General features: G+C 49.3%; 58 protein-coding genes and 1 pseudogene (1 of these 59 only partly in view). 8 read left to right on the forward strand and 51 right to left on the reverse strand.

Annotation, left to right across the window (positions count from 1 at the left end; translation table 11 throughout):
* From PaeBR_RS15050 to PaeBR_RS15065, 4 genes are all read right to left on the reverse strand, one after another.
* Positions 1 to 1023 carry the 5' portion of an ATP-binding protein gene (locus PaeBR_RS15050; RefSeq protein WP_410511377.1) on the reverse strand. It extends 297 nt beyond the left edge of the window, so 1023 of the gene's 1320 nt are visible here — the first part of the coding sequence; it begins with the start codon at positions 1021 to 1023; its stop codon lies off the left edge, out of view.
* Positions 1024 to 1031: 8 nt separating this feature from the next.
* Positions 1032 to 2585 (reverse strand): TerB N-terminal domain-containing protein, encoded by a 1554-nt coding sequence (locus PaeBR_RS15055; RefSeq protein WP_410511378.1) that lies wholly within the window; start codon positions 2583 to 2585, stop codon positions 1032 to 1034.
* A gap of 57 nt (positions 2586 to 2642) precedes the next feature.
* Entirely contained in the window at positions 2643 to 3845 is a 1203-nt protein-coding gene (locus tag PaeBR_RS15060) for an MFS transporter (RefSeq protein WP_410515197.1), read from the reverse strand.
* A 90-nt stretch (positions 3846 to 3935) separates the two neighbouring features.
* Positions 3936 to 4652: a DUF1836 domain-containing protein gene (locus tag PaeBR_RS15065; protein WP_410511379.1), complete on the reverse strand. Its 717-nt coding sequence runs from the start codon at positions 4650 to 4652 to the stop codon at positions 3936 to 3938.
* 114 nt (positions 4653 to 4766) lie between these two features.
* Here PaeBR_RS15065 and PaeBR_RS15070 point away from each other — a divergent pair, with 114 nt between their 5' ends.
* Positions 4767 to 6059, forward strand: a complete 1293-nt coding sequence (locus PaeBR_RS15070) for a hemolysin family protein (RefSeq protein ID WP_410511380.1) — start codon at positions 4767 to 4769, stop codon at positions 6057 to 6059.
* Between the two features lie 94 nt (positions 6060 to 6153).
* On the opposite strand, the gene PaeBR_RS15075 is transcribed toward PaeBR_RS15070, so the two are convergent.
* From PaeBR_RS15075 to PaeBR_RS15085, 3 genes are all read right to left on the reverse strand, one after another.
* Positions 6154 to 6687: a GNAT family N-acetyltransferase gene (locus PaeBR_RS15075; protein ID WP_410511381.1), complete on the reverse strand. Its 534-nt coding sequence runs from the start codon at positions 6685 to 6687 to the stop codon at positions 6154 to 6156.
* A gap of 9 nt (positions 6688 to 6696) precedes the next feature.
* Entirely contained in the window at positions 6697 to 7050 is a 354-nt protein-coding gene (locus PaeBR_RS15080; RefSeq protein WP_410511382.1) for a VOC family protein, read from the reverse strand.
* A gap of 75 nt (positions 7051 to 7125) precedes the next feature.
* Complete coding sequence (locus PaeBR_RS15085; protein WP_410511383.1) at positions 7126 to 7401, reverse strand: hypothetical protein; 276 nt, start codon at positions 7399 to 7401, stop codon at positions 7126 to 7128.
* A 164-nt stretch (positions 7402 to 7565) separates the two neighbouring features.
* On the opposite strand from PaeBR_RS15085, the gene PaeBR_RS15090 reads away from it, so the two are divergent.
* The 3 genes from PaeBR_RS15090 (at position 7566) to PaeBR_RS15100 (ending at position 10438) form a co-directional block, all read left to right on the forward strand.
* Positions 7566 to 8798, forward strand: a complete 1233-nt coding sequence (locus PaeBR_RS15090) for an aminopeptidase (RefSeq protein WP_410511384.1) — start codon at positions 7566 to 7568, stop codon at positions 8796 to 8798.
* Positions 8799 to 8814: 16 nt separating this feature from the next.
* On the forward strand, positions 8815 to 10044 hold the full coding sequence (locus tag PaeBR_RS15095) for an aminopeptidase (RefSeq protein ID WP_410511385.1): 1230 nt from the start codon (positions 8815 to 8817) through the stop codon (positions 10042 to 10044).
* Between the two features lie 217 nt (positions 10045 to 10261).
* Positions 10262 to 10438 carry a hypothetical protein gene (locus PaeBR_RS15100; protein ID WP_410515300.1) on the forward strand — a complete coding sequence of 59 codons (177 nt, stop codon included), beginning with the start codon at positions 10262 to 10264 and terminating at the stop codon, positions 10436 to 10438.
* 105 nt (positions 10439 to 10543) lie between these two features.
* On the opposite strand, the gene PaeBR_RS15105 is transcribed toward PaeBR_RS15100, so the two are convergent.
* The 7 genes from PaeBR_RS15105 to PaeBR_RS15135 all read right to left on the reverse strand — a co-directional run bounded on the left by PaeBR_RS15105 (position 10544) and on the right by PaeBR_RS15135 (position 16478).
* Complete coding sequence (locus tag PaeBR_RS15105) at positions 10544 to 11233, reverse strand: hypothetical protein (RefSeq protein WP_410511386.1); 690 nt, start codon at positions 11231 to 11233, stop codon at positions 10544 to 10546.
* Positions 11234 to 11250: 17 nt separating this feature from the next.
* Positions 11251 to 11826 (reverse strand): TetR/AcrR family transcriptional regulator, encoded by a 576-nt coding sequence (locus PaeBR_RS15110; protein ID WP_410511387.1) that lies wholly within the window; start codon positions 11824 to 11826, stop codon positions 11251 to 11253.
* Positions 11827 to 11830: 4 nt separating this feature from the next.
* Positions 11831 to 12541: an MBL fold metallo-hydrolase gene (locus PaeBR_RS15115; RefSeq protein WP_410511388.1), complete on the reverse strand. Its 711-nt coding sequence runs from the start codon at positions 12539 to 12541 to the stop codon at positions 11831 to 11833.
* Positions 12542 to 12832: 291 nt separating this feature from the next.
* Positions 12833 to 13609, reverse strand: a complete 777-nt coding sequence (pstB, locus tag PaeBR_RS15120; protein ID WP_410511390.1) for a phosphate ABC transporter ATP-binding protein PstB — start codon at positions 13607 to 13609, stop codon at positions 12833 to 12835.
* Between the two features lie 15 nt (positions 13610 to 13624).
* Positions 13625 to 14521, reverse strand: coding sequence for a phosphate ABC transporter permease PstA (gene pstA, locus PaeBR_RS15125; RefSeq protein WP_410511391.1), 897 nt, complete (start codon positions 14519 to 14521; stop codon positions 13625 to 13627).
* The gene (pstC, locus tag PaeBR_RS15130; protein ID WP_410511392.1) at positions 14518 to 15423 is read right to left on the reverse strand and encodes a phosphate ABC transporter permease subunit PstC; all 906 of its coding nucleotides are present in this window, start codon (positions 15421 to 15423) and stop codon (positions 14518 to 14520) included. Before pstC ends, pstA begins: the two co-directional genes overlap by 4 nt.
* Before the next feature lie 95 nt (positions 15424 to 15518).
* Positions 15519 to 16478: a phosphate ABC transporter substrate-binding protein gene (locus tag PaeBR_RS15135; protein ID WP_410511393.1), complete on the reverse strand. Its 960-nt coding sequence runs from the start codon at positions 16476 to 16478 to the stop codon at positions 15519 to 15521.
* A 202-nt stretch (positions 16479 to 16680) separates the two neighbouring features.
* Here PaeBR_RS15135 and PaeBR_RS15140 point away from each other — a divergent pair, with 202 nt between their 5' ends.
* Positions 16681 to 17568, forward strand: a complete 888-nt coding sequence (locus tag PaeBR_RS15140) for a LysR family transcriptional regulator (RefSeq protein ID WP_410515198.1) — start codon at positions 16681 to 16683, stop codon at positions 17566 to 17568.
* Positions 17569 to 17627: 59 nt separating this feature from the next.
* Here the strand turns inward: PaeBR_RS15140 and PaeBR_RS15145 are convergent, their stop codons facing one another.
* The 10 genes and pseudogenes from PaeBR_RS15145 to PaeBR_RS15190 all read right to left on the reverse strand — a co-directional run bounded on the left by PaeBR_RS15145 (position 17628) and on the right by PaeBR_RS15190 (position 27006).
* On the reverse strand, positions 17628 to 18470 hold the full coding sequence (locus tag PaeBR_RS15145; protein ID WP_410511394.1) for a class I SAM-dependent methyltransferase: 843 nt from the start codon (positions 18468 to 18470) through the stop codon (positions 17628 to 17630).
* A gap of 29 nt (positions 18471 to 18499) precedes the next feature.
* The gene (locus tag PaeBR_RS15150) at positions 18500 to 19417 is read right to left on the reverse strand and encodes a DMT family transporter (RefSeq protein ID WP_410511395.1); all 918 of its coding nucleotides are present in this window, start codon (positions 19415 to 19417) and stop codon (positions 18500 to 18502) included.
* Between the two features lie 115 nt (positions 19418 to 19532).
* Positions 19533 to 20312: pseudogene (locus PaeBR_RS15155) on the reverse strand (alcohol dehydrogenase catalytic domain-containing protein); the annotation flags it as partial.
* 332 nt (positions 20313 to 20644) lie between these two features.
* Positions 20645 to 21172: a cysteine hydrolase family protein gene (locus tag PaeBR_RS15160; protein ID WP_410511396.1), complete on the reverse strand. Its 528-nt coding sequence runs from the start codon at positions 21170 to 21172 to the stop codon at positions 20645 to 20647.
* Between the two features lie 142 nt (positions 21173 to 21314).
* Complete coding sequence (locus PaeBR_RS15165; RefSeq protein ID WP_410511397.1) at positions 21315 to 22772, reverse strand: PTS transporter subunit EIIC; 1458 nt, start codon at positions 22770 to 22772, stop codon at positions 21315 to 21317.
* Positions 22773 to 22818: 46 nt separating this feature from the next.
* A complete protein-coding gene (locus PaeBR_RS15170) occupies positions 22819 to 23328 on the reverse strand; it encodes a PTS glucose transporter subunit IIA (RefSeq protein WP_410511398.1) in 510 nt (169 codons plus the stop codon).
* 21 nt (positions 23329 to 23349) lie between these two features.
* Positions 23350 to 24216, reverse strand: a complete 867-nt coding sequence (locus tag PaeBR_RS15175) for a PRD domain-containing protein (protein ID WP_410511399.1) — start codon at positions 24214 to 24216, stop codon at positions 23350 to 23352.
* A 230-nt stretch (positions 24217 to 24446) separates the two neighbouring features.
* On the reverse strand, positions 24447 to 24821 hold the full coding sequence (locus tag PaeBR_RS15180) for a DivIVA domain-containing protein (protein ID WP_410511400.1): 375 nt from the start codon (positions 24819 to 24821) through the stop codon (positions 24447 to 24449).
* 231 nt (positions 24822 to 25052) lie between these two features.
* On the reverse strand, positions 25053 to 25415 hold the full coding sequence (locus PaeBR_RS15185) for a helix-turn-helix transcriptional regulator (RefSeq protein ID WP_410511401.1): 363 nt from the start codon (positions 25413 to 25415) through the stop codon (positions 25053 to 25055).
* Positions 25416 to 25647: 232 nt separating this feature from the next.
* Complete coding sequence (locus PaeBR_RS15190) at positions 25648 to 27006, reverse strand: transposase (RefSeq protein WP_410511402.1); 1359 nt, start codon at positions 27004 to 27006, stop codon at positions 25648 to 25650.
* Positions 27007 to 27288: 282 nt separating this feature from the next.
* Between PaeBR_RS15190 and PaeBR_RS15195 the strand changes: the two genes are divergently transcribed.
* Positions 27289 to 28359 carry an SDR family oxidoreductase gene (locus PaeBR_RS15195; protein ID WP_410511403.1) on the forward strand — a complete coding sequence of 357 codons (1071 nt, stop codon included), beginning with the start codon at positions 27289 to 27291 and terminating at the stop codon, positions 28357 to 28359.
* A 39-nt stretch (positions 28360 to 28398) separates the two neighbouring features.
* On the opposite strand, the gene PaeBR_RS15200 is transcribed toward PaeBR_RS15195, so the two are convergent.
* The 22 genes from PaeBR_RS15200 to PaeBR_RS15305 all read right to left on the reverse strand — a co-directional run bounded on the left by PaeBR_RS15200 (position 28399) and on the right by PaeBR_RS15305 (position 51744).
* Positions 28399 to 28785 (reverse strand): winged helix-turn-helix transcriptional regulator, encoded by a 387-nt coding sequence (locus tag PaeBR_RS15200; RefSeq protein ID WP_410511404.1) that lies wholly within the window; start codon positions 28783 to 28785, stop codon positions 28399 to 28401.
* A 169-nt stretch (positions 28786 to 28954) separates the two neighbouring features.
* The gene (locus tag PaeBR_RS15205; protein WP_410511405.1) at positions 28955 to 29614 is read right to left on the reverse strand and encodes a general stress protein; all 660 of its coding nucleotides are present in this window, start codon (positions 29612 to 29614) and stop codon (positions 28955 to 28957) included.
* Between the two features lie 114 nt (positions 29615 to 29728).
* Complete coding sequence (hrpB, locus tag PaeBR_RS15210; RefSeq protein ID WP_410511406.1) at positions 29729 to 32302, reverse strand: ATP-dependent helicase HrpB; 2574 nt, start codon at positions 32300 to 32302, stop codon at positions 29729 to 29731.
* Positions 32303 to 32357: 55 nt separating this feature from the next.
* Positions 32358 to 32570, reverse strand: coding sequence for a hypothetical protein (locus tag PaeBR_RS15215; protein WP_410511407.1), 213 nt, complete (start codon positions 32568 to 32570; stop codon positions 32358 to 32360).
* Positions 32571 to 32709: 139 nt separating this feature from the next.
* Positions 32710 to 33087: a GIY-YIG nuclease family protein gene (locus tag PaeBR_RS15220; RefSeq protein ID WP_410511408.1), complete on the reverse strand. Its 378-nt coding sequence runs from the start codon at positions 33085 to 33087 to the stop codon at positions 32710 to 32712.
* A 16-nt stretch (positions 33088 to 33103) separates the two neighbouring features.
* Positions 33104 to 33898 (reverse strand): DUF2087 domain-containing protein, encoded by a 795-nt coding sequence (locus PaeBR_RS15225; protein WP_410511409.1) that lies wholly within the window; start codon positions 33896 to 33898, stop codon positions 33104 to 33106.
* Positions 33899 to 34063: 165 nt separating this feature from the next.
* A complete protein-coding gene (locus tag PaeBR_RS15230) occupies positions 34064 to 34873 on the reverse strand; it encodes an SDR family oxidoreductase (protein WP_410511410.1) in 810 nt (269 codons plus the stop codon).
* A gap of 491 nt (positions 34874 to 35364) precedes the next feature.
* Positions 35365 to 36231, reverse strand: a complete 867-nt coding sequence (locus tag PaeBR_RS15235; protein ID WP_410511411.1) for a transglutaminase family protein — start codon at positions 36229 to 36231, stop codon at positions 35365 to 35367.
* Positions 36228 to 37181, reverse strand: a complete 954-nt coding sequence (locus tag PaeBR_RS15240) for an alpha-E domain-containing protein (protein WP_410511412.1) — start codon at positions 37179 to 37181, stop codon at positions 36228 to 36230. The genes PaeBR_RS15235 and PaeBR_RS15240 overlap by 4 nt, the downstream gene beginning before the upstream one ends.
* A gap of 73 nt (positions 37182 to 37254) precedes the next feature.
* Positions 37255 to 38718 (reverse strand): circularly permuted type 2 ATP-grasp protein, encoded by a 1464-nt coding sequence (locus PaeBR_RS15245; RefSeq protein ID WP_410511413.1) that lies wholly within the window; start codon positions 38716 to 38718, stop codon positions 37255 to 37257.
* 346 nt (positions 38719 to 39064) lie between these two features.
* A complete protein-coding gene (ftsY, locus tag PaeBR_RS15250; protein WP_410511414.1) occupies positions 39065 to 40072 on the reverse strand; it encodes a signal recognition particle-docking protein FtsY in 1008 nt (335 codons plus the stop codon).
* Positions 40073 to 40111: 39 nt separating this feature from the next.
* Positions 40112 to 43681 (reverse strand): chromosome segregation protein SMC, encoded by a 3570-nt coding sequence (gene smc, locus PaeBR_RS15255; protein WP_410511415.1) that lies wholly within the window; start codon positions 43679 to 43681, stop codon positions 40112 to 40114.
* A gap of 188 nt (positions 43682 to 43869) precedes the next feature.
* On the reverse strand, positions 43870 to 44574 hold the full coding sequence (rnc, locus tag PaeBR_RS15260) for a ribonuclease III (protein ID WP_410511416.1): 705 nt from the start codon (positions 44572 to 44574) through the stop codon (positions 43870 to 43872).
* Positions 44575 to 44586: 12 nt separating this feature from the next.
* Complete coding sequence (gene fabF, locus PaeBR_RS15265; RefSeq protein WP_410511417.1) at positions 44587 to 45825, reverse strand: beta-ketoacyl-ACP synthase II; 1239 nt, start codon at positions 45823 to 45825, stop codon at positions 44587 to 44589.
* Between the two features lie 221 nt (positions 45826 to 46046).
* Complete coding sequence (gene acpP, locus PaeBR_RS15270) at positions 46047 to 46280, reverse strand: acyl carrier protein (RefSeq protein ID WP_036655282.1); 234 nt, start codon at positions 46278 to 46280, stop codon at positions 46047 to 46049.
* A 122-nt stretch (positions 46281 to 46402) separates the two neighbouring features.
* Positions 46403 to 47152 (reverse strand): 3-oxoacyl-[acyl-carrier-protein] reductase, encoded by a 750-nt coding sequence (fabG, locus tag PaeBR_RS15275; RefSeq protein WP_410511418.1) that lies wholly within the window; start codon positions 47150 to 47152, stop codon positions 46403 to 46405.
* 60 nt (positions 47153 to 47212) lie between these two features.
* Positions 47213 to 48136 (reverse strand): ACP S-malonyltransferase, encoded by a 924-nt coding sequence (gene fabD, locus PaeBR_RS15280; RefSeq protein WP_410511419.1) that lies wholly within the window; start codon positions 48134 to 48136, stop codon positions 47213 to 47215.
* 51 nt (positions 48137 to 48187) lie between these two features.
* Positions 48188 to 49177: a beta-ketoacyl-ACP synthase III gene (locus tag PaeBR_RS15285; RefSeq protein WP_410511420.1), complete on the reverse strand. Its 990-nt coding sequence runs from the start codon at positions 49175 to 49177 to the stop codon at positions 48188 to 48190.
* 4 nt (positions 49178 to 49181) lie between these two features.
* Positions 49182 to 50174: a phosphate acyltransferase PlsX gene (gene plsX / locus PaeBR_RS15290; protein ID WP_410511421.1), complete on the reverse strand. Its 993-nt coding sequence runs from the start codon at positions 50172 to 50174 to the stop codon at positions 49182 to 49184.
* Positions 50158 to 50754, reverse strand: a complete 597-nt coding sequence (gene fapR / locus PaeBR_RS15295) for a transcription factor FapR (protein WP_410511422.1) — start codon at positions 50752 to 50754, stop codon at positions 50158 to 50160. The genes plsX and fapR overlap by 17 nt, the downstream gene beginning before the upstream one ends.
* A gap of 237 nt (positions 50755 to 50991) precedes the next feature.
* Complete coding sequence (rpmF, locus tag PaeBR_RS15300; protein ID WP_019911234.1) at positions 50992 to 51165, reverse strand: 50S ribosomal protein L32; 174 nt, start codon at positions 51163 to 51165, stop codon at positions 50992 to 50994.
* A gap of 69 nt (positions 51166 to 51234) precedes the next feature.
* Positions 51235 to 51744: a YceD family protein gene (locus PaeBR_RS15305; protein ID WP_410511423.1), complete on the reverse strand. Its 510-nt coding sequence runs from the start codon at positions 51742 to 51744 to the stop codon at positions 51235 to 51237.
* A gap of 161 nt (positions 51745 to 51905) precedes the next feature.
* On the opposite strand from PaeBR_RS15305, the gene PaeBR_RS15310 reads away from it, so the two are divergent.
* Positions 51906 to 53132, forward strand: coding sequence for a nucleotidyltransferase (locus PaeBR_RS15310; protein ID WP_410511424.1), 1227 nt, complete (start codon positions 51906 to 51908; stop codon positions 53130 to 53132).
* On the opposite strand, the gene PaeBR_RS15315 is transcribed toward PaeBR_RS15310, so the two are convergent.
* A complete protein-coding gene (locus tag PaeBR_RS15315) occupies positions 53122 to 54159 on the reverse strand; it encodes a SepM family pheromone-processing serine protease (RefSeq protein ID WP_410515199.1) in 1038 nt (345 codons plus the stop codon). The genes PaeBR_RS15310 and PaeBR_RS15315 overlap by 11 nt on opposite strands.
* A gap of 147 nt (positions 54160 to 54306) precedes the next feature.
* Here PaeBR_RS15315 and PaeBR_RS15320 point away from each other — a divergent pair, with 147 nt between their 5' ends.
* A complete protein-coding gene (locus tag PaeBR_RS15320; protein ID WP_410511425.1) occupies positions 54307 to 55533 on the forward strand; it encodes a nucleoside recognition domain-containing protein in 1227 nt (408 codons plus the stop codon).
* Here PaeBR_RS15320 and coaD read toward each other — a convergent pair.
* The 4 genes from coaD to PaeBR_RS15340 all read right to left on the reverse strand — a co-directional run bounded on the left by coaD (position 55502) and on the right by PaeBR_RS15340 (position 57643).
* On the reverse strand, positions 55502 to 56023 hold the full coding sequence (coaD, locus tag PaeBR_RS15325; protein WP_410511426.1) for a pantetheine-phosphate adenylyltransferase: 522 nt from the start codon (positions 56021 to 56023) through the stop codon (positions 55502 to 55504). The two genes, PaeBR_RS15320 and coaD, sit on opposite strands and share 32 nt — an antisense overlap.
* Positions 56007 to 56615 (reverse strand): 16S rRNA (guanine(966)-N(2))-methyltransferase RsmD, encoded by a 609-nt coding sequence (rsmD, locus tag PaeBR_RS15330; RefSeq protein ID WP_410515200.1) that lies wholly within the window; start codon positions 56613 to 56615, stop codon positions 56007 to 56009. Before rsmD ends, coaD begins: the two co-directional genes overlap by 17 nt.
* A gap of 423 nt (positions 56616 to 57038) precedes the next feature.
* Entirely contained in the window at positions 57039 to 57404 is a 366-nt protein-coding gene (locus PaeBR_RS15335) for a helix-turn-helix domain-containing protein (protein WP_410511427.1), read from the reverse strand.
* A gap of 47 nt (positions 57405 to 57451) precedes the next feature.
* Positions 57452 to 57643, reverse strand: coding sequence for a hypothetical protein (locus PaeBR_RS15340; RefSeq protein WP_410511428.1), 192 nt, complete (start codon positions 57641 to 57643; stop codon positions 57452 to 57454).
* Positions 57644 to 57671 lie beyond the last annotated feature (28 nt).

A 57671-nucleotide genomic window follows, 5' to 3' on the forward strand; every position in this document is an offset into this window, starting at 1 on the left:
GTGTGAGAGCATGTCGAGTGCGATAATGGGTCCCGTGAAATTATTTAGTCCCGATCCGCCGTAACGCCCGGCCACCAGCCTGGAACGGAGTGCTTCATAGCTGAATAACCCCCGCCGCCCATCCTCTACAAATTGCGGGGTTCCCCCTACAAAAATTCCGAGTCTCTCTGCCTTGCCCTGCATCGTATCGTTGAACATGGTAAGCAGCTTCTCATAGTTGCTCTGGCGGGAAATGCTGTTTGTGATTTTATATAGATTAACGCCCTCATCGATAAAAAGCAGCAAGCCCTTGTACCCGATCGCGGCAGTAAATTCGGCCCAAAGCTTCATATAATCATACCAGTTGTCATCGTCGATAATGACCCCCACGCCCAGCGCCTTCCGGGCTTCCGTGCGGGTGGCAAATTCGCCGCGCAGCCAGCGCAGTGAATCCTGCTTCAGATCATCATCCGCCAGCTTGTGTCCATTCCAGTACGAGGCCAGTACTTTGGCAAAATCAAAGCCGTGCACCAGACCGCGCATCTCCGAGGCCACTGCGTAAATCCACTTTTCCACCTCTTCCCCAAGCTCTGCGTGATCGGGGCCATACCCATTCTCCTGCATAACGGTCTGCTGAAGCGAAAATATCCATTTCTGCAGGATGATCTCCAGCGCTCCTCCGTCCGGACGCGTGCGGGTCGATAAATGGCTCATGAGTTCGCGGTAGGTGGCCAGGCCCTGTCCTTTCGTCCCCACCAGCCGCCGTTCCGGAGACAGATCGGCATCCGCAACTACAAAATCCCGATCCATGGCATAGTTACGGATGATTTGCAAAAGAAAGCTTTTACCGCTGCCGAATTTGCCGGTAATCAGCTTGAAGGCTGCACCGCCTTCGGCAATGTTGTCCATATCCCTTAATATAGCTTCAACCTCCGGCCGGCGGCCGACAGCGATATATTCAAGCCCGATACGCGGTACTACACCTGCCGTTAGCGAGTTGACGAGCGCCGTCGTCATTCGTTTCGGTATTTTTATTTCATTCATCCAATGGTTCACCTCATTAAATATGGAAGCATAGGGACATATTCCTCAGTAATCTCTTCCTCGTCGATGAGCAGGTCACCAAGTATATCCATTGCGATATCATTAATCTCGTCGATCAGCAGCTCGGGCATCGAACCGCTGGCTGCAGCCAGCTTTTGCATAGAACTAAAGCCATTTCCGCTGCTGAAGGCAAGCACCGCTTCCCGGTGCAGCGGACTGAGTGCAGCCGCAAATTGTTCCCACTCCGTACGAGCAGGCGCCCCCTCATTATCCTGCATTTTCTCATCATCTAGCACCTTCATCACTTCATCCTGCACCTTTTCTTCAAGGGCATTCACTAACCTGTCAGAAGCTTCGGGAAGTTCATCTGAAATACCGATATCCTCAACCATGAGCAGATTGCGGACAACCTCTGAATCACTCTGCAGACGCTCCAGCTTCTGCTGATCGATGACAACAGCCGGACCCTTGTCCGCCTGCTCCTTTTTGTGAAACTCCCGTTGTAGAAAGCGTGTTATCAGGTTATCCATATCCGCATCTACAGTAACACCCTTAAGCCGCCCCCGGAAGCCCATCAGCTCCCGCAGCTTGTTCTCGGTCAGTCGGAATAATCGCGTGATAAGACTGCGCAGCGGCGGAGATTTACTAACCCGCACAACGGGTACAAGAACAGAATAGCCATACTGTGAAATATCATATACGGCGCTACGGAACAAATACCGCTCCCGCAGCACCGGCGGACTTGGCGGGAACATTTGAATCAGGTTCGACCCGTGTTTTCGGGTAACGTAAGCGTCGATCAATGCAACCACCTGCGGAATATACAGCTCGGCTGCTTCTTTTCCCGTACCCGTGAAAAACTTGGACTTGCTGATGTCATAATCCGACATGATCGTCAATACCGCAAAGGTAAGCTGCTCCGGGGAGGAAGACAAGCACCGCATGAGTTCAAGCTCAGCAAGATCATCGGCCAGGCTGCGTGAACGGACAACGATTACTGAGAGTGGAACATCCAGTTGGTGTACAAAAGAGAAATCCGCGATCCAGCCGCCGAGATATTGATCCAGCCGCTTAAATTGTTCCCGGTAGGCTTCCCATAATTGGCACAGCTGCCTGTATCCTTCCGTTGGCTCTTCCCATCCCACTCCATTGATGAGCTCGTACACATGGAGAAAAATATACGAAAGGTCTGTTTTAGGAAATCTGCCCTGCCTCACTTCATCACGCCAATAGAAATACCATCGATTCTGCGAACCTGTCATATGCCCATAAGTCGGCCAATAGCTTTTGAAAGGAACAAAGAGCGCCATAGCCTCTTTATGATGCTCCAGTTCCTTGGCCCGTTTCACGAATTGCCCTTCGGTGGTCGTTACTGGCTCCTGTCTTTCTGTCTCCTCCCATAACTGCATCTGTACAGAGGTCTCAGGGGTTGATTGTTGCTTATAATCGGCAGGCGGCTTCGGCACTTCCTCAGACGGCTTTCGCGGTGGGATGGCCATATTCTGCTCCTTGCTCTCCCAGACCAATTCCGTGAAATGCGGCTGCTTTCTTTCATTGCTCATTTCCGTCGCTCCATTCCTGAAGAACCTCATCAAGTAGATCAAAGAAAGAATTGGGGATCAGAGAAGATCGAGCCCTTTGGTCTCTTTACCCAGGAACAGCACCGCTGCCGCCCCGATAATAATGGTTACAAAAAATAACATAAAGATTGATCCGATGTCCATCGAACGGGCTACAAGCACCCCCACCAATAACGGAGCGATAATTCCTCCTACCCGTCCAAAGGAAGTGGCAAGCCCCGATCCCGTAGAACGTATGGATGTAGGGTACAATTCTGGTGTGTAAGCGTACATACCACCCCAAGCCCCGAGGTTAAAGAACGATAAACAGATCCCGGCTGCCATGAGCATTCCTTCCGTCGTAGCATTTCCGAACCAGGCCGCACTCACCGCTGTTAACAGCAGATAAAGCACCAGCACAAATTTGCGCCCGAACTTCTCAATAAAGTAAGCGGCTGTAAAATAACCCGGCAGCTGAGCCAGCGTCATAATCAGTACATACTCAAAGCTTCTAACCAGACTGAAGCCCTTAAGCACCATGACCGTAGGCAGCCATAGAAACATTCCATAATAGGAAAAGACAACCGTAAACCACAAAATCCAGAGCATTATAGTAGAACGCCGATACTCTGGCGACCATACAGCAGCTATGCGATTCCGCAAAGAAACCGGAGCTTTTCGTATTTCTGTAAACCGCGGCGAATCGTCAATCGCACGCCGTAGATACAACGCATACAGGACCGGTACCGCTCCAATGGCAAAAGCAACACGCCATCCGTAATCGGGAATGACGAAATAGGCGATTAAAGCGGAAGCGATCCAGCCCAACGCCCAGAAGCTCTCCAGCAGAACAACAGCTCGTCCTCTTTCACTGGCAGGCATGCTTTCAGAGACCAGGGTTGAGGCTACAGGCAGTTCCCCTCCAAGCCCGAAGCCAGTCACAAAACGCAGGACACACAATACAGCGAAGCCCGTTGCAAAGGCCGATAAGCCGCTCGCCACAGAGAATATGATCAGCGTCCATAGCAGCACAGATTTACGGCCAAACCGATCCGCAAGAATTCCTGCCGCCGCCGCGCCCACAGCCATGCCCACCGAGTTAATACTGGTCAGGATTCCAATCTGCTCCGGTCCAAGCTTCCATTCCTTAGCCAAAGCGGCAACTACAAAAGAGATCATCCCGACGTCCATCGCGTCGAACATCCAGCTTAAACCCGCACTGAACAGCAGCTTTCTTTCCTTGGGATTCCGCAGTAGCGTCATTCGATTCACGTTCAAGACCTCACTTTCCAACTTTCCGGCTGATAAACCAGATTATGCTTGTTTCTATTCCATATTTTAAAATTGAAGCGCTCAAAAATCAAGGAACAACGCGGCATTGAAGTATTGTCTCGCAAGAGATTGGAAATAACAGGTCTGTACCGATATGGCCGCTATGAGGATCGTGTTGCGCACGGCCTCCCGTTGTGTTCTTGTGAGATGAGTCAACCGCTTCATGATTCCCTCGGTAGACTCCTTAGAAAGGCAAGGATCTAACTTAGGATCTTTCTTGATTTCCTCAAATAGACCGGCGTATGCGTTATACAGCTGAGCAGGCTCGATCAGATCGTCATCATCACGCTCGGGCTTCAGAAATAAGAGCCGGAACAGCTGGCGGATGCTCTCGAAATCAAGTGCCGCTTTGAGATCATCAATCATAAACAGGAGTACCGCCTGATTAACCGAATACTTTTTACCTTCGCGCGGAGAACCCAAATATTCTTTGAAGTCACGCTTCACCCAATTTTGTATGGCAGTGACAGAAAATGTGGAATACTCTATCAGACGGCCCAAGGAGGCAATTTCTCCAATCGACAATCCTTTGACGCTGCGACCTTTGATAATTTTTTGCAAAATAGGTGGAATATCTGTGGACAAAAAGGCCGGCAAGGACGTACCCTTCTGTATCTCCTCTTGATGGAATTTCGTCCAGGAATCCTGTAAAATGTGCAGCGGCTTCCGGTCCGAATTTCCAGCCAATGAGAGCAGAAGGCAGGACATCTCTATTCGGGTCAATCTAAATGATTCCATGGCTGGGATCCCTCCCCATTTGATATTTTAGCGGAAAGTTCGTAGAATAGGTTCATAAGAACTCATAATATGAGTATAACCTACTTTAAGTATGAAAGGGATGGTAAAGATTAAATGGGTATAGGACTTAGTTTGACGTTGGTCGCTGTGTTGATTGCTTTAACTGCTTTTTTTGTAGCTACGGAATTTGCGCTTGTGAAAATTAGAGGAAGCCAGATCAGCCAATTGGTTATTGAGGGACGCAAGAACGCAATAGCTGTCCAAAGGGTTGCTGCCAATCTTGACGGTTATTTGTCCGCTTGCCAACTGGGTATCACAATAACGGCGCTGGGTATCGGTGCATTGGCTGAGCCTGCCTTTGAACAGCTGTTGCTCCCGGTATTTGACTTCGCCGGCATCAATGTGGAGCTGAGTCACGTTATCGCTTTTGCACTAGCTTTCATTATCGCAACATTCCTGCACGTTGTTGTCGGAGAGCTTGCTCCGAAGACTGCAGCTATTAACAAACCGGAAGAAATCAGTCTTTTTACGGCTCCGCTGATCATTTTGTTCTATAAAATCCTGTATCCTTTCATCTGGCTCCTGAACGGCTCGGCTAATCTCCTCGTCCGCATGTTAGGGATGAAACCTGCCAGTGAGCATGGAGAAGCGCATTCCGAGGAAGAGATTCGCCTGATCTTGTCCGAAAGCTATGAGAGCGGCAAAATCAATAAGGCGGAGTACGGTTATGTAAACCGGATTTTTACTTTTGATGAAATGCTTGCCCGGGAAATTATGGTTCCCCGGACAGATATGGTCTGTCTCTTCACTAATAATTCATTACAGGAAAACTTCAGTATCATCCGTAAGGAGCAGTATACCCGCTTCCCTGTTGCGGAAGGCAATAAAGATAATATCATCGGGATGATTAATACCAAACAGCTCTATCTGGAATACGACAACAATCCGGATTTCGACTTCAGTCTTTTGGTACAACCTGTGCTGACTGTATCGGAAGTAACACCTGTCAAGACACTCTTGAAACGCATGCAGCTGGAACGTGTGCATATTGCTCTCCTGCTTGACGAATACGGCGGAACCTCCGGCCTCATAACGATTGAAGATATTCTGGAGGAGATTGTGGGCGAAATCCGCGACGAATTCGATGGGGACGAACGCAAGAATGTGGAGAAGCTGAGTGAATCGAATTACTTATTTGATGGCAAGGTTTCTCTGGTAGAGGTTAAACAGATAACGGGTCTGGATTTCGAGGATGAAGAGGTGACTACCATTGGCGGATGGTTATACAGTCAGCTTACAGACCCTGCTGTCGGTAAAAGTGTTTCCCGTGATCATGTAAAGATCATCGTTCGCGAGATGAACAGACACCGGATCCGCAAAGTTGAGATTGTTATGGATAAAACTTAGACTCCCACCCTGCCGGAAGAACATTCTAAATAAAATATAATTGCAAGCAAGGGGGTTTCACTGAATATTCAGGTTATGTATACATGCTGTATCGCTACTCAATAATTTTACTCATATAATACTCATCGACCCATTGTCCGCCGATTTTAAGTGATTTCACTCTGGTTCCTTCGATTGTAAATCCGCTTTTGGCATATAAGGCTAGAGCAGATTGGTTATGGGTCATCACCGTTAGTTCAAGTCGAACAATACTGCTCCCCGAAGCCCATGTCTCCATCTCCCGGCATAATCCGGTGCCAATGCCAACTCCCTGATATTGCTTCAGAATACCGATAACAATGTATGCGCTATGCCGATTTCGGCGAACACTTCCTCCTCTTACGGAAATATATCCTACCAGCATGCCATCTGCTTCTGCACCGATTAGTGTGGAGGTCTCTGTCTCGGTAAAGTTTATGATCATCTCCCTGACCTGCTGAAGACCAGACTGTCTCTCGTCCGGCTCCAGCAGCATGAAGGTTGATTCCTCATCCAATTGGTGCTGCAGTTTCAGCAGTTCCTCAGCGTCAGCCGGAACCAGCTTCCTTAGTGTTACCATCATATTAATCTCTCCCTGAAACGTAATCATCGGAATAGCTCAGCAACGGCATACCATGAGCACATTTCCATCAGGGTCCTTGAAATTGAACCAGTGATCATGCTCAATATCGGTTAGAATCTCAGCTCCGCTCTCCTTCACAAAGTCATAAGCCGCATCAATATCCCGGGTGTTCAAATGAAATGCGGGAGCATTAAGCACACACTCCGTGGTGAAAATTTTACTGTCCAGTACAATACCCGGCCCTTGCATGGGGACAACATAGAGATGTCCGAACAAAACCTCCCCGTCAAGCGGCAGTCCAAGTAAATGGCAATACCATTGCTTGGATCTTTCAATGTCACTGACTGGTATAAAGACGGCACCAATCTGATTCAGGATTGGACTTGTCACAGTAAATAACCTCCTCCTAGAAGATACTATATGGGCAGTACACTAACCAATTCGATAAAAAATGTCATTATCCTCTTACTCCTCTTGTCCTTCTTGCGCATCTATGGCCGCGTCCAATAGCTGGTTGTAAACATCATCGTTGTTTTCCAGCAAAGCATCGGTTTGAAGGAATTGCTCTTCATTGCCGGGCTCATCAGCAAAGCTGAGACTGTAATCCCACTCACTTCCTCTTTTACTGAAAAAAGTGATCTCATATTTAGCTTTATGATTGTCGAGACTGAATATAGTCTTTCCTACAAAGCTGCCATCCTCGTTACGCCGCATGTCCGCCGCGGTTATTTCTACCATCATTCAATATCCTTCCCTTCAGATAAAATCACTCGCATTCCCAGTATATCACTGTATTCAACGTAATTTCCTCTCCTGACGCTCGAATTGACTTTTTTCATCCGGCGGTTAATAATTTAATACAATGCTTGTAAAGAAGATTTTTTTAGAAAATGGAGGAAAATTTCATGACCAACTTTCAGAATCAGTTAAGTAAATATGCTGATCTGGCTGTCCAAATCGGCATTAATATTCAACCGGGTCAGACCTTGGTTGTTGGCGCCCCGATTGTGGCTGCCGACTTCGTGCGTCTGATTACTGCCAAAGCATATGCCGCGGGCGCAAGTCTTGTAAAGGTAAACTGGAACGATGAGAATATTACCCGTCAGCAATTCGAGCATGCAGCTCCGGAAACCTTTACTAAAGCACCGACCTGGTACGCTGGTGAGATGACGGAATTGGCGGAGAACGGTGCCGCATTCCTGACCGTGCTGGCTGAGAATCCGGATGCGCTGAAGGGTATTGAAGCTGAACGGATCGCAAATTTCCAAAAAACACGGGGAGCCGCTCTCACCAAATTCCGTGAGCTTCAAATGTCCGATAAGGTAAGCTGGTGTCTGGTAGCTATCCCTTCCCAAAGCTGGGCGGATAAAGTATTCCCCGATGCTCCGGCAGAGGAACGTGTAGATAAGCTGTGGAAGGCTATCTTCCACACCGTTCGGCTGGACCGTGAAGATCCTGTGGCCGCCTGGCAGGATCATTTGATCAATCTGGAACAAAAGGCCAACGTACTGAACGCCAAAAAGTATAAAAAGCTGCATTACATAGCTCAGGGCACGGACCTGAGCATCGAACTACCGGAAGGCCATCTATGGGCACAAGGAGACAGTATTAACGCAAAGGGCCATTCTTTTGTCGCTAATATGCCAACAGAGGAAGTATTTACGGCACCGCTCAAGACAGGTGTCAACGGAACAGTGCGTAGTACTAAACCGCTCAGCTACGGTGGAAACATTATTGATGGTTTCTCCATCACTTTCGAGAATGGCCGGATCATAAGTGTAAGTGCTGAGCAAGGACAAGAGACACTGGAGCATCTAATCAGTCTGGACGAAGGCGCGAAATATCTTGGCGAGGTAGCACTCGTTCCGCATCATTCACCGATCTCGGAGTCCAATATTTTATATTACAATACACTGTTTGACGAGAATGCTTCCAATCACCTGGCGATCGGCACGGCTTATGCCTTCTGTCTGGAAGGCGGCAAGGACATGACCCAAGAACAGTTGATCGAGCACGGACTCAATACAAGCGTTACGCATGTTGATTTCATGATCGGTTCTCCGGAGATGAATATTTACGGGGTTACCGTAGAGGGAACCGAAGAACCGGTATTTCTTAATGGAAACTGGGCGTTTTAACTAGGAGGAATTCCGAATGCTGAATTTCAATCAAAAGTTGGAGAAGTATGCGTTACTCGCCGTAAAGATCGGTGTAAATGTGCAGCCCGGTCAGAAACTCGTCGTAAATGCCGATATTGCTTCCGCTGAACTGGTACGCCTCATTGTACGGAAAGCTTATGAAGCCGGAGCAAGCCTGGTGAAAGTGAATTACAGTGATGAGATTGTAACACGAACCCGGTATGACCTGGCCCCTGCGGATTCCTTCCTGGAGCCGCCGAAGTGGCAAGCGGATGAACTGGAGGATTTGGCACGGAACGGTGCCGCCTTCCTTACCATTGTCTCTGCCAATCCGGATCTGCTGAACGGTGTGGACCCTGGACGGATAGCAAACAATCAGAAAACAGCAGGTCAGGCTATGGCCGGCTACCGGGAGCTGTTGATGGGCAATCATGCCAGCTGGAGTGGCCTCGCTTTTCCTTCACCGTCCTGGGCAGCTAAAGTCTTCCCCGATGCTCCTGCCGATCAACAGGTCGAGTTGCTGTGGGATGCGATTTTCAAGGCTGTCCGTGCGGACCAGGAGGATCCTATTGAAGCTTGGCATCTTCACTTGAACAGATTGAAGCAGCGCTGCCAACTCCTGAATGATAAAAGCTACCGCAAGCTGCATTATACGGCACCGGGCACAGACCTTACCATAGAACTGTCTGAAGGTCACATTTGGTGTCAGGCTGGAGCAGTGAACGGGCAGAACATTCCTTTTCTCGCCAACATTCCAACCGAAGAGGTATTTACCGCCCCGCTGAAGACCGGAGCAAACGGTACAGTAAGCAGTACAAAGCCTCTCAGCTATGGCGGAAATATTATTAACCGGTTCACACTGACCCTTGAGAATGGCAAGGTTGTCGCCTATACCGCAGAAGAAGGTCTGGAAACACTGACGACACTACTTTCTATGGACGAAGGTGCCTCTTATTTCGGCGAGGTCGCACTTGTCCCATACCACTCTCCGATTTCGGAGAGCGGAATTCTCTACTTTACGACCTTATACGATGAGAATGCCTCTTGCCACCTTGCGCTTGGTGCGGCTTATGCTTTTACCCTTCAAGGAGGGATCGCGATGAGCAAGGAGCAGTTAGCAGAAAAAGGTATGAATCAAAGTCTTGTCCACGTCGACTTCATGATGGGTTCACCAGAGATGAATATCGACGGGATTACAAAGGATGGGAATGCAGAGCCTCTATTCCGCAACGGTGACTGGGCATAGTTTTTTGTTGACAAAAGATAAATCACGCTAAATAACCCGTGCTTTTCCTCGCTTAGAGGTGTAAGCACGGGTTATTTTGCATTAAAAAAGAGTTGATTAGGATAGATTAGTCCAAATTTGAACTTTTGTTCAAATAAAATTCACAAAAATGTTGAATTTTATTCACAAAGATGTCACAATAGAATTAGAAAACAAAACTTTCAAGGAGGGGATTGACATGATGAAAGAACCGCATACCAATGACGTCAACACAGTGGAAGTGGAGCACCAGGAGAACCAGCAAACCTCTGATTCCAGCATCGCAGCGGCTAATGCGATTAAATATACTGCCTATATCATCTTGTTCTTCGGATTCCTTTACTTCCTGGTTCAATATGTTCTGCCTTTGCTTTGATTCCCTGATTATAAATTCATATTATAGTAAGCGCTTACGGCTAATCTTTGCTCTATGCCTCAGAGCAGTGAGTAGCCTTTTTTTGTATATTTCCGGGGATTCTTATCACCAGCCCCAAGCTTTAACAATCCATGACTTGGCAGCCGCTGACCATCCTTTATCCATTTCCGACTTCAGCCATTCTGTGGCATCCTCGCGGGTACCTGGGAATGGTGAAATACCGCTTTCCTCCATCCAATGCGACACCGTTTCGAATGAGGTGCTGTTCCAGCCGTTTTTCTCTCCCTCTGCATTCTGGCGTTCTTTAACACCCGATATTACAATATCCAGCGAGCCCTGCAGCTCCGTTACCGCATGATCAAAGGCTGTTTTCTTCTCTTTTGCTTTCATTTCAGCTTCCGCACGCAGTTTCCGGGTCTCTATCCCTTCTTGTTCCCGGATGATAGCTAATAAAGTTAAAGCTTCTCTGCTGCTAAGGCCGTTATTATAACGCTCTTCAAGAGGTAAATCACTTCCTAATGCCGCAACATAAACTGGAAACCACTCACGCGATACAAGAATAGCTTTTTTCTTAATGAATTTTCCATAGGCTGCTATCCCTTCTCCGGGAAAACGCGCACGCCATAGCCAAGGGTCAAACTCCGATCCCGTATGCCAGTTCTCTGGTTTTGTGAGCCCGCTAAGGGAGGGGTGGTCCGGCAAGAGTGGTGCGAGCGGTAATATCCCTATCTCAGAGATTATCTTTGTAGCCTCTTCAAAGGTGGTAATGTAGTCTTGCTGCACTGGATTAGTCATTAATGGTCAGCTCCTTTTTATTCTGTTATTTTCATACTCTTAATGCCTGCGATGAATGTGCTGAGCAGCCGCGACAGGCTGGTATTGGAGTCCAGCGGCATGCCGAAGCCCCCCTTTTGCTCCAGAGACGCAAAGCCATGCAAGATGCTCCGTAATCCCCTTACCGCATGAATCGTACCCTCTTCTCCCAGTTCGTAAGTCTCCAGCCCCTTGATAATTAGCGCCAAAATGGTATCACTAGCAGCTTCCAGCTCGGTATTTTGTGCCTCGGGAGCCCGTAAGGTAGTCTCATACAGCCCCGGATGTTGTCTGGCAAAATCCACATAGGCATTCCCCATGGCATGAACAGCCTCTGCGCCTGCCGTCCCTTCTGCGGCTGTAGACATTACTATATATAGCTGCTCCAAACCGTATATGGCAAGCAAAGTACGCAAGCCCTGAAGCCCGTTAATGTGATTATACAGCGATGGCGACCGAACGCCCAGCTTGGCTGCCAGTGCAGATAATGTAACTTCCTCTACGCCATTTTCATCAGCCAATTGTTCTGCTGCCTTAACGATGGTTTGTGTATCTAATCCTGCTCTGGGTGACATGGATTCACTTTCCTCCTCTATTCACGGCTGTATCAATCGCAGCCTGCATTTTCTGCCGGGGTTCCTTGATTACATTCCCGTGACCTACAGCGAGCAATGATGGAGCTGCTTCAAGCAGTCTAATTGCGCTGGCTAATGCTTGTTCTTTGTTCCATGTTGCTAATGCCGGAAAGGGAAACCACGGAACAACAGTGCCGGAAACGGCAGTTCCCCGAAATGTTTGATAAGCATCCCCGGCTATAACCGCCATGCTGCGTCGATCTAAATATGACATAGACCCGGGAGTATGCCCAGGAGTGCTGATCGCTGTCAAGGAACCGATAGTGTCCCCATCCTGCAGCAGAACATCGGCTCTCGTAACCACCTTCTTTGGAACTCCACCCCGGATGGGAGATAAGGGCTCACCCGCCCGAAGAGTCGTATCCCCGCTAAGCAAAGCAGCATCCCGTTCTGAAATGTACACTTTTGCTCCAGGGTAGAGCTTTTTCAACTCATCAAGTGCTCCAACATGATCATCATGTGCATGAGTGAGTACGATTCTTGAGATCTCTTTTTCCAAGCCAGCAGCTGTTCGTATAATCCCTTTCAAACTAAATGGCAGCGCCGCATCAATAAGAGTCAGCTCGTTGTCTTCTTCGACGATATAACAATTCACCGAAAAAAATCTTGGCATCCATGTCAGCTGCAGCAAATGTCCTTCGCGCGTTACCCGCATCCTGATCACCCCTAAAACTAATGTTATTAGTTATAATATAAACTAATGCAGTTAGTTTCGCAAGAGGCATTTATAGAATGTACAAAAAACCTCTCCTTTGAAAAGGTTGGCGGTCGCCTTGGTCTCCGGATTTTTACCGCTAAGGTTAATAAAAAAAATCTGGAGACCACAGCGATGGAGCAACGTTCCGTTCGCGGAGCGTCCATACAGAACCTCCACTGAAATCCTACTCTACAAAGCAAAAAGGGTATCCCACAGCCATTTGCATGGCTTATGGAACACCCCCAAACTTCAGCCGAATCGGCCCATGATATATTCCTGAGTCATTTGATTCTCCGGATTGGTAAAAACTTTGTCGGTCCGGTCGTATTCCACAAGCGAGCCAAGGTAGAAATACGCTGTGTAATCCGAGATCCGTGCTGCCTGCTGCATATTGTGCGTTACGATAACGATCCGCAGATCTTCTTTCAGCTCCTTGATGAGCTCTTCAATTTTGCCTGTGGAGACCGGATCAAGCGCGGAGGCCGGTTCATCCAAGAGCAAAATTTGGGGATTAACGGACAAAGCCCGTGCAATACATAGACGCTGCTGTTGTCCACCCGAAAGGGCCAGTGCCGAATCCTTCAGACGATCCTTAACCTCGTCCCACAGCGCCGCACGACGCAAGCTGCTTTCCACGATTTCATCCAAAGCCTTTTTGCCTTTAATACCGTGGTACTTAGGACCGAAAGCAACATTATCATAAATAGATTTATAGAATGGATTCGGTTTCTGCCATACCATGCCGATTTTTTGACGCAGCTTGATAACATCCGTGCCCGGGGCGTTGATATCAATTCCGTCGATCCAGATACTCCCCTTCGTTGTCGATCCGGAAATTTCGTCATTCATCCGGTTCAGTGAACGGAGGAAAGTGGATTTACCACAGCCTGAAGGTCCAATCAGCGCAGTCACCGTATTCTCGGCAAAAGGCAGGCTGATCCCTTTTACCGCTTCATATGTTCCATAATAAATGCTCAACTGCTCGGTTTGAAATGACTTTGCTGGTGCTGCCAAGGTTGCTCCCATTTTGTACTCCTCCTACTAGTTCATTCTTTTTGCTGCTGTAAGCTTACGATAAATAAATCTGCCGAAGTACCGGGCAGCCAGATTGAAGATCAACACCGTAATAACAAGTACAGCTGAAGCGCCGGCGGCTATTTGAGCCGCATCCGGAGCAAGACCTTCACTGTTCACCTTCCAGATATGCACAGCCAGAGTTTCAGCCGGACGGAACGGATTCAGCGGCGAAGACGGACTGAGCGGATTCCAGTTGCTGAAATCCAGCCGCGGACTGCTCATACCCGCAGTGAACATAAGGGCTGCAGCTTCCCCGAAGACACGTCCAGCAGATAGTATAGTACCCGTGATGATCGTTGGAAGTGCAACAGGGAACAAGACGGAGGTTACAATTTTCCATTTGGATAATCCAAGCGCAAAGCCCGCTTCCTTCTGCTGTTTCGGAACAGTCCGGAAGGCTTGCTCCGTAATCCGTACCATCAACGGTAAATTAAACACGGTTAGTGCCAGTGCACCTGAAACCAAGGAGAAACCTAAATTGAAATAGTTCACTATAAGCAAAAGGCCGAATAAACCGACAACGATGGATGGAAAAGAAGATAACACTTCGACGATCAACCGGATAAAGCCGGTTAGTCTTCCGGGACGCGCATATTCCGCCATATATATACCGGCACCCAGGCCAAGAGGAACAGTAATAATAAGCGTCAGGACGAGGAGGAAAAGTGAATTGAACAGCTGTGGGCCTACCCCTCCGCCTGCACGGATTTTTTGCGGGGGTGAGCTTAAAAAATCCCAGCTAACATGGCTTAGCCCCCGCACCAGGATATATCCTAATAATCCGACCAGAATCGCTACGATGAGCAATGCAAAGAAAACGATAACGCCTGTGGCAATCTTGTCAGCGGTTCTAGGCTTCATGATAGTTTATTCCTCCTTTCAAGAAGTCTGACGAGGAAGACGAATATAAAGGTCATCAGCATCAGAACAAGCGCCATACTCCACAGGGCATTATTATGTGGTGAACCCATAGTTGTGTTTCCCATTCCGAGTGTAATTACACTTGTTAAGGTAGACGCCGATTCAAAAAGAGACCGCGGAACAAAGGGCGCATTGCCGATAACCATCTGTACCGCAAGCGCTTCGCCGAAGGCACGCGCCATACCGAGTACAATTCCTGTCATGATGGCAGGCAGTGTTGTTGGAATAATCACACGTGATATCGTCTGCCATCTGGTGGCGCCGAGCGCAAAGGAAGACTCCTTCAAATTTTGCGGCAATGAAGCCAGCGCGTCTGCAGCCACGCTCGTAATGGTAGGTAGAATCATAACGGATAATACAAGCGCGCCTGCAGCTACCCCGATGCCCTGACCAGGAAAGGTGTTCCGAAGAAATGGGACAATAACACTAAGTCCGATGAAACCGTACACTACAGAAGGAATGCCTGACAGCAGCTCGATTACCGGCTGCAGCAGTTTTTTGCCCCAGCCCGGAACAATTTCGGTCATAAACAGCGCGGCACAAATGCTGAGCGGACTGGCAATGAGCGCAGCAAGCAGTGTAACCAGAAAGGAACCCGCTATAAAAGGAAAAGCGCCATATAACGCAGTATCGCCTTCAGGGGACCACTTGGTACCGAAGAAAAATTCAGAAACGGTGACTTCACCTCCGATAAAGGTGGAAATCCCTTTGGACGTTACAAAATAAACCATCGATATAATGATAACTATCAATAGCAACACGCAAAATGACATATATGAACGTCCTATAAGGTCTTCGATATGATGTTTTTCGAGACGAGATTTTTTTAATGTACCCCTCAAGAAGGCTCCCTCTTTCTACAGTGAAAATAGAGGCAGAAGAATCCCGCCTCTACTCACATGAAGTTCTGATAAATGATATTGCTTGAAAGTTTGATTTACTTAGTTGTAACTGTTCCAGCTACATCCCGTGAAACCTGCATTTTCGAAGCTGGAATATAACCCAGTTCCACTACATCGCCGGACTGCACTTCGTCAGTCAAGAAGTAGTCAAGGAAAGCTTTAACAACTTCGTTAGGCTCGCCATTTGTGTACATATGCTCGTAAGCCCACACTGGATATTTACCGGATGTAACGTTGTCTACCGTTGGTTCAACACCGTCATAGCTAAGTGATTTTACAGTTTCATCAAGATAGGAAAGGCCCAGATAACCGATTGCTCCCGGAGTTTCGCCGATCATTTTCTTAACTGTACCGGAAGAATCTTCTTGGATGGAGCCTTGAAGATCCTCTGTTTTTGTTCCCAATGCGAAATTTTCAAAAGTAGCGCGTGTGCCGGAGCTGCCCGGACGGTTGATGATTTGAATCTTCTGATCCGCGCCGCCAACTTCTTTCCAGTTTGTTACTTTGCCTGTGAAAATATCAACGAGCTGCTGCTTTGTCAAGCCGTCTACACCAGCATCAGGATGAGTAACTGCTGCAATCGCTACAACCGCTACCTGATGATCTACAAGTGCTGCTGCCTTCTCTGCATCCGCATCTTTCAATTTCTCTTCGGCGAACACATCAGAGTTACCAATATCCACTTGCTTCTCGGCTACTTGGGTCAAACCCGTTCCGCTGCCGCCGCCTTGCACTTGAATATCAACACCTGCATTGCTCTCCATGAATTTCTCCGCTACCTGCTCAACCAGCGGCTGCAATGCCGTGGAGCCAGAAGCCAGAATGGAACCGCTCAGGTCAGCACCGCTGTTTGTCTCTGTAGGTGCATTTGTAGCAGCTGCATTGTTGCCGCCGTTATTAGTCGTTGCATTATTTCCCCCGTTATTTCCACATGCCGCAAGTGCTACCATACTGGTTAAAGCTAAAGTCACGATCCATGATTTTCTGAATTGCATTGTAGTTTGTCTCCTCGTAAATGTATTGTGACGCTTCTGACTCTTCTTATTCTAGGGCTCGTTCGTTAGGTAAAGGTCATAGTTATGTAAAGCGAAAGATAAATAATGGAATACAATTTGTATACTAATATAGATTTAATCTATAATTAAGATACATTTTGTATAAACTAAAGACCCCACCGGAGGAACCGCCTTGAACATTATGAAGCTGCATATCCTTGTTCTAATTGAAAAATACAAAAAGGTTACGGATGTTGCGACCGAATTGGGTCTAAAGCAGCCCACTGTCTCGTTTCATATGAAAAGTCTGGAGAGTGAGCTCGGGACGCCATTATTTCTATACCGAAGCGGCCGGGTGTTGTTAACCGAAGCCGGAAAAACCCTCTTTCAATACGCTGTCAAAATTGTCTCTTTAACCGCAGAAGCGGAGCGGAGTGTAAAGCATTTCTCCTCGCCAACTAATGGGCTTTTGGAACTCGAAGCCGGACATGTCCCTGGAGCTTATCTTTTACCCAAAGCGATCTCACTATTCATGAAACAATATCCCGGGATAAAACTTTCTCTGTCCATACAGCCCGATGCTCTGCTGAAGGAACGCTTGCGTGCTCAGGACATACAAATAGCGCTATTGCATAGTGTTGACACCAACGATGAATCTTTTAACTGTCAGCTCATCGCCCCAGATGAAGCCGTACTGATTTTTGCGCCGGGCCATCCTTTTGACGGCTACCCAAGCTTGAATGCAGAACAAGTCGCCCATGAACCTTGGATTCAGCACAGTGCAGACTCCAGCCTCCGAAATATTGCTGATAGATGGGCACAGCTAAATAGTGTCCGTATATGGAACCGTGCGGAGTTAAATTCACCGGAAACACTTAAAGGAATGATTAGCCAGGGAGGAACTGTGGGGATCTTTTCGAAGAAAGGGATTCAGGCAGATTTAGAGCTTGGGCGATTGCGTTATGCCCCCTTGCCGGGAGTTCTCCCGGAGAGAACCGGTTTTACGCTAGTTTGGCGGAAAGATCATCGTCTAACCCCGATTCAGCAAGCTTTTGCAGAAATCATCGCCGATTCTGCCCTGGAACAATAACTCCACATAAAATAAGCGCCCGGAACATACTCCGGACGCTTATTTTCATACTTGCACGATTACATTGTGCGCTTTCCCGCTATTAGCGTAAATGTCTTCGGAATGCCTTTGTCATATATATCAGAGGAAAGATTCGGCTCCTCCACCAGTTTGCTGATCATAAGTCCGCTGGCGGCTACCGCGGTTACGATTTCTCCAAGCGTCCAGCGACGCCAATACACAACACTCTGCTGCATGGTTTCTCCTATAGCTCCGGATGCAGGCAAGTATTTGGAATACGATACTCTCTTCTCTTCCAGTTCAGTATTGAAATAATCCCCTGTCACCTTATGCTTGCGCACTTTAGCCGTGGAGCCCTTGGAAGAAATAAGCTTCGTGGTTACCGGGTGAAAGTCACGCAGCACAAACATTCCGCCAGGTGCGAGTAAGCGGTATGCGGTATCCATGAATGGCCCCAGATCCGTAAAATAATGAACAATCCCCTGTTCCGCAAATACGACATCATACGACCCGTTCAAGATCTCTTCCGGAAGCTTAAGCACATCGGATACGATATAGGTCAGAGGAACGCCTGCCTCCTCTGCAAGCTCGGCAGCATAACGGGCGTTGGCCTCCGAGAAGTCCGCAACCGTAACCTCTGCCCCGAGCAGACCCAGCGCAACTGCCTTCATGCCATTGGAGCCCATCAGATTCATAATTTTCTTGCCAGTCACTTCCCCGAAATAGGAAGACAGCGGATATAGCTTGTTTGCCGGATCTTTACGCAGCTTGGCCGCTGCTTCAGCGGGTGTTCCGAAACGGCTCGTCCAGGCACTGTACGTATCTTCATTCCACAATTCCTCACTGGTTGGAGCGGCCTCTCTCGTGGATTCAGGTCCTGCTTCTTGATCATGTTCTTCCATGCTTTAACCCCTTTATCTGTAAATATCATTTAAGACGCATTACTCAATACAGAGACTATTTTTTCTTTACTTTTTTTGCGCCCCGAATATAAATAAGCAGCTAGACCACTCATGACCAGCATACTGCCGGCCCATTGAAGTCCTGTTAATTGTTCACCCAGCAGCAAATATGCCAAAATACTCGCCCCAACCGGCTCTCCCAATATATTCATGGAAACCGTTGTAGCAGAGACATATTGGAGCAGCCAATTGAACAAAATATGCCCGAACACGGTCGGCACCACGGCCAGAAGCAGGAATATTCCCCACTCGCGGGGCGGGTAAGCAAAGAAAGGAATCCCCATTACCAGATTATATATGGCGAATACAATTGAAGCTGATATAAACACGATTAGACTGTACAGGTAAGAGGGCATGCGGACTACAACCTTTTGACCTATCAGCATATGGACAGCAACGGCCGCCGTCCCTCCGATAGATAATAGATCACCTTTCAGGTTATCGGCAGAGATGCCGACGTCCCCCCATCCGATAAACATCACGCCAGCGATTGCAATGCTCATCGCGAGCAGCGCTGATAAAGCAGTCTTTTCACGGAACAAAAAATAAGCACCCAGCATGATAAATACCGGCTCCAACGCCATAATCATTGTCGAACTGGCAACGGAGGTGTATTTCAGGGAGCCCATCCACAGCAAAAAATGCAGTGCCAGCATAACTCCGGATGACACAAGCATAATCCAGTCTTTTTTACGCAAAACAAAAACCGCTCCGCTGTATGAACGTGCAAAGGGCAGCATCAGCAATGAGGTAAAAAGGAGCCGATACATACCCTGCACGGAAACCGGAGCAGTCGACCATTTAATAAAGATGGAAGAAAAGGAGATCGCCACGATCCCAATAATCATTAGCAACGAAACGGGAATCGGCGGTGTTTTTCGGTTCATAGGGCTGGGTTCCTTTCGCGGGTCTCAAGAGTCACTTATGATAATGTAACTCAGAAGCCGGAAAAATGCAGCCCCTTTTCATGAATTTTCACGATTACGGTTTAAGCACAACCTTGATACAGTCCTCTTCTTTGTCTGCAAACACCTTGTAGCCATGCTCTGCTCTGCTTATCGGCAACCGGTGCGTAATAATATCGGTCGCATCAAAATTGAATACCTCAACATTATTGGTTACTTTGGCATGCTGCAAACGGTATGGAATATGATCAACGGCAATGACCCGGGAAGCCCCCTTCATCCAGGCGAACTTCTGGGTTAGCAGTCCGACGGGACCGCAGCCGAGAACAATAACAGTATCGCCGCCCTTCATACCGCTGTTCTCCACCCCCCACCACGCAGTGGGCACAATATCGGACAGGAAGAGCAGCTTCTCATCCTCCATCTCCGCATCCTCAGGCACGACAAACGGCCCGAAATTACCATAAGGAACCCGCAGCAGCTCTGCCTGTCCGCCCGCAAATCCGCCGTAAGAATCAGAAAACCCCAGATATCCGCCTGTGTCCTTGACCTCATTGGCTTGGTCACACTGACTCTCCATCTCATGCTGGCAGAAGAAGCATTGTCCGCAGGCGACGTTAGAAGGGATAATGACTCTGTCCCCTTTTTTGACCTTGGTAACGTCCGGCCCTACATCCTCTACGATCCCCATCGGCTCATGTCCGATAATGTAATCATCGTGCATACCGGGGACTTCTCCATTAATGATGTGCAAATCCGAGCCGCAAATCGCGGTGGAGGTGATCCGCACAAGAATGTCATCTTTCTTTTCGAGCTTGGCGTCGGCTACATCTTTGACTTCTACTTTCTTTTTCCCTTGAAAAGTGACTGCTCTCATGTTGAAATGCACTCCTTTGGAAATGGATTGGTGGGATAAGGTTATATAAACTGAACTAATTTTCTTAGCAGATGGTGTTTGATGACAGGCCGTAACTACGGGAAATGTTTGGACTTCCGGCCGCTGTTGTCCCCAGATTTATTATGATTTACCGCTTTTGCGGACTAAATCCAGTGACAAAGGCGGTCGCTATCGCTCCTCCAGCTCCAAACTTTCCCTTCGTTACGATTCATCTTCAAACCATCTGCCATATTCTTTAGTTCAACTTATATAGTTGCCTTACTCCTAATCTTCCCGATCATTCTGTGACACTGTTTCGGCTGGCAGCTCATTTAGAATAGCACCTCGCTCTCACTTTTGAGCGTAACAAATCTCCCTCCCAGCACACTATTATGATGTTTCACAATATCGCCGCCGCTGAAATTAAGATTGTCGAAGGTGCTGTGGGCATCCTGTACCAGAATACTGGAGTAGCCCAAGCTGTAGGAACGTCTGCAGGTCGTATCCATACAAAACTCCGTCTGCATACCGGCGATAACCAGACTTGTAATACCCTGTTTCTGAAGCTCATCGTGCAGATTTGTAAGGTGGAAAGCGTCCCAAGTCGGCTTCTCAATAATTACTTCCCATTCCATCGGGGCGATCCGATTACTGATTTGCCAAGTGAATAAGCCTTTGGTGTACTCCTCGTCGGAAGTATGTTGAATGAATACAACCGGCGTTCCGGAACTGCGCGCTTTGCCGAGCAATGAAATGATTCGCTCCATCACGCCTGATTCATCATGCAGCTTCATCCCCGGATAGGAAAACATGGCCTCTTGAACATCAATGATTAATAGTGCAGTTTTTCCATTAGTCATTTGTAATTCTCCTAACTTGTTATTTGCTAAGAGTATACCAGAGCCACCCTGCCTATTCATTCTGTAAAAGGTTACAAAAAAGCCCGTGATTTTTCGGTCCTAATGGACTTTCCAAAACCACGGGCTTAGCTATACCTACTATTTATTTCATCAGTTTTTGAATATCATCCTTGATTTGCTCCGATTGCGGACCAAATACAATTTGCACCACGCCTTGACCCAGTCTCATCACACCGGAAGCACCCAACTGCTTGAGGGCTGCATCTTTAACCGCTTTATCGTCATTAACGATCAGACGCAAACGCGTGATACAGGCATCGATATTACGGATGTTGCCTGCGCCCCCGATGTTATCCAGAATTTTGGCGGCTCTGGAGGAAGCGGATATGCTATTTTCTCCAATAGTAACCGTTTCTAGATCATCCTCGATATCATCCTCACGACCAGGCGTTTTCAGCTTGAACGTAACGATAATGAAGCGGAACAATACATAATACAAAACAAAGAAGGCAAGCCCCACAGGGATAAGAATCCATGCGTTGGTAGACAGCTTCAAGTTAACCAAATAGTCTATCAACCCGGCAGAGAAACCGAAGCCCAGTTTTACATCAAGCACGTACATAACCAGTCCGGCAAGACCTGTCAACAGAGCATGGACCAGATAAAGAAGCGGTGCAATGAACATGAAGGAGAACTCCAGCGGCTCAGTGATACCTGTCAAGAAGGAGGCAATGGCAGAACCGATAAAAATGGAAGCTACCATTTTGCGCTTTTCCGGTTTGGCAGTGTGAATGAATGCGAGTGCTGCCCCTGGTAAAGCGAACATCATAATCGGGAAGAATCCCGTCATGAACATCCCTGCTGTTTTGTCCCCGGCGAAGAAACGGGTTAAATCACCATGTACAACTTCTCCTGCTGCATTCGTGAAATCCCCAATTTGGAACCAGGCAATGGCATTAATAACGTGGTGAAGGCCGATCGGAATCAAAAGACGGTTGGCCGTACCGAAGATAAATGCTCCAAAGGCTCCGAGTCCCACAACCCAAGTCCCGAAATCACTGATCACATCCTGTACCGGGCTCCAGATCATACCTACGAAGACTGCCAACACCATGGTCGATGCAGCTGTAATAATCGGAACAAAACGTTTGCCGGCGAAAAATCCGAGCCAATCCGGCATTTTGATATCGTGATATCTTTTATACAGGAACGCAGCCCATGCCCCTGCAAAGATACCACCGAGTACGCCCATGTTCAGAACAACATCATCGTTGATAAAAGAGAACTGTAATGGAACAATCAAAAGGATTTGTTTAAGTACCTGATAGGCGATCAAGGCGGACAATGCTGCTACTGCATCACCGGCAAAGCCGATGGCAACCCCGATTGCAAAGATAAGGGCCAGGTTACCGAAGATTGCGCCTGCACCGGCATTCAGAAAAGGAGCCACATATTGATTCAGGAATCCGCCTACTGCGCTACCCAAGGGTAAATCCTTCTCATAGTTAATGAGTCCAAAACCTTGCAAAATAGCTGCTGCCGGTAATGTAGCGACCGGGAGCATAAGTGACTTACCCAGTTTTTGTAGAAAAGCCAACATAATGATCTCATCCCTTCATTTCATAATAGTGAAGCTCTAAGAGGAATTACTGCATTGAAGCCACGGTGAGAATATGTTCCATACCGGCCGTTACCTGTCCGTAATGATAATCGACTGTTGGTGTGAATTCCTCGTTAGTGGTAACAATAACCGGTGTGATGGTACGATAACCCGCTGCACGAATGGCATCCAGATCGAATTCTATCAGCGTTTGTCCTGCTTTGATGGTGTCTCCATTGGAGATATGGCTGATAAACCCATTGCCCTTCAAGCTGACGGTATCGATTCCGATATGTAACAGCAGCTGCAGGCCGGAGGGATGCTCCAGAATAACGGCATGTTTAGTTTTGACCACATGGGCTACCTTTCCATCAAAAGGAGCAATGAGCTTCCCCTCTATAGGTTCTATGGCAACTCCTTTACCCATATGTCCCCCTGAAAAAGTATCATCCGGGACATCCGTTAGCGGAATAGATTGACCGCTTACCGGAGCCGTAATCTTCATGATAGGTTCAGCACGTTTCTCTTCCTTTTTTGATTTCCATTTGGAAAACATAGGTTTCACTCCTCTCCGCTGCTATTTGTTTTTCTCTAGAGTCTGGAATAAGCGCCGCAAATGCATGGCGAGGAAGCATATCTCTTCTTCCGGTACGTCGGCTCCCAGTGTATTATGCATGACTTTACCCAGCTTTTGGGCCAGCTTGTATTCCACTTTGCACTCTTTTTTAATATGCTTCACAAATGGATTATCTACTAATGATCCTTGCAAAATCCGCTCCAGTGAGAATCTCAGGTGAATCATCAGTCTCACGTGGTTCATACTGCCATGCTCAAAAGTGATATTACGTTCCTTCCGAATCATATCAAGAAGCTCGTTTACAATATTGGAGGCTTTCACAAGCTGCCCTACCGGAACATTGCTGACCGCCGAGTATACGTGATAAGTCAGAAATCCAACCTCATCTTCAGGAATTTGCACCTGGAATTCTGAATTGATTTTCTCAGAAGCCTTGTAAGCGATTTCAAACTCCTTCGGGAAAGTCATTTTGGTTTCCTGCAAAAATGGATTGACAATGTCCATGCCGTTGCGCAGACGGTAAATGGTAAATTGGATATGGCTCGGGAGCGCCAAATAAATTTTGTCGTTTAACTTGCCGGGAAACTCACGGGCGATATCTGAAATAATATCATCGGTGATTCTCATTACCTTTGGATCAATATCTTCCAGCAGAATCTGGTACTGGCTCCATTCTTCACGGTCCTCAAGGCGAAACAGCTTCTCAATCCGGTGATCGTTCCCTTCAATCACATCCGAACCTTTGAATGCAAAGCCGATACCCTTGCCAATGATGACATACTCTTTCCGGTTCTTGCTTCCCTGAACCATGACTACGTTGTTCCCGATGACACGTTGTACTTGAAATTGCTCGCTTTCCCGCGCCAAGTTCTCCCTCCTTCCCCTTCATTGTCAGTTTTGTTGCATCAAAAAGAGCCAAGGCAGACTCAATGAATTGAGATCGATCCTTGGCTCATGCCCTTTACGGTAACACGCCACTAACATATAAATGATCATTTATGACTTTATCATAAATCATAGTCTATATTTCCGTCAATGACTTTTTCTAATGTCAAGTTACATTCTTCAATCTGTTATGTAAGCTCGTCACACTCCGTTTATTGATGTTCTTCAGTTAGAAAAAGCTTTTCCTTAAGCTGCTTCACATTCATCTCCAGCTTTAGAATGGACTCTTCCAGCATCTTGGGATCAATACCTTTGACAGTAGGGGTTACACTTCTGACCTCAACTTTCAATTCACGCAGCTCCAGCTGCTGCTCCTGCCATTTATCCATAAGATCCGCAATTGTGGCGTAGAATCGTTCATAATCTTTGATCACACTATCCAGAAATAGATCTACTTCCTCCGGATCGTAACCCCGAAGCTTCATACTGAACTCTTTCTCATGAATAGTTAGTGCATCCAGCCCGATACCTAGCTGGCCAAAGAGCTTTTTCTGTTTATCTAATCGGCGTTTCATATGTTCGTCCATCGTATCTATACCTCCATCTGTGGTTGCTATTCTCCGGCTGTAATCATTATAACAGGACGTAAAAGACCTGAAAATATCATTATAACAATATTAAGGTGCTGAAAGAAAACAGCCTGCTTGGTGCAAAACGCGATGTTACCAATTACGAGGATGTTTAATTACAAAAGCCCAAAAACTTTAAGCAGCATGTCCCCCCATAACCGGGTGACATGCTGCTTTTTCAATTTCGAACTATCCATAATTGTCAGAGACAGCCTTATTCAACATTCCGAGACAACGGTCGAGGTCTGTCTTGACCTGTTTCTTATAAAGCCTGGCCTTCTCGGCACCGTCCGGTGTGAAATGATAGAGGACGATTTCCTGAAAATCGACCTTTGGATCCGTACCCTTCAGTTGCTTCGTCCGGTATAGGATGCCCTGTTGAACCAATTCATGAAGGGCCCGGTAGATCTCGCTCTGTGGAGGTGAGTAGCCGTGACTTTTGAAATCCCGCCGTAAGTCCTCAAGCATCTGATATCCGTAACCGCGGTGCTTCTCCACCAACGTAATGAGATACACTTTGATAAAAGCCCGCTGGGCAATCATAAACGCCATATGGCACCTCCTTGGATATATCTGCCTTTATTATAATCTTAACTCTAGTAAAAATCACTATTTATCATGTTTCACACTATGAATTTTTGGGGTTGAATCACTCTTTTTCCATACTAAAATTGAGCTAGGGAGAGTAAAAATTGGGTTACGGAGAATGTAGTAGGGTGTGATTTATGGGTTTTTATTGTGAATTTTTCATATGATGAAATTTTTACTTAGTTATGTTAGTTACTCAACTTTCGCAGCTTGAAATCGGCAGGTAAGCCTTGATGTAGCTGGGCAAAGCCGAGATCCAGTGCTGGAGTTGACTTTTAATCATAGCAGATAGCTTCTTGCCGACTTGAGTGGCTATTTCGTTCATCAATTCCACTAATTGTTGCAAGGCAACTGCCCAATCCAAGGAGCCGACTTCATCGCAAAGCAAATAAAATAATCCGCCGAGCGTCCGCTGATCTGTACTTTGCCGATGCTGCCAGGCCAGCAGAATATAGCGAGAAAATACAATGGTCGTATGGCTAATCAGCAAATCGTAGGAGCGGCCTTGAAACTCTTTTTGTAGACGCAGCAAGGACTTGGTGCATTTAAAAAAGACTTCAATGTCCCAGCGAAGACCATACGTTTGAATGATTTCCGGTGCCGTCAGCGTAAGATCCGTCGATAGAATGGCGAGCCACTCGTTTTTCTTGGATCGATGGCGAACAAAGACAACCTGAACGGGAATACCGGGAACAAGTTCCGTGTGAATTTGACGCAAAATATTCCGTTGTTTCCCTTCGACGCGCAAGGCGGCTTGGTAAAGCCCTTTGAGATCCACCCGCTGACCATGAACGAGATACCGCTTATTGTCGTTTTTCACCATGCCAATGACGTGAAGCCCCCGGTCTACGATCCGCCCAATCAGGGGCGCATGCGTAAACCAGCTATCCATGAGTACGTAAGCCGCAGAAACCCCGGAAGCGATGGCACGCTCCAGCAGTTCAGAAACCAGATGCGGGGCGCTCAGCAAGGACTCTTTCCGACGCTTGTAGCCGCAAGAACGCTTGTCGATTCCTGGATTCATCCCGGTTAGACCTGCCTTCACGGAACTCAGCAAGGCGAAGTCCAAGGGAAGAAACGTGTGACCGTCCGACCAGCCCAAGGTCAGCATCCGAAAGCCTTTATAGTAGGCGCCAGTAGCGTGATCTTTGAAGCGAGCCAGCAGTTCTACAGCCTTACTCCGGTTTCGCTCAAACATGGAATCGTCCACGATGAAGACGGAGGTTCGCGTGACGGAAGTCAGGGTTTCCACCCGCTGCACGGTGTCACTGCTGAGGGAAGACAAAAAGCGCCGCCAGGCGAATCCGCTATGATTAAGAAACCGATACACCGCATCTTTACCAGGAAAAGCTTCACCCTTGGCACTTTCCAGCAGGCGAAACCAGTTTTTCTGATGGAAGAGCAATACAAAAACAAGCATGAACAAATGGGAACTGGTATATCCGAAAGCCTTTTTAAAACCGGATTTTCTTAACTGCTTTAGTACACCAAGTTCCTGAAAGGCAGGTCTCATTTCAGGTGGTAGTTGATCTAGAGATAGCTTTTGCTTTATCATGGGAAGGACACCTCTTCTGTGGTTTAGTGGATCTCGACAATCTCACTTTACCAAACGAAGTGGTGTTTTTCTATGTTGGCAAGCCCCTTACTTAATCCTGCTCCAACTCAAGCCTGACTTGAGGTCAAGTCAATTTTGGCTCTGCGAAAGTTGTGTCAGTTAATCTTACTCCATGATCACTTTTAAGTACTTACATCACTTTAAAGTGCGTACTTCCCAGTTGAATTTCCTAATAGTAGGATAACTAGGAACAAAGCCAAATGCATAAGGAGTTGAACCCATATGATCAAGGAATCTCCAGTAACACCAAAAGTCGCTCTCGTATTAGGCGCAAACGGCGTTATCGGCCGCAATCTCATCGAATATTTGACCTGCCTACCGGAATGGAAGGTAATCGGTGTATCCCGTCGTGGAGGGGAAGCAACCGGCAGTGTACAGTATATTGCTGCTGATCTGCTCAATAAGGACGATATAAAGGAAAAATTGGGAGGATTGACTGAGGTAACTCATATTTTCTATGCTGCTTACCAGGACCGCCCGACATGGGCAGAACTTGTTCCGCCAAACCTTGCCATGTTGGTAAATATAGTCGATGCCATTGAACCTATTGCTCCCGGCTTGAAGCATATCAGTCTAATGCAGGGCTACAAGGTTTACGGTGCACACCTCGGTCCATTTAAGACACCCGCACGGGAAACGGATGCTCACCATATGCCCCCTGAGTTTAATATCGATCAACAAAATTTCCTGGAAGAACGTCAAAAAGGTAAAGCATGGACTTGGTCGGCCCTCCGTCCTTCCGTTGTTTGCGGGTTTGCGCTCGGGAATCCTATGAATCTCGCTATGGTTATTGCGGTTTACGCTTCGATCTCGAAAGAGCTTGGACTTCCCCTGCGCTTTCCAGGAAAGCCGGGTGCTTATAACAGCCTTTTAGAAATGACTGACGCCGGGTTGCTCGCTAAAGCAACCATCTGGGCAGCGACTGATGAGCGCTGCGCCAACCAGGCTCTGAACATCACCAACGGCGATTTGTTCCGATGGAACGAATTATGGCCCAAAATCGCCAGTTACTTTGATTTGGAGACTGCACCTCCGCTTCCGATGTCGCTTGACGTTGTCATGGCTGACAAGGAGCCGCTTTGGAACTCTATGGTTAAGAAGCATAGACTTGAACAACATTCATACAGCGAAGTATCCTCCTGGGGGTTCGGAGATTTCGTATTTTCATGGGATTATGATTTCTTTGCAGACGGGTCCAAGGCCCGCCGCTTAGGTTTTCATGAATATGTGGATACCGAAGCGATGTTTATGGATATATTTGATGACTTCCGTAGTCGCAAAATCATCCCGTAACACAAAAAAATAAGAAGCCGGACCGTTAGGGTCTGCTTCTTATTTGTTATCACCGTACGAACGGGGCAGATCTATCAGAGAAGCCGCCTTACTCCCGTAAGTTCGCTCAATATGAGCATCGCCCCACCTGCACATCACATAGAGAATTTCTTTTAGACTATTGCCATACTCTGTCAGTTCATACTCCACTTTTGGAGGCACCTGATTGTAGGTGGTGCGTAAAATGACGCCGTCTCTTTCCAGTTCCCGAAGCTGCTCCGTTAACATTTTTTGCGTAATTCTGGGCATTAATTTTCTGAATTCGTTGTTGCGTCTCTTGCCTGATATTAGATGAAACAGAATGACGGGCTTCCACTTACCGCCGATGACCTCCAGCGTTGCCTCTACGGGGGTATTGTAAATCTTGTCTGGCTCCTCTGTTCTCATGACTGCCTCCCTTGTTATATTCTTTCTGTTAATAGTAAACTACCTGGGAAACAGATGATATATGTAAACACAAATGGATCGTCCTGCAATTGGAAAAAGAAAGACTGCATCTCCGGCAGTCGCCGGGAATGCAGTCTTGTTTTCCTTAATGATCACAAATGCTTAGTTGTTATAAATTGTTGCGATTATAAAGGTCAGGATCAACATCGGCATTCATTGAACCTCTGTTGCCCATGGTGTTTCCGACTCTGTTATCATCCGGAATGAGATCCGGGTTCGTCGGTCCTCTGTCGGTAACCGCGCTTCCAGTCACTGTGTCATTCATATACGTTCCTTCATAACGATGCGAATTCAGTGACTTGTTGTCGCGGAAGATGTCAAATATATCTCTGTCACGGCCATTATCATCCACCAGCACGAGAATTTTACCCTTATCCACATAGCTTTCATATTCTTGAGCCTCATCCTCAGGAATGCCAAGGCCCACCAAACCGCCGACCAGACCGCCTGCACCTGCGCCTACCGCCGCGCCGGTTAGAGTAGCCGCAATCGGTCCGGCTGCGAGAATCGGTCCGATACCCGGTATAGCCAGCGCCCCTATTCCGGCAAGAAGTCCGGCGATACCGCCGACAACTCCTCCTGTTGCCGCTCCGGTTGCCACCCCTTCAGGTGCCATAGTCCCGGTCTCGTCTGATATATTTCTCAATTCATCCCGGTCACGCGTAATAACCGAAATATCCTCATTGCGAAAACCTTTTCTTTGCAGTCCTTCAATTGCTCTGGTTGCCTCATGCTCCGTATCGAAGATCCCTACGATTTTTTTAGTCACTTGAAGCCCTCCTTAGTAATTGTTGTACGCTACATTATTACCCCATAAGCGTTGAACAAAACATTAAAGTTCGGGCAAAAGCGCATAAACGGGATTACTTCTTGCTGGATTTTCCTATTTGGCAGGTCGTGTCCGGTTCGTCGGAGCCGCCTGGAGCGGATCATCCGGCCAATAGTGCTTTGGATATCGTCCCTTCAGATCTTTTTTGACCTCAAAATAAGTGCTCCGCCAAAAGCTGGCCAAATCAGAGGTTACCTGCATGGGCCGTCTTGCGGGTGACAACAGATGAAGCACTACCGCAACACGGCCGCCACCCAGCCGGGGAGTGTCTACCTGACCGAACATTTCCTGGAGCCTCACCGCAAGCACCGGCGCTGCCGGATTCCCGTAATCCACGGGAACCCGGGAACCGCTCGGCACCGTAATATGCGTGGGGGCTTCTTTGTCCAGCGATTGCCGCTGGCTCCAGTCCAGCATCCCCTCCAGCGCCCGGGTCAGCGGCACTCTCGCAAGATCACGCAAGCTGCGCATTCCGTCAAGGTACGGCCTCAGCCAGTCCTTAAGGGAATCCGTCAAGCCTTCATCTGACATATCTGGCCAATCCTTCCGCAGGGAATGCATAAACATCATCCGCTGACGGAGCTGTAGGTTCCCCTTCTCCCATGGCAGTACATCCAATCCTTCCGCTGCAATGACCTTCAGCAGAACCTCCATCGTCTCTTCTGCAGACGGCCGATGGTGGCCGGTCTCTCTCAGCACCAAACTTCCGAGCAGCACACGGTTTCGGGCCTTCACACTGCTGCTCTCCCGATCCCAATATACCTCAGCTTCTTCCCTGATATCGGGTGAATGATGCTTCAGCAGCAGGTCCTCTCCGAGCTCCGCTGCCAGCATGATTTTACCTTGGGTGGCCCGGTCATCCACGGATGCGGCAACAATATAGGAAGAACGTTCCAATGGCTGTCCCGTGCTCATCGCGGCGCCCCGGCCGCCGGAGAGCAGAAAAGCTCCTTCTCCACGTTTCTGCCCAATGCGGTCGGGATACGCGAAGGAGAGCAGCAGTCCGCACAGGGAAGTGTCCATGTGCGCGTCCATGGAAAGAGCCGGTGCTGACCCTTCGGCAGCACCGGAAGGAGAGCGCCCGTGCTGCGCAGCACGGGCTGCAGCTTCTGGCGCTGCTTGCAGCTGCGCCAGATAATTGCGACTCTCGCGCTGAATCACGCGCAGAGCCGCAGGGTCCGCTCCGCCCGCGTCCGCGCCGGCGGAGCGCTCAAAGCGCAGCAGCGACTCCACGCGCAGCGTGAGGTCGCAGTCAAGCGTCGCGGGACCCCGGAACGGGTCCCGCTCGCCCAGCAGCGCCGCCAGCCGGCAGGCGAGCGGCGCTGCGCCAAGCTCTGCCGCGCGCAGCAGCATGTGCGCGGCGCGCGGGTGTGCCCCGAGCGCGGCCATGCTGCGGCCGTGCGGGGTGATGGCGCCGCGGGCATCCAAGGCGCCGAGCTGGCGCAGCAGCGCAGCGCCCTGCGCGTAGGGCGCTGCGGGCGGCGCGTCCAGCCAGTGCAGCGCGGCGGGATCGCGCACGCCCCAAAGCGCCAGCTCCAGAGCCAGCTGCGCGAGGTCGGTCTCCATGATTTCCGGCACGTTGTCGTCCGGAAGACGATGCTGCTCCTCCTGGCTCCACAGCCTGTAGCACACGCCGGGCGCGGTTCGGCCCGCACGACCGCGCCGCTGGTCTGCCGAAGCCTTGGATACAGGCACGGTTTGCAGGCTCGGCATCCCGGTACGCGGCGAGAACACCTGAGTCCGGCGTAAGCCGGTATCAATCACGGTTCGTACCCCTTGAATGGTCAAGCTTGTCTCCGCTATTGAGGTTGCTAATACAACCTTACGTTCTCCCGGCACTGCTGCTGCCACTGCGGAGTCCTGCATAGCCTGCGGGAGCTGTCCATAAAGAGGCCGGAGCACGGTTCCTTCCTGCAGCAGGCTAAGCTCCAGCTCCCGCTGCGTCCGGCGGATCTCTCTTTCCCCGGGGAGGAATAACAATATATCTCCCGGTTGCTCCTTCAGGGCACGTCGAACTGCCGCCGCAGCACTTTTCTCCAGTGGTACGTTCCCCGCCGCTTGAGCATAAATCGTTTCCACAGGGTAAGTCCTCCCGGGACAATCCACTACCGGAGCACCGTCCAGCAATGCCGATACCCGCTCTCCATCCAGTGTTGCCGACATAATAAGAATCCGCAGGTCTTCACGCAATACAGACTGGGCCTCCAGCGTAAGCGCCAGCCCAAGATCGGCATGCAGACTGCGTTCATGAAATTCGTCGAAAATAACAAGTCCAACATCGCCCAGAGTTGGATCACTTTGCAGCATCCGGGTCAGCACGCCCTCTGTCACAACTACGATACGCGTGCTTTTGCCCACCTTGCTGTCCATACGCATACGGTAGCCGACGGTTTGCCCTACACTTTCACCAAGACTAGCCGACATATAAGCAGCCGCAGAACGGGCGGCCAGCCTTCGGGGTTCCAGCATAAGAATGGTTTTGCCCTCCAGCCACGGCTCATTCAGGAATGCCGGAGGCGTGGCTGTTGTTTTCCCTGCACCTGGCTCGGCTATAAGGACTGCTGCCCTTGAGGAGCGCAGTATATTTTTCAAATCAGGCAGCACCTGCATAATCGGAAGTTTATCCATCTTTTCTCTCCATTATCTCTCTGTTTCATTACACTATCATCATGGTCGAAACTCATCAATCCTCTTTCTGTCCCAATCGCTCTCTTATTAGATCACCATACTGGGCAAATGCGGTACTGCTATGGAGTCCGCGCTGCTGCAGCAGCTCCTGCAATCGCACTCTTTTCAAGGTTAGCTTTCTCTCCAGCTCTGTTCTCTCCGATCCATCCTTGCCACTGTTGTGAAATGCCGCAATCAGCCCCTCCAGTGTGACACATTCTGCCCGCAATGATATTTCCTCTGGCAGCAGTCAGGCTTCCCACTTTGCATCGCCTCCTGAATCCGTTGTTCAGCCAGCCAAGATAGAATCGCCATACATGCAGCCTCCTTAACTATTGCAATAAATAATTTTCTTAGCCTGAATTGCTTTACCGCTGTTTGTGATATCCGCGCTCTCCGAATGGAGACAGCTCCCCCAGCCATTTTTTCTCCAGGTCAGGAAGTTTTTTACGATATTTCGCCAGATCTGATACATTCTCCACGAAATCCTCATCCGGCTTGATTTGCTCCAATATCTCAAAACGAAACCCAGCTTCTCCAAACTTATTCCAATCCTCTTGCAGAGCTTTCTCAGTGTGACTGTTTATATCCAGCATAAACTTATGCTTATTCCACACGCCCTCCAAATTCAGGGTGCTTCCTACAAAAGACTTTCCATTCTCTATGTTAACAATCCGATACGCTCCCATCAGCCTGTGTGAATGTGCATAGTTGTACGCCAGTTCTTTGCGCTTCGCTTTTTCCATTGTGCTGCCCTCCCCTTTATAATTTAACCCAATAATAGCTTCCGTCTTCTTCCCGCTCCAGCAATCCGTAGTCGATCATATACCGGCGCAGCGTGACATAATCCGAAAATGCTTCGCTCAAAATTTGGTTAACTTCCTTCTCACTATACTCACGCCCGGTCTCGAAACGTTTGATCAGCTGGCGCAGGATGGCGGCTTTCCGCTTCTGCTTCTTCGGGAATTCCGATAAAGGTCCGTGGGGTCCCTGTTTGAAGTACGCTTTTAAAATTTCATCGTTCTCTTTCTCCGTAATGGCAAAGCGCTCATCGACCATCGAAGCCGAACGGGGTACGCTGACAAAAGGGGATGATCCCGCCGGTTTCTCTTCCGCAAGCTCCATCACAGCCAAAAACAGCTTCGCCTGCTTCACTTTTTCCCGGAGCGTAAAACGGTGATTTCTGACTGTAGAGGTACTTCCGATACCAAGCTCCTTGGCAGCTTCACCGTCACTTAGACTTTGCTGGAAGGCGTTCAGCAGCCCCTTTTGCAGATCGGTCAGTCCGGTCAGCTTCTTATCCAGACCAAGCAGCCACTTGAACATCGTGCCGTGAACCTGGGCCACATGCATTACAGCATATTTCTCAGCTTCATAGTAGGCATTGTCTTGCTTGTGAATTACACCCTTCTCAAAAGCTTCACCGCACACCATACACACATAAAGTCCGGAATGGTCATGCTCTTCATACACATAGCCGGCCTTTAGTTCTGAAATTGAAGCATTCCAGAACTTCTCCGATATACTCACAGCTTCATTACCCTCTGGCAAGTCCATCACCTGTTTCTTATATTATATAGACATATTAACACTTTGTTTGTTTATTTACAATCAATATCGTAAATCGTTTAGCATTTATCAACAAAAAACATCCACACCCAGATCTCTGATCCGAATGCAGATGCTCTTATTTTCCACTAATTCTTCACTACATAATAGGACTTAACTGAGCAGTGACTCCGCGCCATCAATCACAATTTGCGCACCGGTGATATGGATCGACTCATCAGAGGCCAGAAACGAGACCAGCTCAGCCACATTCTCAGCTTTGCCCGGACCCTCCGCAAGCGGCTGCGCCCCCTCCGGAAACTCAATGGGAATGACGATAGCCTCCACATCCTCACTCATTTCTGTACTTTCATCTATATTGGTGGCAATCGCGCCCGGACAAATCACATTCACACGAATTTTGAACTTGGCCAGCTCCAGCGCAGCCATTTTGGCGAACGCTACCTGACCCGCCTTCGTCGTGCTGTAAGGTGACCAGCCGAAGCTGGTGAATCTGGTGTTGCCGTTAATGGAGCTGGTAATAATAATGCTGCCTTTTCCTTTATTTTTTAAATGAGGAATGCTATATTTCAACGTTAAAAACGTTCCAGTCAGGTTCACCGAAAGGGTATGCTGCCAGTCACTAAGGCTGAGTTCCTCAATCGGACCAACGGCACCGTTAATGCCCGCATTGGCAAAGACAATATCCAGCCCTCCAAAATGCTCAACTGTTCTTCTTACGGCTTCTTCCATCCGCTGCTCATCCGAGGTATCGACATCTATGGCAAGTGCACAGTCCTTCCGCAGCTTATTCAGCTTCTGCTCCAATGGGAAGGTTCGCTCATTTACCAAGTCAAATAATGCGACGTTTGCGCCCTCCCGTGCCATCTGGATGGCCGTTGCTCTGCCGATGCCAGAGCCCGCGCCTGTGATTATGGCTGTTTTTCCGACAAAACGCTGTTTCTTAGCTATGTTTGGGCTCATATGTAATCTCTCCTTTCACATCTCCATATCTATGGGTATGTCTCAAGATTACCCCAAAGACCGTTCATTTTAATCATTTTGTGCAAAGTTTGCAGAAAATCAGTGCAACAAGCCAAAAAATTTAAGCAGGTGTTTTGGGTGGCGCTCCGCGAACGGATCGTTGCTGCAATCGCTGTTGTTTCCAATTTTCTGTGATTTGAACCGCATCGCGGTTGAAATTTGGAAACAGCATATGCTTTCGAAGCGAGCTTCCCTGCGGAAAGCTTTCAAGGCGAACGCTATCGCTTTTCCGCAATCGTTCCGTCCACTCCGCTGGGTTCATCGGAAATAGGCACTAAAATATCTAAAAATCCACGCAAAAAAAACCTCTCTTAGGTCAAATGGAAGTGCGACCAACCATTTCAAAGGAGAGGTTTGCTTTATACTTCTAATATACAATGGACGTAGGAACACTCTACTTTTGAGATTAGCCCCTTATTTCCAGCAAGCGATTAATTATCCAGCCGCTTTACATCAACCTTAACGATCAGCGTGCCGGCACCACCGCGGTAAACCCCCTTAACAGGGACAATATCCTTGTAATCCCGTCCATGCCCAAGCTTTACGTAGCGCCAGTTCACTTCAGCATTATTGGTCGGGTCAAAACCCAGCCAACCTGTACCCGGAATATGTGTCTCCACCCAGGCGTGCGAGGCCTGTTCGAAATTCGCGTTTCCTCCCTGAAGATCCCCGACAAAATGGTATCCGCTAACGTATCTGGAAGGGAGTCCGACGCTGCGGCAGACCGCGATCATCAGATGCGCGTAATCCTGGCAGACGCCTCGCTTAAGCTTCAGCGCTTTTTTGACCGTTGTATTGACACTGGTTGCTTCCGGATCATAGGTAAATTGATCATAGATCGTCGATGAGAGCCGTTTCGTCCATTCGTACATGTCCTCCGCTTCATCAAAAGGATGCTGTGACGCAAACTCAACAAGCTCGCGCGTAACCTCGGTATAGCGGGTGGACAGGATAAATTCAATATAACGGTTTTGGAACGCGTCATCGTTAAGCAGTTTGATCTGTTCATCAAGCGGGAGACGGGGCAAATCTGCTCCCTGCTCCTTATCCAGCGTAACCACAGTAGCTTTGGTATGAATAATCATTTCCGTATGCGGCTTGTTCACCGAATAAGCATGAACCCGATTGCCGAAGAAATCCTCATACGTAAGTAAATTAGCTGGCGGATTTACCTCCACCACATGATGGTAGCAGGATTGCCGGTAATTGGTTCTCGGCGTAAGCCGCACCTCATTGACACTGTCCGTAACGGGCTCCTCGTAGCTGTATGTGGTCGTGTGATTGATCTCGATCTTCATGCCGAAATGCCTTCACGCCGAAAAAAGGCGCCTTCCATCGTTTTTCCCAGTCTTATACAGGAATCCTTTAATGATTTCAACACACCTTCTACAGAGTCTTCAGACATATCTTCTTTTTCCATAAAATCCAGGTCTGCCTTGATCTTTCCGGCCTGACGGATCACTTTCTCATGTCCGGAGCCTTTTTCCGAGGAGTCCAGCTCCAGCTTCGCCAAATGCTCCTCCAGCTTATGAAAGGAAAACCGGATGGAACGAGGGAAGGACGAATTAGCAATCAAAAACTCCAAAATACTTTCCGGTGAGAATGCATCTGCATAATAATGCCGGAACGCCTGATAGCCGCTAACTGATTTCAGGACTGCCTGAAGCTGGATGTAAATTCCGGAATAATCTTTATCCTTGCACGAGGTTGTAACGGCCTGCAGGATGCGTGTCGTATTCTCCGCCCGCTCCAGAAAACGTCCGCTCTCGATAAAATGCCATTCGTTGCCTCTAAGCATGACGGATTGCTCAGCTCCCAGAAACATTGCAGCCCGCTCCTTGATCTGTTGGTAGAACTGATGGGGGCCGCTCATAATATCCGCCACCGAGCACTCCCCAAGCCATAGATTGAAGCTGTTGGCAATATCCCACAGCTCGCTCGGCAGATGCTGCCGCAAGGTGCGCAGATTATTCCGGGCCTGATGCACACAGGAGAATATAGAGTTTGAATTTCCAAGATCCAGCGTAATGAAGGATAAGACATCGCCTTCAGAGAAATTTTCGAACTGCTGTAAATATTCCTTTCTTACGCCCAGCGCATCAATCAGTCTGGACCACTTGTTGCCTTCTTCCTTAAAATCCTCTTCCTGCTGAATATGATAATGTACATCTATTAAGCGGGCATGATTCTCCGCCCGTTCTATATACCGGCCTATCCAAAACAAAGCTTCCGCATTGCGATTCAGCATGGTCAGCCACTCCCTCATCCTACTTAGTGATGCCGTACTTTATTCAAGCTTTGCATTCATCGCCAGAGGTTACTCAGGCCATAACCCAGGTATCCTTAACGCCTCCGCCTTGAGAGGAGTTCACAACCAGTGATCCTTCTCTCATCGCAACACGTGTTAGTCCGCCTGGGATAACATGAGGCCTGCGATCCGCCCCCATGAGCACGAATGCTCTGAGATCAATATGGCGCGGAGTCAGGGTTCCTCCTGAAAGTACGGGTGCCCTGGATAGAGACATGATCGGTTGGGCGATATAACGTTCAGGCTCAGCAAGAATCTTCAACCGGAAAACATCCTGCTCCTCCTTCGTCGCCTCTGATCCGATCAGCATGCCGTAACCTCCGGATAATGAAGTTTCCTTAATCACCATCTCAGGCAGATGCTCCAGAACATACTGCCGTTCCTCCGGCTTGGACATCAAATAGGTTGGTACATTGCTCAGAATCGGTTCTTCATTCAAATAGTAACGAATCATGTCAGGCACATATACATACATCGCTTTATCGTCCGCAACACCCGTTCCCGGTGCATTGGCAATGGCTATATTTCCAGCCCGGTAAGCGTTCATTAGTCCGGCTACTCCAAGCAACGAGTCCGGCTGGAAAGCCAGCGGATCAATATAATCATCATCCAGACGACGGTACAGCACGTCCACACGGCGCAGCCCTTTCATTTCTTTTAAATAAATCTTGTGGTCCTGGGCAACCAGATCGCGCCCCTCTACCAGATGAATACCCATTTGCTGCGCTAGAAAAGCATGCTCATAATAGGCTGAATTGTATACCCCCGGAGTCAGCAGGGCGATTACCGGGTCCGGCGTACGCGAAGGAGACAAGCTGCGCAAGACGGACAGAAAACGGTTTAAGCTATGATCCACATCCCGAATGGAGCTTGCAAAGGATATCTCAGGAAATAACTGATTCATCAGCGTTCTGCCTTTAAAAAGATAGGAAAAACCCGAGGGCGTACGTAAATTGTCCTCAAGCACATAATACTCTCCGTCATGGTGACGAATAAGGTCAATACCTGAAGTAGTTACATATGCTCCTCCCGGAACTCGCAGTCCCGACATTTCAGGACGGAAATAACAATTGGATATTATCATCCGCCGCGGCACAATGCCATCCCTTACAATATACTGCTCGTGATAGATATCATGAATGAATAGATTAAGAGCCGTGATGCGCTGTACGATACCGGCTTCAAGCTTTTCCCATTCCCCTTTGGGAATAATGCGGGGTATCATGTCAAAGGGAATTGTACGCTCCATCGGTTGATCCTGAGCCGGGTTATACAATGTAAAAGTTATGCCTTCCTCCATCATCCTGCGCTGCATCAATCTTTGCTTGCCTTGCAGTTCTTCGGGGCTCATCCCGGAAAACATGCGGTTCACATGTTTATAATGAGGCCGGATATTCCGTTCATCGGCATACATCTCATCATAATAATGATGAAGCGGATACGGAGACAGACCGGGCAAAGGATCAAGTTTGGACATGAGCCCGACTCCTTTCGGATAAATGTAATGTTTATTAACAAGTAGTCCTTATTATATAGAAGAAATTCATAAAACTATTGGATTACAACTTCATAATACGTAAACGCTCACGTTCATGTCAATATATATAACAACGAAAAGAAACCTCTCAAACATTTCCCTGTTTGTGGAATCGCTTCCTTTCTCTTTAATAAGTATTTCAGGAGATAAGACATAGATTACACATCAATTGTATGCAGGAGCGAAGACAAGCATTACTGATATGAATTGTGAATTGACATAACAAAACGCCGGTATTCTGCCCGGCGCCTAAGTTGTGTATTCTGCTTTTGCTGTTGAAATTGTATTACTCCTGCTCTGCTTCCCCAGTCCGTTCTTCGTCTTCTGTTAAGAGCCCGGAGAACAGGGCATGTACAAATTGCTCGGAATCGAATGGCTGTAAATCCTCCATCTTCTCACCCAGTCCGACCAGCTTCACAGGAATGTTCAGTTCCTGACGGATTGCAACAACGATACCGCCTTTTGCTGTACCGTCAAGCTTGGTCAGGACCAGGCCTGTAACCCCGCTTTTTTGGCCAAAAAGCTTGGCCTGTGTGAGTGCATTTTGCCCTGTTGTTGCATCCAGAACCATGAGCACCTCATGCGGAGCACTGGGGATTTCCCTTTGAATCACACGGAAAATCTTGTTCAACTCTTCCATCAGATTGCTTTTGTTCTGCAATCTTCCTGCCGTATCACAGATCAGGACATCCACACCCCGCTGTTTCGCCGCTTGTACGGCGTCGAACATTACCGCGGCCGGATCGGAACCCGATTGCTGCTTAATTACGTCTACTCCTGCCCGTTGACCCCACACCTCCAGCTGCTCGATGGCGCCGGCCCGGAAGGTATCCCCTGCGGCCAAAAGCACCTTCTTTCCTTCCTGCTTGTAACGGTGTGCAAGCTTGCCGATGGTGGTCGTCTTTCCGACACCGTTGACGCCTACGAACAAAATTACAGTAATTCCATCCGGGTTTTCTTTGAGCGAATTATCATCATCTCCGCGCAGCAGCTCCATTAACTTTCGGGACAATACCGGCTGCAGTTCACTGGCGTCCTCAATCCGCTGCTTCTTTACTTCGGCACGTAAATCCTCTACCAGTGTCATTACTGTATTCACGCCAACGTCGGCGCCAATTAAAATTTCTTCCAGCTCTTCGTAGAATTCTTCGTCAATTTTCTTGCGGCGAATCATCAGATCCGATACCTTCTCGACAAAACCTTTGCGTGTTTTTTCCAAGCCGTCACGGAACTGTTTAGTCACACTTTCCGTTTTTCCCGAAATGCTATCCTTTAATTTCTTGAAAAAACTCATATCGTTCCTCCACTCCAAAAAATTATATATAGGCGAGCTTTAAGCGATCTCTGCCTCGTCATCCTCAAGGCGTACGGAGACAAGCTTGGATACTCCGCCCTCTTCCATCGTTACCCCGTAGAGCACATCCGCTTCTTCCATTGTGCCTTTACGATGCGTTACAACAATAAACTGTGTCTGCTCCGAGAACTCACGCAAATACTGGGCGAAGCGAACTACATTGGCCTCATCCAGGGCCGCTTCCACTTCATCCAGTACGCAGAACGGAACCGGCTTCACCTGTAATATTGCAAACAACAACGCCATAGCCGTAAGTGCCCGTTCTCCGCCGGATAAAAGCTGCAGATTTTGCAGTTTTTTGCCAGGAGGCTGAGCGACGATATCAATGCCGGTATCCAGCATATGCTCCGGGTCGAGCAGCATGAGATCTGCTCTTCCGCCGCCGAACAGCTTCGTAAACACGGTCCCGAATTCGCGGCGGATGGCATCGAATGTCTGTTTGAAGCGTTTGGACATTTCCTCTTCCATCTCACGAATAACGTGGTACAGTGTTGTTTTGGCTTCTACCAGGTCTTCCTTCTGTCCGCTCAGGAAGGTAAAACGCTCATGAACGCGCTGGTATTCCTCGATCGCACCCAGATTTACCTCTCCAAGTGCGGAAATACTGCGTTTTAGCCGCTGTACATCAGCCTGCGCAGCAGGAACATCCTCGGGAACAGGATAACGTTGTTTAGCCAGCTCATAGCTCAGCTCGTAATCATCGCTCAGTTTCCGCAGAATATTGTCCAGCTCCACGTCCAGCCGTCCTACCGATACCTCCGTGCTGCGCAGCCGGTCTTCGACCGATTTTAACGCCTGCCGCTGATCCTTCGTTTCGCCCTCTTCCAGCTCCAGCTTCCGTGACAAGGATGACCGTTCTGCCCGTCCAAAATCAAGCGCCGCAGCGGTCCCTTCCTTTTTGAGGCGATAGCTGTTCAGATCTTCCTTCTGCTTTACCGCTTCCACAGCGTTGTCAGCCAAATCCTGTTCGATCGTATTCAATAGACTTCGATTCTGACGCAGTTCCTTATCCTGTGAACCCGCGTCCTGCCGCATCCGGCGCAGCTGCTCTTCCAATGAGAAAATCTCCTGGTCCAGCTTGCCCTCCGCTACCTTCATCCCCGTAAGTTTACCTTGCAGCTCTTCCTTTTCGGTCTCACTGGCCTTACGTGCAAATTCGGCATTCCGGATGTCTTCATGAGCTTTCTTCTCTTCACTTTCCAGACGTGCAAGCTCAGCACTGGCTTTAGCACGTGTCTCTTCCAGTCCGCGAACCTCACTCTCAAAGCCGCTCCGTTCAAGACCCGCGCTCTCCACCTGCTCCTGTACATGACGCAGTTCCTGGTCAAGCTGCTTCAGATCACCGGCTACACGCTGCTCTTCGAGGCGTTTCTCATCCCCGCCTCGGCGAAGCTCCTCCATCTTCGTTGCAGAGCTTTCCTGCTCCTCCCGAAGCCTGGCTATGCCTTGCTTCAGCTTGACAATCTGGCGTTCGCTCTCCGCGATCTCACTGCTGAGCTGATCCAGCTGGCGTTTACGGCTAAGCAGGCTGTTGTTCTTCTTATGCTGGCTGCCCCCTGTCATGGAACCACCAGCGTTAACGACATCGCCTTCCAGTGTTACGACCCGGTACCGGTACTGGCCTCTTGCGGCAATCCGGTTCGCCTGCTCAAGACTTTCCGCAATAACAACATTGCCCAGCAGACTGCCCATAATACCCGCATATTTATCTTCGTAGCTAACCAGCTCAGAACCAATACCGACAAAGCCCTCTGCACCTTCCAGCATTCCGCGGTCGCTTCCTGTAATTTGTCGTGGACGGATAACATCCAGCGGCAGAAAGGTAGCCCGGCCAAGCTGACGCTGCTTCAGGAAAGCTATCGCCTGGCGGGATACGGTCTCATCATCCATAACCACATGCTGAAGAGCTGCACCCAGCGCGGTCTCTACAGCCATTTCCAGCTTCTCCGGAACGGCAATCAACTCGGCAACCGCGCCATGCACACCCTTAAGCTGCCCTTTTCGTGCTCCCTTCAGGACTTCCTTTACTCCAAGCATAAAGCCGTCGAAGTCGTCCTGCATTTCCTTCATCGTCTCATGCCGGGATACCTGTGCTTCGCGCTTCTGTTCCCACTTCCGCAGACCTGACTGCGTTTCCTCCAGCAGCTTTTGCCGTGTGCCTGACTTCCCGCTTTCGGTTATGTAGTCGGTGCGTAAGTCGCTAAGCTCCTGACCCAACAATGCAATTTTATCCTTTAGCGCCTTCTGGGCAACGAGCAATTCTGCTTGCCGCACCGTCCATTTGTCGCCCTCTTCATGACTGCGGCTCATCCGCCGTTCCAACGTTTCCTTCTGCTGGTCGGCATAACGTATTTCGTTGCGGGCCTGTGCCATGAGATTCATCAGCTCCAGGAGCGCACTTTTCAGCTTCTCTTCACGGCTCTGGCTTATGCCGTCTGCGACGCCTTCCAGTCTGGCTTCTTCCTGGGCCAATTGCGCCCTCAGATCCGCCAGTGCAGATTGTGACTGCTCCAGCTTGGATTCCAGTCCTGCCAGCTCCCGCAGCCGGTCAGCCGACCGTTCCCCGACTGAGCCTAATGTCTGCAGAAGCTGCTCACGGTTATTCTCCAAATGGCGGCGGCGTTCCTTCAGCAGTTCGCCATAACCCTCGCTCTTCTCATAAGCCTCACTGTACCGCAGCAGTTCTTCCTGCTGCTTCTCGATATGCTGCTCCAGCTGGCGCAGCGCCGAACGGCCGCTCTCCAGCTTGGCATCATGTGCGGACACCACCGTTGACAGCTGCAGCTGTTCGTTGCGCAGTGTTTCAAGCTGGGCGTTGCCGGTCTGCCAGGCCGTATGGATCCCTTCAATCTGATGCACATACACCGAAATCTCCTGATGCTTCAGTTGCTCCCGCAGTTCCTTATACCGAATCGCCTTCTCGGACTGGTCCTTCAGCGGACCCACTTGATCCTCCAGCTCACTGATAAGATCATGAATACGCAGCAGATTCTGCTCCGTATCATCCAGCTTGCGCCCGGCTTCTTTCTTGCGTGACTTATATTTAACTATACCGGAAGCCTCTTCAAATATACCGCGCCGGTCCTCGGAGCGGGTACTGAGTATTTCTTCGATCCGGCCTTGTCCAATAATGGAATAGGCCTCACGCCCGATACCCGTATCCATAAACAGCTCTGTAATATCTTTCAGGCGGCAGGATTGCTTGTTGATTAAATATTCACTATCTCCGCTGCGGTGAACACGGCGGGTCACGGTTACTTCACTGAAATCCAGCGGCAGGGCGTGATCCTCATTATCCAATGTCAGCGATACTTCGCCATAGTTCACTGCTTTACGGGCATCGCTTCCGGCAAAAATGATATCCTCCATCTTACCGCCTCGCAGTGACTTGGCACTCTGTTCACCAAGCACCCAGCGTATGCCGTCAGAAATGTTGCTTTTGCCGCTGCCGTTTGGTCCGACTACTGCCGTAATGCCGCGCACAAACTCCATTTCCGTCTTGTCGGCGAATGATTTAAAGCCTGCTAGCTCGATCCGTTTTAAAAACATAACTCGTCAATCACCTCTGACCACATTATACCATAGCGCTCTGCGCTCTAGGCACACAAAACATAGAATCATTGTTCGGCTCCTTACACTAAAAAAGAGCAGCAGCAGTCAAGATTCCGCCCATTCGCCGGCACCTTGACCATTGTTGCTCTTCCCTACCGTGCAATTCTATCTTTAAAATAGGATATTTAGGCTCCGTCTTCCTTCAGATGCAGCAATGCCGCAGCAGCAGCCTGCTGCTCCGCTTCCTTCTTGGAACGTCCGCTGCCCCGTCCGAGTGACCGGTTAGCCATATACACTTCAGAGACAAATTCACGTTCATGCGCGGGTCCCCGCTCTTCAATAATCCGGTATTCCAGTGTTCCCATACCATGATGCTGAATTAGCTCCTGCAGCTCCGTCTTGAAATCACTCATCTGCATTTGCAGCTTACCGTCCGTTTCTACCAGCGGGAATACATGATCATTTAGGAATCCTCGCACAGCTTCCAGTCCCTGATCCAGATAAAGAGCTCCGACGAAGGATTCGAACACATCAGCAAGCAGGGCAGGGCGGGTACGTCCGCCCGTCAATTCTTCCCCTTTGCCCAGCAGTACGTACTGGCCGAAGCCCAGAGATTCAGCAAACTTGACCAGCGAGGGCTCGCACACAATGGCAGCCCGCAGCTTCGTCAATTCCCCTTCCGGACGGTCCGGTAACAGATTGTACAAATATTCGGAAACCGTAAGCTCCAGGACAGCGTCACCCAGAAACTCCAGACGCTCATTGTCCTGATGCTGGTTAAAACGGTGTTCGTTCACATAGGATGCATGGGTAAAGGCCTGCTTCAGCAGCACAGAATCGTGAAATTGGATATGAAGTTGTTTCTGTAATTGCTTCAGGTCTCCATTCACAGCTCGGTCCCCTTACTGATTATATTTTTTCAGAATAACAGTTGCGTTATGTCCTCCAAAACCGAATGAATTGGACATTACAATGTTCAATTCAGCTTTACGCGGAACATTAGGGACATAATCCAAATCACATTCCGGGTCCTGATTATCCAGGTTGATCGTCGGCGCTATCATGCCCTTTTGCAGAGAAAGTCCGCAAATAATGGCTTCCACACCACCGGCTGCTCCCAGCAAATGACCGGTCATGGACTTCGTGGAGCTGATGGCTACCTTATAAGCGTGGTCACCCAGCGCCTTCTTAACGGCAGTCGTCTCTGACTTGTCGCCAACAGGCGTTGAGGTGCCGTGTGCATTGATATAGTCAATTTCCTCCGGCGCAATTCCGGCATCCCGGATCGCCATCTTCATGCAGCGCGCTGCTCCGTCCGGATCAGGCTCTGTCATGTGATGAGCATCTCCGCTTAAACCATATCCAATAACCTCGGCATAAATACGCGCTCCGCGTTTCTGCGCATGCTCGAGCGATTCCAGCACCAGAATTCCGGCGCCTTCTCCCATAACAAAACCGTCGCGGTCAACGTCAAACGGGCGGCTCGCCTTCTCAGGCTCATCGTTGCGAGTTGACATGGCTCTCATTGCACAGAATCCAGCCATGCCCGTTGGACGAATCGTAGCTTCTGCTCCACCGCAGATCATTGCGTCTGCATCACCACGCTGGATAAATCGATAAGATTCACCAATGGAATGGCTTCCTGTTGCACAAGCTGTAACTTGCGTCGTATTAGGACCTTTAGCGCCCAGGTTTATGGATATTTGACCAGAACCCATATTGGCAATCATCATCGGGATAAAGAACGGACTGACCCGCTTAGGCCCCTTCTCCAGCAGCAGATTATGCTGATCCTCCCAGGTTCCGAGTCCGCCGATACCGGAGCCAACCGAAACGCCAATTCTCTCCGCATCTATATCTTCGCCGATCGTAAGACCGCTGTCTTTCAGTGCCTCTTCTCCCGCTGCTACAGCGAACTGCACAAAGCGGTCCATTTTACGGGCTTCCTTACGGCCGAAACGTTCCTCGGCATCAAAATCTTTAACAGATGATGCGATCCGTGTTGTATAGTCGCTGACATCGAAGGCTTCAATCAAGGATACGCCGGACTTCCCGCTCATCAGGCTGTCCCAGAACGTTTCCAAATCTTTACCCAGCGAGGTCACCACGCCCATACCGGTAATAACCACTCTATGACTCAAAGACATTCACCCCATCTTAAGCTGTTAAGTTAACTTGCTTATACCAAATTTTTTCCTTAGATACTACTATATAAACTTCAGTCACCACGCTACCAAACTGGCCGGCGGTTCTGTAATTTTCCCTGTAAAGGTGCGATGAACGCACCCTTTGGTATATCTTATCACTGTAAAAATGAGGAGAAGTCCCGCCTTAGCAGGTACGGGACTTTTAATCATAGACTTTAGGTATGAGATTGTACGTACTTCACAACTTCACCCACGGTCGTAATCTTCTCTGCATCTTCATCAGAGATTTCCATATCGAATTCATCTTCCAATTCCATAACTAATTCTACAACATCAAGAGAATCAGCACCTAAATCATCTTTGAAAGACGCTTCTAATGTTACCTCAGCTTCATCGGCACCTAAGCGGTCGATGACAATGCGTGTTACACGTTCCAGTACATCGGACATCCGGTTCACCTCCTCCTTTGGTATTATACGAGATATGGGGTCAAAATACCATAGAGCATAAAAAACGCTTCAGGCAAACCCTGAACCCTTTGCTCCATCCCGGTTTGACCTCACTGTAGCTCTTACATGTACATGCCGCCGTCCACGTGAAGTGTCTGGCCGGTCATATAAGCTGCCCCTTCGGAGGCCAGGAATACTGTCGACATGGCAATATCCTCCGGACGTCCAAGACGGGCAAGCGGAATACCCTGTATCAGGCCGCTGCGGGCTTCCTCGGAAAGCTCGCGTGTCATATCGGTATCGATAAAGCCCGGAGCTATGCAATTCACGGTAATACCGCGTGAAGAAAGCTCGCGTGCTGCCGACTTGGTTAACCCGATAACCCCAGCCTTAGCTGCAGAGTAGTTGGCTTGGCCGGGGTTGCCAGTCACGCCAACGACTGAGGAAATATTGATAATCCGGCCATACCGCTGCTTCATCATCGGACGTGTGGCTGCCTTTAGACAGTTGAACACGCCTTTCAGATTCGTCTCGATAACCTGGTCGAACTCTTCCTCTTTCATACGCATAATCAGATTGTCCCGTGTAATTCCGGCGTTATTAACGAGTATGTCGATCCGGCCCCAGGTATTCAGCGTCTCTTTAACAAGATTCTCCGCCTGTTCACTGCTGCCTACATTGCCCCGAAGTACGATCCCCTCGGAGCCAAGCTCCACAATGCGCGCTACGGTCTCCTGAGCTGCCTCTTCACTTCCGGCATAGTTCACGGCAACCTTGACACCATGCTTTGCTAACTCCAGCGCAATGCTGCGGCCAATGCCGCGCGAAGCGCCGGTGACGAGGGCCGTTTGGCCCCGCAATGCTGAGAACATTCTTTAATCCCCTTTCAATGATCAAGCCTACCCGAAAAAGCATAGGCATTTTCATGCAATCTACCAGGCCGTTTGGGCACTTTCCAGACTATTGATGTTGATCAGCCTGACACTTTTGTCGATTTTGCGAATGAGTCCCGCAAGCACACTGCCAGAGCCAATTTCTACAAAAGTATCTACACCGTCAGCAATCAGCCTCTCAACGCTATCCTGCCACAGCACAGGTGAATATACCTGTTGCACAAGCAGTTCACGAATCTCTTCCGGATCGGTGACCGGTGAGGCCGTAACATTGGAGACAACAGGCACAGAAGGAGCATAAAACGTAATGTTCTTAAACTCTTCGACAAGACGGTCTGCCGCTGCCTTCATCATTGAGGAATGGAATGGCCCACTGACTTCAAGCGGAATAGCCCGTTTGCCGCCAGCCTCCTTCACCCGCTGCACTACACTATTCACGCCATCTTCTGAGCCGGAGACAACGATCTGTCCGGGGCAATTGATATTAGCCAGCTCCACCGGACTGCCTGCTTCGGAAATACTGCGGCATAATTCCGCGAGAGCTCCCCGTTCTGCACCCAGTACAGCCGCCATGGCTCCACCTCCGCCCGGCACAGCTTCTTCCATGAAGCGGCCGCGCAGACGCACCAGTCTCACCGCATCCTCGTAAGACAGCACCCCTGCTGCCACGAGCGCACTATATTCACCCAGGCTGTGACCGGCTACATAATCCGGCTTGAGTCCTTGATCCTTCAGAGCCTTCAAATAAGCTGTACTTGTTGTGAGCAGTGCCGGCTGCGTATTTACCGTCTGCTTCAATTCACTTTCAGGCCCTTCAAAGATGAGATTGCTCAGCGAAAAACCGAGCACTTCATCCCCTTTTTCAAACACTGCACGACATTGCGGTAATGCTTCAAAAATATCCTTACCCATACCGACTGCCTGAGCACCTTGCCCGGGAAAGACAAATGCTATTTTACCCATATCTGTTAATTCCCTTCCCCTAAGCGGCCCTTTGCCGCAAGTAAAATAATCCTACCAGATTAGTACGGACGCGCCCCAGGTGAGACCGCCGCCAAAGCCGACCATCAGCACCGTGTCGCCTTCCTTCATACGGCCCTCTTCTGCTGCTTCAACCAAAGCCAGCGGAATGGAGGCCGCCGAGGTGTTGGCGTATTTGTCTACGTTAATAACACATTTCTCAGGAGGCAGGTCCAGGCGCTGCATAGCCGATTGAATGATGCGAATGTTCGCCTGATGCGGAACAAAGAGATCGATATCTTCTTTACCGATGCCGGCTTTCGTCAGCACCTTTTCTGTGGCGGTGCCCATAATGCGCACAGCGAACTTGAATACTTCGCTACCACTCATTTGCATGTAGTGCTTCTTGCCTTCAACAGTCTCCACGGAAGCCGGCAGCCGTGAGCCTCCTGCCTCGAGCTTCAGCAGGTTGCCGCCGGAGCCTTCTGCACCAAGGTCAAAGGACTGGAAGCCCCGGCCTTCCGGAACCTCACCGATAATGACAGCACCGGCGCCGTCACCGAAGAGTACACAGGTGTTTCGGTCGGTATAATCGGTAATCCGGGACAGCGTATCTGCACCAATAATCATAGCATTGTTGTACATGCCATTCTGGAGAAAACCGACGGCAGTAGCCAAGCCGTATACGAAGCCGGAACAGGCTGCTGACAAGTCAAAGGCTGCCGCTCCTTTCGCTCCCAGCTTATCCTGCAGGATGCAGGCTGTAGCAGGAAAAGCGGTATCCGGTGTAACAGTAGCTATAATAATAAGATCCAAATCCTCAGCCTTCATGCCTGCGGATTCCAATGCACGCAGTGCAGCGGCATAACAAAGATCGGAAGTCGCTTCATGCGGAGCTGCAATATGACGCTCCCGAATTCCAGTGCGGCTGACGATCCATTCGTCATTTGTATCTACCATTTGTTCCAGATCAGCGTTGGTTAATATCTTCTCGGGAACGTATTTTCCCGTGCCGATGATACCAACTGGCCGTAATTGTCTCATTTCGTCACTCACTTCCGCTAATTTCCTTGGATATACTTGCCACAAGGTCAGCCTGAAGCGCAATCCGCGCTTGTCTGACCGCATTTTTGACGGCATTGCCGTCTGATGAACCGTGACCCTTCACAACCAGACCGCTAAGCCCGAGCAGTGGCGCTCCGCCATGCTCCTTGTAATCCATTTTACCCTTCAATGTTCTAAGCTGGGGCATAAGCATTGCCGCGCCAAGCTTCGACTTGAGCGAAACGCTGAATTGTTCCTTCAATAGAGCAAACATTGCTCCTGCTGTCCCTTCAAGCGTCTTCAGCAGAATGTTGCCTGCGAAGCCGTCACATACGAGCACATCACAGCTTCCCGTCAGTACATCACGGGCTTCGACATTTCCGACAAAATGTATGCCCGGCATGGCTTCCAGCAGAGGGTAGGCTTCCTTCGTCAGCTCATTGCCCTTGCCAGGCTCTGTTCCTACGTTCAGCAAGCCCACACGCGGCTTGACAATTCCATGCACCTTGTTCCGGTAAATACTGCCCATCAGAGCATATTGTGCCAAATGCTGCGGCTTGGCATCCATATTGGCGCCAAGATCAAGCGCAAGTACGCCGACGTCGTCCAGTGTAGGAATCATTGGTGCCAGTGCAGGACGCTCAATGCCCTGCATTCTTCCTACGACAAGCAACCCTGTCGTCATCAGCGCACCCGTATTTCCGGATGAAATCATCGCGTCGGCTTCACCTTCACGAACCATGCGTCCGGCAACAACCATGGATGAATCCTTTTTACGGCGTACCGCCTTTACAGGCTCTTCATCCGAACCGATGACATCCCCTGCATGACGTATTGTCACATTCGACGGCTTATTCTTGAGCAGCGGCGTAAGTCTCGCTTCGTCACCCACGAGCACAATCTGTATATCTTTCCATTCCGCGGCCGCGGACAACGCACCCTCGATGTTGCATTCAGGAGCGTTGTCCCCGCCCATGGCATCAATCGCGATCAGCACTTCTGTCTCCCCCTTCGCTGTATTCTTCTATTGCGGACCGATAGATTATAAAATGGCCCTGAAAAACCATTTCTTCTCCGACATATGTAAATACGTCCACCTCCGCCTTGCCTTTACGGCCCGCAAGCGAGCGAACATAGGCTTTGGAGATGCATTTCTCTCCCAGACGGACCATACGTACAAATCGGATGTCGGCGGATGCCGTCAGGGCAATTTCCGCATCAATTACGGCTACCGCAAGCGAATTGGCTTGAGCGAACACATAGTGCCCCCGGGCAATGCCGTTTCTGGAGAATACATGCTCCTCACGAATTTCAAATATGGATATGCCGCTTTTGTCCAGCTGTAAATCAACAATATCTCCAATGACTTCATCCGCCGGCAAAGAGCGAACCTGATCGTAGGAATGCTCCGCCATCTGTTTCATACGCTCGCGCAGCTCCGGTATCCCCAGCTCCATCCGGTCCAGCCGGATCGTCTGTATACTCACTTTCAGTTGCCGGGTCAGCTCCCTGTCCGTGACAAATGGATTACCTTCAATAATTTGAAGCAAATGCTTCTGGCGCTCTTTTTTGGACACCCGCTCGATAGCGGCTCACCTCCTGGCCCATGCTATATAGCATTCATCGGCCGCAGATGGCCGCTTCCGCCTAAGTTATTATACTATTAATTAACATTTTAGAACCAGGTACTAATATGTAGTATAAAGCATGCTGTGCCAAAAATAAAGTATTGACACTATTTCGCTTATTTAAGATGAAGTTGGCGCAAAAAAAATAGCACCTCACCGGCAGATGAAGTGCTACTTTTACTAAAACTATTGTTTGATGATTTCTCTTGCTTTGTAAGTTCCGCATACTTTACATACGTGGTGAGCAAGCTTCAATTCTCCGCATTGTTCACATTTCACCATGCCCGGCACAACCAATTTAAAGTGTGTGCGACGTTTGTCACGGCGAGTCTTGGACGTTCTCCGTTGAGGTACTGCCATTTGTGATACACCTCCTGATTAAATTCTGATTCAACCCGCCTTGCTGCGGGATGTCGGACTCATTCATGCTCATTTGAAAAAGTTTTTCAACCCAGCGAGTCGAGGATCGATCACTGTGTTGTCGCAACTGCAGGTGCCTTCGTTCAAGTTCTGTCCGCATTTCTGACAAAGACCAAGACAGTCTGCCTTGCACAATACCGAATCCGGCAAGTGCAGTACGAAATTTTCTTCCACATACGGGATAAGGTCCACACTCTCATCCTTGACGTAAATGAGTTCATCATCTACATCTTCTGGAAGAACCGGCTGCTTAAGCCACTTGAAAGTCTCAGCAAAAGGAATGTGCAAATAACTCTTGACCTCCGTGAGACAGCGTGAACATAACATGTCCACTTCTCCACTCAGTTTCCCCACCACGTTCACACAATCTGTACCCGCGGGCAGCGCTTTAAGATCCACTGAGAGTGGTGTCACAGCCAGAACATCCTTGCGCCCTTTGACAACCTTACTAACATCCACAGTTTGGTGGAGCTGTAGAGGCTCGTCGGCATTCGCTATTTTGCGAAAGTGAATTTCCATTCCATATCACTCCAAACAAACAAAATTTATTATACCTATTATCTCAGACCTTTGTCAACCATTTTCCCTTTATATTATTTCGGATAAGGGAGCAATTTATGATATAACTATGTAATAAACATTTAAAACACCTTATTTTCAGCATAAAGGAGCGAAACCCTGTGACCACTGTAGGAATTATCGCAGAATATAATCCTTTACATAACGGGCATGTCCACCATTTCACGGAATCCAAAAGACTGTCCGGAGCAGAAAGCTCGATTGTTATCATGAGCGGTCCTTTCACCCAGCGCGGCGAACCGGCGGTGGTAGGCAAGTATGCCCGGACAGAGATGGCGCTGAGGATGGGCGCCGATCTGGTCATTGAGCTTCCGGTGGCTTACGCCGTTCAACCGGCCGAATGGTTTGCATTCGGTGCAGTCTCACTGCTGGAAGCGACAGGTGTAGTGGACAGTCTCTGCTTTGGCTCCGAAGCGGGAGCCTTGGAGCATCTCCTGACGCTGGCCGGATACCTGGCTGAAGAAAGCTCCGAACTGCAGGCGGAGCTCCGCCGCAGGCTGGCGCTCGGCGAGAGCTTCCCGGCTGCATACAGCGCAGCGGCCGCTTTGGCATGGAGCGGAATAGAAGACTCCACCGGAGATCTGCTGCGCCAGCCGAACAATAGTCTAGGCCTCCATTATCTCATTGCCCTGCGGCGAATTTCCAGCAACATCCAGCCCCTGACGGTTCCCCGCACGGGTGCCGGGTTCCATGATCCCTTGCAGCCAGGCTCATCCATTGCAAGCGCAACTGCTATCCGCAAGCTGCTTCAGGATGGCGGTGGCGGTGCTCCTGCCTCTTACATGCCGGATTATAGCGTACATATTCTGGAAGGTGAACTTGCAGCCGGTCGCGGCCCTGTCAGCATGGAGAGCTTCTGCACACCGATGCGCCATTTGCTCTCCACCCATACAGCCGCGGAGCTTCGGACACTGCATGATATGAACGAAGGGCTGGAGAACAGGCTACTGCGTGTTATGCCGCAGCTGGAGCAGTTCAGCATATCCGGCCTCCTGGATGCGCTGAAGAGCAAGCGTTACACCCGCACCCGGCTCCAGCGAACACTGCTCCATGCGCTGCTCAATCATTCCAAGAGCGAGTTATCCCCTTCTATTTTGGCGCAAGGACCAGGATATATTCGCGTTCTCGGATTCCGGGAGAGCGGCAGAGCGCTTCTGAAAAGAATGAAGAAAAGCGCCACCTTGCCTATTATTATGCGGCCGGCACTTTCCTCCCATCCGCAGCTGGAGCGCGACCTTCAGGCATCTGCCGCTTACGCAGGCGCTTTCAGAGATCCGCTTCGGAGCGATCTGTACCGCGATTACTTGGAGCCTCCGGTCAGGGTTTGACCGGCAGGCCCTCCATATAGGCCAGCGCTTCTTTCAGCGTGGATACAGGCACCAGTTTCATAGCCGTCCCGATTTTGTCCGCTCTAACCTTGGCTTCCTTATAATTATCAGCCGGGACGAAAAAAACCTCGGCTTTCTCACGGTCCGCTGCAACAATCTTGTGCTTCACGCCGCCGATCGCACCCACAATCCCCTCAGCATCAATCGTGCCGGTTCCGGCAACTATGTAGCCTTTTGTCAAATCACCCGGCGTCAGCTGGCTATAAATTTCCATGGTGAACATCAGCCCCGCTGAAGGACCTCCGACATTGGTAGCTACAAAACTTACACGCTTGCCCGCATCCTTCGGCTCTACCTTCTGCACAGCTGCGATAATGATCCCCAGACCCGGACGTCCGGCAGCATTTTTATCGTCTTTAACCTCAATAAGCTGTACTTCCTCTGTAAACTCCTTGCCGCTGCGTTGCACCGTTACGGAAACCTTGTCACCAATATTTTTCGCCGACAACAGCGCCGTCAGAGCTTCTGCGTCGGGGATGCTCTGTCCGGCAACCCTTATAATTCTGTCTCCCGGTTGAAATTGTGTGCGATTCCCTTCCGCGGGAACCGAATAAACAAATAAGTAATCCGGTTCGTTCGTATAGGGAATACCCGCCGCATGATAAGCCGCCTGCACAGCTAACGATTGGGAACTGTCCATATTAAAAACCTGTACTGCCGCATATTCTTCCTCGCTCTTCTTCCCAAGTCTCGTCTCTTTCGGGACAACCTCTGTGTTTGAATTAAAAAGGGAGGCGACCAGGAGAGCCACATTGGCGTAACTGGCAGATACGGTAGTCATCATGAACGTTCCTTTTTCGTCCGTATCCGCGTTCCCAATCTTAATCATTGGCGCAACTTCAGATGCGCTGCCGGGCTGATACACGATGTAAGGCGTGCCCATGAACACAAACACATAAGTAAGCACTATAAGCGTAAACAGGTAAACTGTAGTTCGGAATCCCGTCCGGTGTCTCATCTGTTTCACCATTTTTCCTTTCTCTCCTGCTACACTTCAGCTTTTGCAGAATGTTAAATGCTTTCCTTATCTCCGCTCTTGGCATGATGGTTGTCTTCCCGGCATAAAGTGATATCATACATACCTGCCCCCAGTTATGAAGAGGTGAATCGTAAAATGAACGTTAAAATACGCCGGATGGCCTCAGACACGGCGCCTTTCTTCTCCGGAGCTATCGCAATCCTGCTGGCAATGGCCATTGTATCTAACCCGGAAACCTCATTTCAAGCCTCCCTGCAAGGCCTGAAGCTATGGTGGAATCTAGTATTCCCGGCACTGCTGCCGTTCCTGATCCTGTCCGAGATGCTGGCAGCCTCCGGCTTCGTGCACGGCTTAGGTGTGCTGCTGGAGCCCCTGATGCGGCGCGTATTCCGGTTGCCCGGGGAAAGCGGCTGGACCCTCTGGCTGGGATTAACCACCGGTTTTCCCGGCGGGGCCCATGGGGTGCTACAGTTGCACAAGCAGGGCAGCCTTTCGGACAAGGAGGCCGGAAGGCTGGCAGCGCTGGTCCACTTCGGCAGTCCGGTAACCCTTCTGATCGTTGTCGGTGTCGCCTTCCTACACAGTCCAACAGCAGGTTATGGCCTGCTGGCGGTTCACTGGCTCTCAGGGCTGCTCGCCGGTTTTACCGCAGTCGTGTTAGGACAATCGACCGAAGCACCTGCCGGGCACCAGCGCAGTGTAAAGATTCCCGCTAAAAAATCCACTCTATACAAACGTATTATTAGCGCCGCTGTAAAAGCCCGGTCAGAGGACAGACGCAGCTTCGGCAAGCTGCTTGGTGATTCCGTAGGAAGCTCCGTCCAGAGCTTAATGATCGTTGGCGGATATATGATTATGTTCGCTGTAGTTATCAATATTGTGCTCGGGCTTTTCCCGCAGCTTCCTGCATCGATTCCTGCAGGACTTCTGGAGATTCACCTTGGCGCCAAAACGTTGAGCGAACTCAGTATTTCAGCACCGAATGCGCTGACAGGATGGGTCGAGCCGGCCTTGTTATCAGCTGCACTCGGCTGGAGCGGCCTCTGTGCCCAGCTCCAAGTACTGGCGGTGCTGAAACCGGCACATGTCCGTTTTCTGCCTTTTGCCGCGGTTCGTCTGCTGCATGGTCTTTATGCGTTTCTGTTAACCCCGCTGCTCTGGAAACCGCTTATGAATATCCGCGAGACGGCTCTTCCCGCCATCGTGAGCTCTGAAGCCTTTAGTACAGGGTCCCTAAGCTTAACCACAGTATGGAGCGCAATCCCGCACGTTATGGGCCTGCAATCCCTTCTGCTGCTGTTGCTATTGCTATTCTCCGGGATTTCCGCTCTTATTTCTGCTTTCCAGCGCCGTTTTGACTAAATTTAAGCTTCATGGCCTGTTCAACCTCAGGCGTCACAAAATCCGTTACATTTCCGCCAAAATGGGCGATTTCCTTGACAACGCTGGAACTAAGGTAAGAATACTTAGGGTTGGTCATCATGAAAATCGTTTCGGTGTCCGGATTAAGACTGTGATTAATAGACGCATTCTGCAGCTCGTATTCAAAGTCGGTAACCGTTCGAATTCCGCGTACGATGACCTGGGCATCCTTCTGCCGGACATAATTGACCAGCAGATCACGGAAACTGTCGATCTCCACATTAGGAATATCAAGGGTAGCCTGCCGCAGCAGTTCCGTACGCTCCTCCACGGTGAACAGGGGATTTTTACTTAAATTATTTAGCACGGCAACGATCAAGCGGTCGAACTGCTTGGCTGCACGCCGGATAATATCCATATGTCCCATAGTTACCGGATCAAAGGTACCCGGGTATATCGCGACACTTTCTTTTCTAATTAACAGACTCATCTTGCTCCTCCTCACCGATCGCAGCTTCTTCCTCGCCAGCGGCTTCATACTGATAAATAGAGATTGTTGTCTCCCCATACACTGCCTGCCGCAGCCTGTAGAATCCCGGAATATCCTCCGGATAAGCATGTCCGGATTCGTGTTCCAGTACGATCAGCGCCTCGGCTTGCAGCATGCCTTTAGCCGCCATTGTACTCATCAGTTCATCTCCATGCTTCAAACGGTACGGCGGGTCCAAAAAAACAAGATCAAAGGACCGTCCCCGCTTCTCCATAGCGCTTAGCGCTCTCCCGGCATCATTACGGTATACTTCCGCCCACGACTCCAAGCCTGTAGCCTTCAGGTTGGCACGAATCGTGTCGATGCTCTTCGGTTCCATGTCCACAAAAACCGCGCTCTCCATGCCTCTGCTCAAAGCCTCGATACCAAGACCTCCTGTTCCTGCGAACAGATCAAGCGCTGCTCCGCCCTCGAAATAAGGACCGATCATGCTGAATACCGCTTCTTTGACCTTGTCGGTCGTGGGACGTGTCCCGCTTCCCGGAACACTTTTCAAGGGCCTGCCCTTGGCACTGCCCGATACAACTCTCACCGTCATTCACCCGCTCTGTATCTCTGTTTTTGTTATGCCGCACAGGGCATAAGTCCATGCCTATCGTACCACATTTAATCCATTAATAAAAAGGATTGTCCACCCCTGCTCCAGCATAAGCCGACAAATAGTAATGCTGTTATGTATAAGAGTTCCTATACCGGGACATCATGTAATTATCGACATCGCAAAATGTCGTAGACAACCGCGGAGCAGGCTTACGTTTCCCCATAAGCTCTTCGTCCGGTTTCTCCTCTCCCATGAAAGGGCGCTCCGAAAGGGGCGCCCGATTTTAATGTTGTTAAATCCTTATGTAGTAAGGGTTTAACAGGGTTGCGATCCTGAATATAAAATTAGATTATTTCATTTGGGCACCATGTGGGCACCGATTTTTCGAGGCCATTACCGTCCTCATAGTGCTAATTATTGTTTTTCGCCCTCCAACCATGCAATAAAACCCGGCTTAGGTATCATGATTAGTCTGCCTATTCTCACATGATGGAAAGCTCCTGATCTCAGAAGATTGTACGCTTGGTTTATACCAATACCCATTATCTCCTGCACATCATTCACCCTGAGAACTTCCGGCATGTGCTTCCACGAGTCCAACGTTACCTTCACCATAGGTTCCTTTGATGACTCATTTCGCTTAATTGTTTCTGGCTTCGCACTATCTGCCAACTCCTTGAGGTGCTGCAGCTGACTCAGTAAAGAGTCTAGTTCGGCGTTCATGGATCGTTGAAGGTTCTTTATTCGCTGTTCTACCTGGTTGATTTGATTTGTAATCATTTGATCATCTCCATAATAATATTTCGGATATGAAAAGGACCAGCCGCTTATGACTGGTCATTTGGCTTTATTGGCACATGTTTCCGACCTGTTAAGGCAGTTTGAATACGGGTACATAGCTTATTCCATTCCCACTCACTCATTCTCTCATGCGCTTCTTCAACACTTTTGTAGATAACCTTACCTTCCTCATCCACAAAACAAACATTTACCGTTAACTCCTTCTTTTCACTTTTCATTAACAGCACACCTTTCCAGATTCGGTTC

The sequence above is a fragment of the Paenibacillus sp. BR2-3 genome (genome assembly GCF_046529485.1).
Lineage (GTDB): Bacteria > Bacillota > Bacilli > Paenibacillales > Paenibacillaceae > Paenibacillus_AQ.

Coding starts and splice junctions, on each gene's coding strand:
- PaeBR_RS15220 (WP_410511408.1), bottom strand. CDS start 33,087: ATGGAAAAAGCGAAGCGCAAAGAACTGGCGTACAACTATGCACATTCA.
- PaeBR_RS15240 (WP_410511412.1), bottom strand. CDS start 37,181: ATGCTGAATCGCAATGCGGAAGCTTTGTTTTGGATAGGCCGGTATATA.
- PaeBR_RS15185 (WP_410511401.1), bottom strand. CDS start 25,415: ATGGCGTTTATGATTGCCCAGCGGGCTTTTATCAAAGTGTATCTCATT.
- pstA (WP_410511391.1), bottom strand. CDS start 14,521: ATGAAGCCTAGAACCGCTGACAAGATTGCCACAGGCGTTATCGTTTTC.
- PaeBR_RS15150 (WP_410511395.1), bottom strand. CDS start 19,417: ATGAACCGAAAAACACCGCCGATTCCCGTTTCGTTGCTAATGATTATT.
- smc (WP_410511415.1), bottom strand. CDS start 43,681: ATGTTTTTAAAACGGATCGAGCTAGCAGGCTTTAAATCATTCGCCGAC.
- PaeBR_RS15060 (WP_410515197.1), bottom strand. CDS start 3,845: ATGACGCTACTGCGGAATCCCAAGGAAAGAAAGCTGCTGTTCAGTGCG.
- PaeBR_RS15095 (WP_410511385.1), top strand. CDS start 8,815: ATGCTGAATTTCAATCAAAAGTTGGAGAAGTATGCGTTACTCGCCGTA.
- acpP (WP_036655282.1), bottom strand. CDS start 46,280: ATGTCCGATGTACTGGAACGTGTAACACGCATTGTCATCGACCGCTTA.
- hrpB (WP_410511406.1), bottom strand. CDS start 32,302: ATGGATAAACTTCCGATTATGCAGGTGCTGCCTGATTTGAAAAATATA.
- PaeBR_RS15065 (WP_410511379.1), bottom strand. CDS start 4,652: ATGGAATCATTTAGATTGACCCGAATAGAGATGTCCTGCCTTCTGCTC.
- PaeBR_RS15090 (WP_410511384.1), top strand. CDS start 7,566: ATGACCAACTTTCAGAATCAGTTAAGTAAATATGCTGATCTGGCTGTC.
- PaeBR_RS15180 (WP_410511400.1), bottom strand. CDS start 24,821: ATGGACGAACATATGAAACGCCGATTAGATAAACAGAAAAAGCTCTTT.
- PaeBR_RS15110 (WP_410511387.1), bottom strand. CDS start 11,826: ATGTCACCCAGAGCAGGATTAGATACACAAACCATCGTTAAGGCAGCA.
- PaeBR_RS15055 (WP_410511378.1), bottom strand. CDS start 2,585: ATGAGCAATGAAAGAAAGCAGCCGCATTTCACGGAATTGGTCTGGGAG.
- PaeBR_RS15200 (WP_410511404.1), bottom strand. CDS start 28,785: ATGAGAACAGAGGAGCCAGACAAGATTTACAATACCCCCGTAGAGGCA.
- PaeBR_RS15085 (WP_410511383.1), bottom strand. CDS start 7,401: ATGATGGTAGAAATAACCGCGGCGGACATGCGGCGTAACGAGGATGGC.
- PaeBR_RS15100 (WP_410515300.1), top strand. CDS start 10,262: ATGATGAAAGAACCGCATACCAATGACGTCAACACAGTGGAAGTGGAG.
- PaeBR_RS15320 (WP_410511425.1), top strand. CDS start 54,307: ATGAACGTTAAAATACGCCGGATGGCCTCAGACACGGCGCCTTTCTTC.
- PaeBR_RS15340 (WP_410511428.1), bottom strand. CDS start 57,643: ATGAAAAGTGAAAAGAAGGAGTTAACGGTAAATGTTTGTTTTGTGGAT.
- PaeBR_RS15075 (WP_410511381.1), bottom strand. CDS start 6,687: ATGATTACGTTTCAGGGAGAGATTAATATGATGGTAACACTAAGGAAG.
- PaeBR_RS15230 (WP_410511410.1), bottom strand. CDS start 34,873: ATGAGCCCAAACATAGCTAAGAAACAGCGTTTTGTCGGAAAAACAGCC.
- rpmF (WP_019911234.1), bottom strand. CDS start 51,165: ATGGCAGTACCTCAACGGAGAACGTCCAAGACTCGCCGTGACAAACGT.
- fabG (WP_410511418.1), bottom strand. CDS start 47,152: ATGTTCTCAGCATTGCGGGGCCAAACGGCCCTCGTCACCGGCGCTTCG.
- PaeBR_RS15195 (WP_410511403.1), top strand. CDS start 27,289: ATGATCAAGGAATCTCCAGTAACACCAAAAGTCGCTCTCGTATTAGGC.
- PaeBR_RS15145 (WP_410511394.1), bottom strand. CDS start 18,470: ATGGAAGAACATGATCAAGAAGCAGGACCTGAATCCACGAGAGAGGCC.
- ftsY (WP_410511414.1), bottom strand. CDS start 40,072: ATGAGTTTTTTCAAGAAATTAAAGGATAGCATTTCGGGAAAAACGGAA.
- PaeBR_RS15235 (WP_410511411.1), bottom strand. CDS start 36,231: ATGAAGATCGAGATCAATCACACGACCACATACAGCTACGAGGAGCCC.
- PaeBR_RS15070 (WP_410511380.1), top strand. CDS start 4,767: ATGGGTATAGGACTTAGTTTGACGTTGGTCGCTGTGTTGATTGCTTTA.
- PaeBR_RS15225 (WP_410511409.1), bottom strand. CDS start 33,898: ATGGACTTGCCAGAGGGTAATGAAGCTGTGAGTATATCGGAGAAGTTC.
- PaeBR_RS15135 (WP_410511393.1), bottom strand. CDS start 16,478: ATGCAATTCAGAAAATCATGGATCGTGACTTTAGCTTTAACCAGTATG.
- PaeBR_RS15140 (WP_410515198.1), top strand. CDS start 16,681: ATGAAGCTGCATATCCTTGTTCTAATTGAAAAATACAAAAAGGTTACG.
- PaeBR_RS15170 (WP_410511398.1), bottom strand. CDS start 23,328: ATGTTTTCCAAATGGAAATCAAAAAAGGAAGAGAAACGTGCTGAACCT.
- PaeBR_RS15115 (WP_410511388.1), bottom strand. CDS start 12,541: ATGCGGGTAACGCGCGAAGGACATTTGCTGCAGCTGACATGGATGCCA.
- PaeBR_RS15305 (WP_410511423.1), bottom strand. CDS start 51,744: ATGGAAATTCACTTTCGCAAAATAGCGAATGCCGACGAGCCTCTACAG.
- coaD (WP_410511426.1), bottom strand. CDS start 56,023: ATGAGTCTGTTAATTAGAAAAGAAAGTGTCGCGATATACCCGGGTACC.
- PaeBR_RS15245 (WP_410511413.1), bottom strand. CDS start 38,718: ATGTCCAAACTTGATCCTTTGCCCGGTCTGTCTCCGTATCCGCTTCAT.
- pstB (WP_410511390.1), bottom strand. CDS start 13,609: ATGGGAGCAACCTTGGCAGCACCAGCAAAGTCATTTCAAACCGAGCAG.
- PaeBR_RS15190 (WP_410511402.1), bottom strand. CDS start 27,006: ATGATAAAGCAAAAGCTATCTCTAGATCAACTACCACCTGAAATGAGA.
- PaeBR_RS15160 (WP_410511396.1), bottom strand. CDS start 21,172: ATGACTAATGGAAAAACTGCACTATTAATCATTGATGTTCAAGAGGCC.
- fabD (WP_410511419.1), bottom strand. CDS start 48,136: ATGGGTAAAATAGCATTTGTCTTTCCCGGGCAAGGTGCTCAGGCAGTC.
- PaeBR_RS15105 (WP_410511386.1), bottom strand. CDS start 11,233: ATGACTAATCCAGTGCAGCAAGACTACATTACCACCTTTGAAGAGGCT.
- PaeBR_RS15285 (WP_410511420.1), bottom strand. CDS start 49,177: ATGAGACAATTACGGCCAGTTGGTATCATCGGCACGGGAAAATACGTT.
- PaeBR_RS15165 (WP_410511397.1), bottom strand. CDS start 22,772: ATGTTGGCTTTTCTACAAAAACTGGGTAAGTCACTTATGCTCCCGGTC.
- PaeBR_RS15335 (WP_410511427.1), bottom strand. CDS start 57,404: ATGATTACAAATCAAATCAACCAGGTAGAACAGCGAATAAAGAACCTT.